We start from the raw sequence: 53631 nt of genomic DNA, 5'->3' as shown, positions 1-53631 counted from the left end.
GTTCTACATCCAGGCGGTGCACCAGGAGAGCGATGTAGTGCCTGAGAACGTCGATGCAATAAGGGCGATGTTCGAGCTCGCCGACAAGCGGGAGAGCATGAGGAAGACGAACCGCTCGCTTGGCATTTTGAAGTGAAGAGTTAAAAGCCCTTTTCCCTCTTTTACCCTGAGGTCTATGGACATTGAAGAGGCCCTTCTAATAGCGGGGATCCTAATCGCGGTCGCGGCCCTCATACTTCCGGGGCAGTCGGTGAGGGGAACTTTCTGCGAGGGGCAATCGGGCAGGCTGGGAGACTACCGCGTAAACGTTGCCGACGGCTTCCTCCGGGTCTCGGCCTCCACAGGGGACGTCTTCGTTGCGTGGAGGGACAGGGTCATCCTAAGAAAGGTGGGCCTGGAGTACACCTACTCAAACTCCACGGGCTGCTACACCGTTGAGATCCGCTACAAGGGGCCCGGCTACCTGCTCGCCTTTGCAGGCGGGCTCTCCCTGGCCGGAGGGGCGTTTTTCTACATGGCTTTCCTGAAGTACAGGTGAGGACAGCGAAAACGGAGAGGCCGTCAGGGGGAGAACTCCCTCCTTGAGAACGCCCAGTAGCCCCAGAGGAGGAGCAGGGCTGAGACGGCAAGATCGAGGGCCGTGCCGTGGGCGCCGTCAATCGGAAGAAGCCCCCTGTACCTGACGCAGAGCACCGGTGAGAACACGTAGGCAAGGGACGTCATCAGCGCGTCCGGGGACCCGGAGCCGCTCCTTCCGAGGAGGACGCTGAAGGACATTGGAACCGCTGACGCTATGATGAATAGAGTCAGCGTCCCCGCGAGTGAGTCGAGATAGGCGGCGAGAACCGCTATGAAGGCCGTGTAGAGGGGAACCTTCAGAAGGATCGGCACGAGGAACTCGGGATGCCCCTTCCACCAGGCCAGCAGGGCCACGCTTCCCATGCCCGGGAGGAGGCCGATTGCAACGATGACCGTGCGGGCTAAGAAAACCGTCTTGGGGCCGTTGAAGATGCCCAGCTCGAAGATCGTCGTCCTTGAGTCCCTGAAAACGTGGGAGCCTATGAGCACCCCGTAGACGGGGAAGAATATGTACTCCATGAGCGCTATGAACTGGCTCGGCCCCTCGGTCTTTATCGCGTTGAGGGAGGAGTCGGCCGCTAAGAGCATGAGCAGGAGGAGCACCGTGGTGGCCGCCGGGGGAAACAGGCCACGGAGGTACCACTTAACGGCTTTCCGCATAAGCATAGCGCAACCCCGCCCTTTTGAAGCCCGCTATCAAACCCCTCCTGAAGAGCTCGCTCAGGGTCTCCTCTTTCGCCCTCGCTATGACTATGGCCCCGAAGCTGTGAACGACTTCAATGCCAGGGGGAACCCCGGAGGTTCCGTCAACGAGGGTGACCTCGTAGACGCCGTTGGCAAAGAGCTCCCTTCTGCCGCCCTGCCACACGAGCCTTCCCTCCTTCATTATGATGAAGTGGTCCGCGACCGCTTCCCCCTCCTCCGGGTCGTGGGTGGCCATTATCAGCCCCTTCCTTTTGGAGAGGAGGTCGTCAACCAGACCCGCCCTGTAGGAGTCGAGGTGCGCCGTTGGCTCGTCGAGGATGACCAGTTCGGCATCGCAGGACAGCGCCATCAGGAGGTTGCAGAGCTGGGCCTGACCGCTGGAGAGACCGTCCAGCCTGTGGTCAAGGAAACCGCTTATCCCCAGGGCCTCGACGAGATCATCAACCTTCGGGCAGTTTGGATTGGCCCGGAGGGTCTCCACGAGGTCTCTGACCTTAACGGGTACGCTGAACTGGGGCTTCTCAAAGGAGTACCTTATTGCAACCCACTTATCGCCGCGCCTGTAAGGCTCAACTCCGTTTACCTCTGCCTTTCCTTCGGTCGGCTTCCTGAGCCCGGAGAGGACTGAGAGGAGGGTCGTCTTTCCGCTCCCGTTGTGGCCGACTACGGCCAGCCTCTGGGCTTTAACTTTGAAGGTCACGCCCCTTACACCCCACACGCTGCCGTAGTTCACCCCTAAGTTCGCCGCTTCAACCCTCATCCCCTCGCCCTCCCGGCTAAGATCAGGAGGATTACACCTGTGAGGATGAGCACGAAGTCAACGGGAGCTGTGTATTGTATGGCGCTGTACTTGATCGCCTGCTTCCAATCCTGGGAAAGGGGCTGGACGTTGGAGTTAACGAGGAGAATCGGGGGAAAGTCCCCGTTGTACATCTTGACCAAAAGCCATGTGTTCAGACAGTGGTCGAAGACCCTCCCGAGCTGGAGCGGCTCAAAGGTTTGGGGTATATGGGAATTGTAGGCAATTATATAGTACCCGTCGCTGGCTTTGAGATATCTAACCACCGGAAAGTACTCGCTGGAGTTGAGCTTTACCGCGAGGGTTTTGTTAAACCTCTCCAGGCCTTCCGGTGCGTAGAGTCTTGGGAAACCTAAGAACTTGGGGAGGAAGTACCAGTTTATGTAGCCGTGGTCTTCAAGGGGAGGAAGCTTTACAATCGGCCTCGACCTGTTCAGCAGGTAAACGGCATCTTTTGGGAAGAAGAGCCTAACCAAGGAGTCGTTCCTGGGGAGTATCATGTTGACCTCGCAGATTTCCTTTACCTGATCCCTCGTCATGTTGGTGAAGAAGGGGAACCTCCAGTCCCTTGGCGGGCTCTTGCTCTGGCTGTAGCCGTACCCGGGGCCGCCCCGGTAGAGTATGGCGGTGAAGTTGTAGCTCCCGTTCTCCAGGACTTCGAAGTGGTAGACGTACGTCCTGGAAACGAGGGCCCCCACGTAGGTGAAGGATGAGCCTGGTTTGCGGATGCTGTGATTTGAGCCGAGGTAAATGCCCAGGTAGTAGCTCGCTATCGGGTACATGACGAGGGCGAATGCCAAGAGGAGGAAGACGAAGCCGGCCAACGTGTAGGTCTTCCTTTTGCTTCTCATCCCCATCACCTTGTTGTCAATCGAGTTGGGCCTTAAAAATATAAAGAGAGCTTTCAAGCTGAGACCAGATAGTCCTTTATTGCACCAATTGCAATGTCATAGGCCTTATTTGCCAGTTCACTACCTCCCGAACTGTCAACGGTGTACCTGACCATAAGATAGGGCGTGCCTCCGATATAATCAACATTAAGCTCTTTGTCTCCCTGGTTAAGGCTGTCTTGGTACTCGATGTAAAGCCACATCTGCATAGTCCCATCTCTTGAGGACCCCAGTGCTTCAACGTGCCACCATCCTGAAGCGTAATGCTTTAGCGCTGAGGTACTGGCTGTTACTGACTTCCAGTACGCGTTACTGGCTGTTCCCGAATGGCTTCCAAAGTGGATGTAGTTGTACGGTGCCCCGAGGGGCGCGAACTCGACAAAGCCGTAGGGGTTACTTTCCACATTGTAAAAAATTGTGGTGTACACGTGTGCCTCAGCCCACCAGACTTTTTTCTGTATCTTTAATGTCACGCTACCGGGTATCCCTGCCGACACTGCCGGGCTTACAAGCCCCAAAACAACAAACCCAAGGAACAACGCAGCCAGGTAGTTTCTCCTCTTCATCTGCCCCCCCCGTAGAGTGATGGGCATTGTCTTATGCACAGCAGAGCTTATAAGCTTTACGCATCTTTGGTTGTAAGCATTACAAACATTAAGATGGATTTGGTTTATACGGGTTGTAATTCATTACAACTCCCCCTTTCAGACACCTGGTTCAGAGGCAGTCCGGGGTTAGAGGCCGAGCCTCTTCCTCACATCTTCCGCCCCAAGCCCCCTCACGAGCAGATCCTTCTCCCTGCCCGTCTCCCCTCGGACTATAGTGACCTCAGCACCGAGGAGCTTCGAGAAGAACTTCACCACTTCCTTGTTGGCCTTCCCCTCAACGGGCGGAGCTTTGATTTTGACCTTCAGTCTTCCGCGCCACTCATCGATGCCTTCAATCGCGTTCTTCTTCGCCTTTGGCTGGACGTAGATCAGGAGGAGAGCTCCCTCTTTCGTCTCCTTCAGGAACTTCACGGTAATCCCTCCAGTCGTATTCCCAGACGATTTTAGGGGGAAAGTCACCGCGTTTAAGCTTTTCGAGTATCCTCCTGGCAACGGAGTAGGCGAACTCAAAGGCCTCCCTACCTATCAGCCCGTGGTTCAGGGCCATCTCCAGCTCGTCCTCGTCGAGGAGAAACGCCCCTTCATCCGGGAAGACGAAGATGTCTAAGAAGAGGTCGAGCATCTCTAAGGTGTTTCCCTCGCGCTTTGTGTAGGCCAAAACGTCAATGTAGAGCCCCTTGAAGTTTCCCTCTTCATCGTAGACCTTGAGGATGTCGTAGTTCTCCCCGATGAATGCGAAGTAGAGCATGTTGTAGCCGTTCTTGATGACCTCAACGCCATTTACCCTCAAAGGCGCGAGCATGCCGGAGAAGGTTGACTTGGCGACGATGATATTGCCCAAATCAGCTATTACCTCGTCGTCCCTCTTAAGAACGCGGTTTGGGATCCTCTTGTAGATGAGGTGGATTTTGGACAACATAGAGAACGTTTACACTAAGCCTTTTATACATTCACAAATTACCAGAAATGATGACAAAGAAGCTTGAGGAAATCGAAGCCATTCTCCGGAAGCACAAGGAAGAGCTCAGGGAACGCTTCGGGGTTAGTTCAATAGCCATCTTTGGCTCCTATGCAAGGGGTGAGGAGACCGAGCTGAGCGACGTTGACATACTCGTTGAATTTGAAAGGCCTATCGGGTGGGAGATAGTCGATCTCAGGGACTACTTGGAGGAACTTCTCGGCCTGCCTGTGGACGTAATTACAAAAAACGCCGCCATGAGCAGAAAAGGGCTGTGGGAACATATTAGGGAGGATTTGGTCTATGTCTAAACGGGACCCCTGCCTTTTCATGAATGATATCTTAGAGGCCATAAGTCGGATAGAAGAGTATACCAGCGGCTACACCTTTGAAACCTTCGTTAACGACAGGAAAACGGTTGATGCTGTACTGAGGAACCTTGAGATTATTGGAGAGGCTGCGAGAAATATTCCAGACGAGGTGAGGGAGAGATATCCCTCTGTTCCTTGGAGGAGAATCGTTGGCCTCAGAAACGTTGTCATTCATCACTACTTCGGTGTTGACCTTTCGGTGGTCTGGGTCATCGTGAGTTCTCAGCTTGGAGAATTGAAGGAGGAAATTGAGAAAATCATCGAGAGGGAGTGCTAACTCCCGAAAATCAGCTCCCTCAGCCTGCCGGACAGCTCTTCAATGCTAACCCTCACCTGCTCCCTCGTGTCGCGGTCGCGGATCGTAACGGCCCCGTCTTCCGGCGTCTGGTTGTCGATGGTGACGCAGTATGGAGTTCCAATCTCGTCGTATCTCAGGTAACGCCTCCCTATCGTGTCCTTCTCGTCGTATACCACTATAAAGCCCTCCTTCTGGAGGGTTCTGAAGACATCGTAGGCTATGCCCTTGAGAGGCTCCTTGGCAACTAGAGGAAGCACAGCAACCTCTATCGGCGCCATGTCCTTCTTGAGTTTGAGGTAAGTCCTGTCCTCCTCGATGACGAGGCTGTTTTCGAGGAGCAGGTAGAAGGGCCTGTCTATGCCGAAACTCGGCTCCAAAACGTGGGGTACTATCTTCTCTCCCGTTATCTTCTCCTCAACTTCCTTGATTATGAAGTCGTCCTTCTCAAGCTCGTAGCCCTCGATGGTGACTTTTCCTTCCTTCTCAAGGAGCTCCGCTAACTCGCGCTTCTTCTCCTCGTTCCAGCCCTTTATCATTTCGTTTATCCTCTTGGCATCTTTCCTGAGCTTTGGACCGACGCGCTTCATGTTGAGGGAAACTTCCAGTCTCTTCACGGTTTTTGGTTCCTCGTAGTGGATGAGAACTGTTAAGTCAGCTCCGCTCTCGCGCATGTGTCTGCTCAGGTCGTAGTCACCGCGGTTGGCTATCCCAACGCACTCCACCCAGCCGAAGCGCTCACTGTGGATTTCGGCGTCCCAGGTGTCGCGCGAGTAGTGGGCCCTCTCCTCCGGCAGCTGCTGCCTGAAGCGTATCTTGTCCTCAGGAATACCTATGTCGAGGAGGGTTCTCTTGACCATAACGAGATAGTAGGCAAAGAAGGCGTTCATCAGGTAGCCCTTCTCGACGGCCTCTCCAGCAGTTAGCTCTATCTCCCCGAGGTTCTTGAGCTGGTGCTCTATCGGGTAGAGCCTAAGCTTTTCGTCTTTAACCTCCTTGAAGTGCGGATGAGCTGTCTCCTTCGGGTTGAAGAATATCTCCGCTTCCGCCTGCGTGAACTCCCTCAAGCGGAGCATTCCCTGCCTCGGAGAAATCTCGTTGCGGTAGGCCTTTCCAATCTGGAAGACGCCGAAAGGCAGTTTGTTCCTCGCGAAGGCGTTTAGGCGTTTGAAGTTAACGAACATGCCCTGGGCAGTTTCAGGCCTTAGATAGCCCTTCTGGTCGCCGTAGGGGCCGATTCTCGTCTCGAACATGAGGTTGAAGTACCAGACGTCCGAAAGCTCTCCGCCGCACTCGGGACACTTTATGCCGTTCTCCCTTATGAGCCTTGTAAGTTCCTCGGCGGAGAGCCCCTCGGCGTCTATTCCTAAGGCCTCTTCAACGAGGTGGTCCGCTCTAAACCTCGCACCGCACTTCCTGCACTCGACGAGAGGATCAACGAACTTCTCGACGTGACCGCTGGCTATGAACACCTTCTCCGGCGTTATGTCAGGCGTTTCGACCTCAAAGAAGCCCTCCCTCTGGAAGGCCTCCCTTATCTTCCTCTCGATTTTGCGCTTTATCGTCGCGCCGAGCGGGCCGTAGTCATAGAATCCGCGTGAACCGCCGTAGATTTCAAAGCTCCCCCAGGCAAAGCCCCTCCTCCTCATCAAATCCTGAAGAATCTCGTACTTATCAGCTTCTCCCATCGCTCACCACCTGAAACTGGAGCGAGGGACTTCATAAAAACCTTTTGGGGAACGGCCCGTCACCGTGTCAGAGGAACTCCCCGTAGCGAGGGGGAGGGAAGGGAGCACCTGCTCATCACCCCCTCTCGAGTATCAAGATGCCAATAGGGGGCACTTCAATAGTCCCGGTGACAGTACCTCCGCTCTCTGGCCAGATGACTCTCCACTCTCCGGGCGGGAGCTGGAGCTTGGCTGGCTTCCTCCAGGCGTTCGCTACAACGAGAACCTCATCGTCGTGCCCCCTGAAGAATGCCAGAGCCCCGTCCTTCGCTGTGTAGAACCTTATAGCACTGCTCCTCAGGGCGGGAACGGTCTTCCTGAGCTTCGCCAGGGCTCTGTAGTGGCTCAGCACGTCCCCGTTCACTTCGTCCCACTGTATCGGGTAGCGCTGCTCGTCGTAGTGGTTTTTATCTCCAAGCAGCCCCCTCTCGTCGCCCTGGAAGGTCACGGGGGTTCCAGGAAGGGCGTAGAGGAGTGTTGAGAGGAGCTTGAGCCTCTTTATGGACTCATTGCTCGGTTTATCCCCGAGGGAACCGCCCCCGAGGTCGGTGAGAACCCTCGATGTATCGTGGGAGTCAACGAGGTTGAAGCCCATCGCGACGACGTTCTCCCCGTAGCTCGCGTAATACCTCCCGAGCATCTTAAGCGTCGCGTTCCCGCTCAGGTAGCCCCTCGCGTAGTTCAGGAGGATATCCCTGCCAAGGGCGTAGTTCATGAGCGAGTCGAAGCGGTTTCCCTTAACCCACTCCGGCGAGAGAGTCCAAATCTCCCCAACGAGGTAGGCATCCGGCTTCTCGGCCTTGACCCGTTCCCTCAGCTCTCTGAAGAAAGTCCCGGAGTCGAGGACGTCGTTGGGAACGTCAACCCTTATCCCGTCGAAGCCGAACTCAATCCAGTGTAGCGCTGCACCGATGAGGTACTCCCTAACCTCCGGGTTGGCGGTGTTGAGCTTCGGCAAACTGCCAATACCCCACCAGCCGGCGTAGGCATTTCCATCGCCGAGCTTGAAGGGCCATTTTTTGATGAGGTACCAGTTCCAGTAGGGACTCCCCTTGCCCCTCGCTGCAACGTCCAGGAAGGCCCAGTGGCCTACTCCTGTGTGGTCGGGCACGAAGTCAAAGATCACCCTGATCCCGCGCCTGCGCGCCTCGTCGAGGAACTCCCTGAGCTCCCTTTCGGTGCCGAGGTGGGGATTCACGCGGTAGTAGTCGTAGGTGTCGTAGCCGTGGGCACTGCCCGAGATGAAGATCGGGTTGAGGTAGATTATCGTGACGCCCAAGCTCTGCAGGTAGTCGAGCTTCTCCGTTATGCCGGTTATGTCTCCTCCGTAGTACTGGTGGCAGCAGTTGAGGGGCGTTATCGGGCCGCTCCAGTTCGAGAGGATGGGCCTCCCACCGGTCATCTCGTTGAACCAGAGCTCGTCGGTCTGAAGGGCGAGGGGGTCGTTGCTCTCGTTGCCGTCGTTGAACCTCTCTGGGAATATCTGGTAGGTTATCCCGTTGCTTACCCACTGGATCTGGGGGAACCTGTCGATGCCGTCAAAGGTGAAGAACGGGCTTTTGCTGGAGTTCAGGACGGCGAGCCGCTTTCCGTCGGTGGAGTTTAGCAGGAGATAGTACCTCATCGGTTCAACCGCCGGGACTTCGGCGCGCCAGACCGCACCCGAGCCCCACCAGACCTGGGGTTTCATCGTGTAGTTTCCCCTGTCCGTCACGAGAACGGCCGATGAGAGGGTTCCCGGCTTGACCTCAACCCTCACCACAGTCCCGTTGTCGGCGACGCTCAGGTACGTCGGATCCCGCGGGTCGAACTCAAAGTAAAAGGCTGCCTCCCCCCTGATGATCCTCACGGCGTTTTTCCCCCCGTAGCCGTCTGGAACGTAGTCATCGGCATCGGGGTCAACTGGCTTTCCCCCGTTGTCCTTAGACATGTCCCTGACCCACTGGCCGTTGATGAAGTACTTGTACTGATACCTCCCAGGCCGGAGGCAGACGGCGACCTCCCAGGTGCCGTTTTCGTACCTCATGGGCAGTTTGCCCCACTTGTTGAAGCTGCCCCGCACGCTTACGGAGCTGACGCTCCCGTTGGCCGGTCTGTAGGTGAATTCCACGGGGACCCTCCCTGGGGGGCAGGATTTGGCCGAAACGTAGAGGGGTGTATAGTTCCCGGCGGGCAGGCTGAGGGGAGGAGATGAGACCGCAGTGGACGTGCTGGAGTTGAGGACAGGCGATGAGTTGCTTATTGACCCGGTACCCGACGGAGGGGCTGGAGATGTGCCCGGAGAAGCGCTCAGGCAGCCTGAAGATACCGCCGCCAGGAGAACGAGCAGAACTGCAAGGACTCCGACTTCCCTTCCCATTGGACCACCTTCATCACTCTCGGTGATACAGGTTATTAGTTTTCCGGTTGAAATTAAAGCTTGGCTTTGGGGGTGCATCCGGAAGACGTTCCGCGCGGAAAGCTCCCCCACCGCGGGGGGAAAGAGTTATAAACCGTTTCCCCAGTTAAGGCTATGAGCTTTGATTGTTTGGAGGTGTGAAAAATGGCGGAAAGACCACTCGACGTTATTCACAAGTCCCTTGATAAGGACGTCCTCGTGCTCCTCAAGAGGGGTGGCGAGTTCAGGGGCAAGCTTATCGGTTACGACATCCACCTGAACGTCGTCCTCGCCGAGGCGGATCTCATACAGGACGGCGAGGCCGTTAAGAAGTACGGTAAAATCGTCATCAGGGGAGACAACGTCCTTGCAATCTCCCCGGTCGAGATAGAATGAGCGGGGGGGATTGAATGGGTGCAGGAACGGAGCCGAAGGGGAAGAGGAACAGAACGCCCACCCACATCAGATGCAGGCGCTGCGGGAGGAGGGCCTTCAACGTCAAGAAGGGCTACTGCGCCGCCTGCGGCTTCGGCAGGAGCAGGAGAATGAGGAAGTACAGCTGGAGCCACAAATGGAAGAAGAAGAGGAACCTCAAGTACTGACCTTTCCTTTTCTTCCTGCCGATGAAGAAACGTCAGCACGCTGATCCGTGATGAGAAGGGACTTCACCGAGGCGGTTTGCCATTATCTGCCCTTCTACTTGCCCAAAATCTCTTTGAGCCTCTTTGCATCTGCGCACATGTTCGAGTTGTTGAAGAAGACGAAGCTCTCGGAGCGGTTCCAGCCGAGGATCCTTCTCCTTGTCCTCTCCAGCTCCTCATCGCTGTAGGCGTGGTTGTAGACTATCCTTCCGCCCTCGTAGCGCCCGTGGAGGCGGTAGTAGTTGACGTCTCCCCTGTGCAGCGGGGCCCTGATGAGAGGGTCGGTAACGTCTATGACATTGAACTCCCTGACGAAGCGCTTAACTCCCGACTCGCTCCAGCCCCTAAGCTCCACCGCTATCTCAAAGTTCCTCCTCTCGGCCATTTTAAAAAAGCGCTCCGCGTTCTGGAAGCTCTCCTCGCTCTCCTTGAAGCTCCTCGGCAGCTGGATGAGTATGAAGCGGGCCCCGAGGGTTGAGGCTTCGTTAAGCGTCAAGCGCCAGAAGTGAAGTACCTCGCTGTTGGGCCTCAGAAAACCCGTGCCCTTCGGCGGCCTCACGTTGCTCCTCCTCCATGTGGGGCTGTTGGATGGGTGGGTCACACCCTGGAAGGCCTTGATGGAAAAGACGAAGTTCTCAGGTGCCTCTTCCCTCCACCTCTGGAGGGTTCGCTCCCCAACAACCCTGTAAAAGGTCCATTGGATCTCTATCGCATCGAAGTCCCGGTAGTACTTCGCATGCCCCTCGCAGAAGCCGCAGGTTCCGACCCTTATCATCGCCATCACTCCAGCGGCTCCCTCCCGTAGCGCAGGAAGCTCAGGAACCTCTCGTTCTCGCCCACCAGTGCGCTCAGCACGGCACTCACGTAGGAGTCGAACTCCCTCTTCTTTATGACGACGGAGTGGTGGGCGTATTCGAGAGGGATCACGTACTCGTCCTCGGCTACGGAGAGGATTTTTGAAAGCGTCTCGTCGAAGTCCTGCCACGCCGGAACTTCAAGGAGGTAGATAAGGCCCCCTTTGACAAAGCGAACGTAGGCTGGCTTTATCCTCGTCCCCTTTATCTCGCCCCCATCTAAGACGAGGCCTTCCCTCAGGTTCTGGAACTTCCCGTGATCCATCAGCTCGACCACGAGTTTTGGAAGACCTCCCTTGGGCTTCTCAATGTAGCTGAACCTGAGGTAGCCGCTTTCATCGGTCAGGGAAGCCACAACGGGCGTGTCTATTATTGTCGGACTGCCCCCGAGGATCCTCGGTTCGAGCTCCTTGACCTTCTTAACCACGTCCGTCTTGTAGAATGTTTTAGCTACGGCCGCTATCTGGCCCCCGAGCAGCTTGTCGAGGGCGTGGAGATACTCAAGGTACTCGAAAAGGACTATCAGGTCTTCCCTGTCCTTGACCCACCACCAGCTTCCCTTTATGCTCCTCGCGCCGTTCTCCATGAGAACGCTGAATATCTCTTTTCCCGCCCACCCCCTTGAGGGGAGTGAAAACCCGTTCAGGACTTCTTTTTCTTCCAGCTCCCGCTTCCATGAGGCCCACTGCCCGTCGAGGAAGTCGAGAAAGTCGAGGGCAGCGTCCACGAGTACTCTCCCGTGCTTTGAGTAGAGCTCCCTCGTGGTGGAGGACGCGTAGGTGGGCGGGGTTATGAGGGCGCTGCTTATCGTTCCGTCCATGAGGACGAGGTCGGCGCCGAGCTCACCGCTTATGGCCCCCATCCTCTTCTCAAGTATGTCCATGTGGATTCTAACGCGCTCGTCGACGTTCTTGTATGGAAAGACCATGCCGATGTCGTTCCAGTAGTAAAGCCTCTCCCCCACGGCCGAGGCTGATACGGCGTAGATAACGGCCCCGCTCAGGCGCTTCATCATTCTGCTGCCATCAACGGCGTAAACGTTGCCGGGCGAAGGCGATGGCAGGCCCTCCCACCTGAAGTGCCTCCTCACGCCGTCCCTCAGCTTCTCAACCTCCTCGATGCCCTTCTCTAAGAACCTCCTTATCCCCTCAACGTGGGCGTCGCTAATACGCTCCAATCTCCTCAACCTCCACCCTGCTCTTCCCGCCGACGTTCTCCACCCTTATCACGTAGTCGGCCGCGTCCTTCAGCTCCTCGTCGTGGGAAACTATGATAACCTGCGGTATCTTCCTGAGCTGACTTGAGATTATCTCAACGAGCTTCTTCCTCCTTTCTTCGTCGAGGAAGGGCGTTGGCTCGTCTAAAATGAGGAGCTCAAGGTTTCCCACCTTGTAGAGCGAGAGGGCTAAGCGGAACGCCAAACCGAGTGCTATCCTCTCCCCGCCGCTGAGGAACTCTAATCCCACCTCGTTGCCCGCGTAGAGCACCTTCAGCTCTATCCTCTCCTTCCCGTACCTCCTCTCCCGCTTTAGCTTTACCCCCTGGTACTTGCCCTCGCTCATCTCCGAGAATGTTTCCCCGGCGAGCTTCTGCACCTCCTCTAATCCTCGGAGCTCCTCCTCCGCCTTGAACCTCGCAACCTTCTCCTTGAAGGCGGTCATGTCCGCTATGGCCTTCTCAACAACCTCCACCTCTTTCTCCGCCTCCTCTATCTCCTTCTTCTTGGTCTTCAACTCGTCAAGGAGCTTCATCACCTCGTCCCTAACTTCTTCAGCCCCCTTCAGCTCTGCCCTCGCCTTCTCAAGCTCTCTCGCACTATCCATGTACCTCCTTTCCGCTTCACTGTAGGCCTCCTCTGAGAACTCCTTCGAGAGCTTTTCTATCTCCTTCTTCAGCTCCCTTAGTTCGCCTTCCAGTTCTTTGAGGCTCTTAAGGCTCTCACTGCGCTTCCCCTCAAGGGCGGCGAGCTTCTTCTTAGCCCTCTCAAGCTGTGCCGGGACGCCCTTCAGGGAAAGGTACTCGCGGTAGGCAGGTTCGAGTTCTTTAAGCCTATCCTCAACCTCTTCAAAGGAGCCGAAGCCTTCACCCTTCATCTTTCCCGCGATTCTTTCTTTCTTCGCCCCTATCTCGGCGAGCCGCTTCTCTATTCTTGCAAGCTCTTCTCTGGCATTCTCTAAATCTTCAAACTCCTCCTGAAGGTGCCTCAGCTCCTTCTTTATTTCGATGAGCCTTGTTTTAGCCTTCTCGAACTCCTCAGAAGCTTTCTCAAGCTCCCCCAAATCGTACTTTGAAAGCTTCTCCTTGACTTCTCCTAAGAGATCGGCGGTCTTCTTCAGCCTTATCAGCTTCGGCTCCCTCTTTACGACCTCCCTGAGCTTGAGTTCCTTTTTCTTGAGCTTTTCAAGTCTTTCCATGGCTTTCTGCAGCTTCCCGTCGATGGAGGCTATCTCGGCATCGTACTCGGCCTTTATCTCCCCCTCCTCGTGCTCCGAGATTGGCCTCTTGCACAGCGGACATACTTTAGCGCCTTCGAGCTTCGAGAGGTTTTCAATGAGGCTATCCTTCTGTCCCCTGAGGCTTGCCATCTCCTCCCTTATCCTTGCCACTTCCTCGCGGAGGTTTTCGAGCTCTTCCTTTGCCTTCTCAATGGAATTCAGCTCCTCTTCAAGCTTTTTTAGGGTGATCCCGGCTTTCTCAAGCTCTTTCCTGTACCTCTCCGCCTCCGCCTTCAGTCCGAGAACGCGCTGGTAGAGGCTGTTCTTCCGCTTGAGCTCCTCGTAGGTCTCCCTGAGGGCACTCTCCTCCTTCTCCAGCTCAGCTATCTTTGAAGAGACCTCGTCGATTTTGGCGACCCTTTCCTCCAGTGTTTTCTTCTTTTCCCTCAGCCTGGCCTCCGAGACTTCGAGCTTTGCGAGCTCGTCCTTGAGCGAGAGGAGCGATTTAAGCTTCAGGTATTCTTCCGTGAGAGGTTCGAGCTCCTTCAGGCGAGCCAGCCTTTCCTCAAGCTCCTCTATCTCCTTCCCCACCTCGGAGATCTGGCCCTCGTACTCCTTTGTCCTCTCCTCCTCGGCCTTTATCCTCTGCTCCAGGACGGCCTTCCTCTTCTCCAGGTTGTCAAGCTCTTCCTTCAGGGTCTTGAGTCTGGAGTACTCCTCCTCAGCTTCCCCAAACTCCCCTTCGAGCTTCCTCACCCTTTCCCTCAGTCCGCTTATCCTCCTCAGCGTCTCGGAGAAGCGCTTCTCTGCATCGCGGAGGTTAGCTTCGACCTCCTCCTTCCTCTCGATGAGCTTCCTGAGGTATTCCCTCTTCCTCTTGAGCTCCCGTATCACCTCGGCGGCGTTCTTCTCGGCGTTCTCGTAGTCTTCAATTCCGAGAACCTTCCTCAGAACCTTCTCCATTACCTCGCGGTTCGTGATTATGCCCTCTATCTCACCCTGCCTTATGTAGAGGGCGTTTGTGAAGACCTGTATCGGGTAGACGTTCCTCTCCACCCACTTGGCTATGTCCGAGCTTTTCTCCGCTATCAGCGAGCCGTTCTCCAAAAGCTCGCTCTTTCTGCTGTCCCTCACGATCTGGTACGTCTTCCCGCCGTGCTCGAACTCCAAAGCAAGCGCTATGCCGCCCTTTGCGTTGACGCGCGTGTTGGCCTGGAGGTAGCCCCTGGGGAAGCTCGGGTGTCCCATGTAGAGGGCCGCGAAGATAGCCTCAAGGATCGAGCTCTTCCCCGCGCCGTTCTGGCCTATCAGGAGGTTTATGCCGTCGCTGAACTCGACCTCGCTCCTCTCGTGTGCCCTGAAGTTTTTGATCTTGATCCGTCTTATCCTCACGGCTTACCCCTCCTCAGCCATGCATCGAGGCTTGTCGGATTCTTGGGTTTGGGGACGGGCTTCTTTTCGTGCTTTTTCTCTTCTTTACCGGGCTTCTCGGTTTTCTCTGGCTCCCTTACCTTCGGCGCTTTTTCCGGGACTTTGGCCTTCTTGGGTGTCTTTTCCCCGGTTTCCCCCTTCGGGATTGTTGCCGCTTGGGGCATCCCCTTCCTGTACCTCTCCACCAGCCAGGAGACGAACTCGGAGAGGCCTTCAGAGAACTCCTTGGGATCAACGCGGAGGTGAAGCAAAAGCTCTCTCTCCCACTCCGTGAACAGCTCCTCCTCGCTCAGCCTCTCCTTCGAGAGAACCGCTTCCCCAACGACCCTGCTCCTGAAGGTGTAGTACCTTATTCCAGAGTCCTTGAGAAGGTCGTTGAACTCGGCCAAGCTTACACCGCCCTTTACGACCCCTTCGAGCGTTATGACCGCTATCGCATTTCTCGGGATTAGCGAAGAAACCTCCTCAACCTTCCTCCTGAGCTCGGCTTTGCTGCTCCCCTCTACCCTGACGGAGTAGAATGGCCTCGCGTGCACCCCCACGAACTCCGGGGTGAAGTCCTCAACGATGTAGAACCCCTTAGCTTCGTGGTTCTCCAGCACCTTCGGCTTTCTGTCCCTTGCAGAGTAGAGGATTAGGTGGCTCGCCTCCCTCACGTCCGTCCTCTCAAGGGAGCCGGGATACACTAAAGGACCGCTCAGGCCCGTCTGAGATGGCTCCGCTGTCCTCCTTACGTGGATGTGCCCGAGGGCGTAGTAGGAGAACCCATCGGGAAGTTCGCCCAGCCTCAGGTCGAAGGCATCTTGATAGGGTGTGTCCTTGGCGAGGTAGTCAATTGCCTGGTGGAGCATGAGGATTCCCCGCTTCCCTTTAAAGAGGGCCTTGAGAACGTTGACATCACCCCTTATGAGCTGCCAGCGGGTGTGGTGCCTAAGGCCATGGATCTCAAGGTCGCCGACCTTTCCCCACACGAGATAGCGGTTCTCTGAAAGCTTTTTGCTCTCCTGAAACTCGCCTCTCCTCGGCTCCCTCTTAAGGCCGATGGTGTAAACCAGCCCGAGGTGCTCGAGGAGGTCGAAGACGGACGTCTCCCGTATGGTTTTGTCGTGGTTGCCCTCTATCGTGAAAACCGGGATGCCCTTCCTCCTCGGCAGTTCGAGGACCTCAACGGCATCGCGTATCGTCCTCGGTGAAGGCCTGCTAACGTGGAACAGGTCTCCCGCGATGAGTATGAAGTCAACGTCGGCCTTCACGGCCTTCTCTACGGCCTCGCGAAAGACCCTGAGGTAGTCGTCGTAGCGGAAGGGCTGGTTGAACTGCTCCCTGCCCAGATGGACATCAGCGATGTGCGCGAACTTCATAGCGACACCTCACAGAGGGAGGGCGTTGATGGCCTCCTCTTCCGTTATTTCATCGTCCTCTTCCTTTCCCTCAAGCCACTCGGAGACGATGTCTATGTCGCCGCCGCCGTAGTGCCCGTTCATGTCCCTCTCGAAGCTGTACACCTTCACCATCGCCGGGATCGTTATCGCGTAGCCGACCACAACGGCTTCTCCGACCCCGAGGGAGGCTATGTCGTTGAGCAGATCCTCGCTTATCTGTTCGCTCGCCTGCTGCACGTAGCGCTGGTCGTTCGGCTCGACGAGCCTGAGGATTATCTTCGTGTTCGTCTGGCTTAAGATGTCGTCGTCAAGCTTCTTCGGCCTCTGGGAGACTATGCCAAGGCCAACCCCGAACTTCCTGCCCTCGCGCGCTATCTTTCCGAGCCACTTAGAGGCCGGGTTGCTCTCCCCCCTCGGGGCGAATATGTGGGCCTCCTCGACTATAACGAGGAGGGGTCTTGTGAGGGCAGGGTAGGCCTCGGAGACCTCCCTAACGAGCGCCCTGTCGTTGGTTCTCACGCCCTTAACGTAGTCAACGCGCTTTTTGAGGATGCCCCTTAGCGTGAAGCTCGCGAGGGATATCATCTGTTCCTCCTCCATTCCGCTGAGGTCTATCACGTTCACCATCCCGGGCCTTATCTCGCTCAGCACGTCCCTCGCGCTTATGAACTCGCCGAAGTTGGCGCGGAGCTCTCCAAGGTAGTCCTTGAGCCTTATCAGGGAGTCGAGATCCCTCGCCTGTATGCTCCGCCTAACCCTGTTGCCCCTCTCGTCGTAGTAGTATATCACCCTATCTTCGCTGCCCTCCGCGTTCTCGTAGGCCCGGATCCACTCCTCCATCTTATCCTCCATGGCCTCTATGAAGTCCAAGCCTCCAACGATCCGGCCCGACTCACGGGCCTCGGCCTTAACGGTTCTGTAGGCGAGGGAGAGAAAGCGCCTCTGAAGGCTCGCGTTCTCCGCTATTCCCAAGAGGGCTGCAAACTCCCCCAGCCTTATCCTCGCCGGGTCTATCGTCGCTCTTATCGGGTTCACACGCGCGCCGGGCCAGCTCAGGCTCCTGTACTCGCCGTGTGGGTCGAGGATGACTATCGTCCCCCTCACCTTGCTCACTATCTCCTTGGCGAGAACGGCTATCGTGTTGGACTTACCGGCGCCCGTAACTGCGAGAACGGCGAAGTGCCTTGAGACCAGCCTGTTGACGTCAAGGCCCACCTCAACCCTCTCCCTCGCTATGAGCCTCCCGATCCTCACCTGTCCGCTTGAGAATATCCTCTCCAGATCCTCATCGCTCGCGAGGTAAACCCTCTCGCCGGGTTTTATGGGAACCCTGTTGGGGACCGGCTTCCTCAGGAACTCCCCCTTCTCCGTCCTCAGGATCCCGAGGATCTTGGCGGTCGCGAGTATGGCCTCGCTCTTCTCAAGAACCCCAGTGGCGAAAACGCTCACGGTCTTCTCAACGTAGTCGTAGCTGCCCCTGCTGGCGTCCATCAGCCAGTTCATGTTTCTGACGGCCCTGAGAAGCGCGAGAACTTCATCCCCATCCCTGTTTTTTACGACCAGGAACTCGCCGAAGCGGGGGAGCTCGCCCCGGGGATTCACTATGAAGGTGAAGTGATCCGTGGTCGATTCGCCGAACACTATTCCAACCGGCTTCTCCATATTACCACCTTAAGTTGATTCAGGTGGGAGAACAAAAACCTTTCGTCCGCCTCGCGGGAGTGGATTTGATGATTTTCGGCAAAGCCAATTGATAAGTAGAGGTTTGCCCCACTTGCCCGTGAGGTGATTCCATGAACCTTAAAGTGGTAGGCTCCGCGGTTTTGGCCTTACTCCTGATCTTTTCCCTTCTCGGTTACGCCGGGGCCTTCGGGAGGAGTTCCAAGGCTGGAAAAATCGAGTACACCGTCTACGCCAAGGACAGCATAATGTCCGGGATATACAAAGTCTATGGAAACCCCGACTTGGGGTTCTGGGTGGCGAAGGTGGTGATCCACAACTCCGGAGGGGCCCCGGTAACGAACGTCCACGTAAAATACTCCATCGACAACTACGCACCCGAGGTCGAGAAGACTTATCCGATCATAGTCCCCAACGGCACCGTAGTGGATCTTTACTACCCCATAATCTCAAGCGATGTCACCAAGCTCAGCTCCGCCACGCCTTCGAACCTGAGGATCAAGATAACCTACGAGTCCAACGGGAAGATCCACGAGGAGAGCACGACTAAGACCATAAAGATCTTAGGTATCAACGACTTCGTGTTCTCATCGCTGAGCCCGGAGGAGAGCACGGGCAGTTTCTACGACACATTCAGCAACACGCCCTTCATAGCCGCGTGGGTGACCCCGAGCGACCCCGTTGTCAGGGAGTTCGCGGACATGGGCAACAAGCTGGCCGGGGGAGCCGGGGCAAGCCTGAGCGACGACGAGGCGGTGAAGAGCCTGAGCGGGATATGGGAGCTCGCCGTCAGAAACGGCTTCTCCTACAAAACTGAGGCATCGGACTACTGGACAGGGAAGTTTGCGGAGCACGTGATGTACCCCCGCGACGTCATCAGGGACAAGAGCGGTACGTGCATAGACCTGGCCATCTGGTTTGCTTCGCTGGCGATGTCCCAGGGGCTGAAGGCCTACCTGGTTCTCATACCGGGCCATGCTTTCCCCCTGATCCAGCTCCCCAGCGGTTCAATAATCCCCGTTGAGGCAACGACAATAAACGACGGCGTTTCGTTCCAGGAGGCAGTTCAGGCTGGAGTAAACACCTGGCAGAAAGCCGTGAGCGGTCCGCACATCATCGTTGACATCGCTGAGATGCACAGTAAGGGGATAATTCCGCCCGAGCTCCCCGAACTTCCAGCCGATGTGCTGAGCAAGTGGGGTATAACCCTTCAGGGAGCTGGAGGGAACGCGGGTGGAAATAACGGTGGTAATGGAGGTGGAGGGAACCCCAACAACGGGGGAGGCAACAACGGTGGAAACGGTGGGGCGCAGACCCAGTGGAGCGCGTACAACGGGGAATACTTCTCCTTCGAGTACCCCGCCGGCTGGGATGCCCCCCAGGAGTACGGGGGAGAGGTTTACCTCGTGAGCCCCGACGGGGAGTTTGAGTTCATGGTTCTCTACCAGGAAGGGGCGAGCGTGGAGGACATGGTCTCGGCCTTTGAGAACAGCCTGGTCAAGGGTGGGGTTCAGGTAAACGCCCGGCAGGAAGCCCAGGGCAGCATAGCGGGCATGAACGTTTACGCAGTCCTGTACTCCCTCTCGACTGACTACGGCGACTACACTGCCGTTGCCAGGTATTTCACGAGCGGCGGAGTTGGCTACGCGGTCATCTACGACTTCCCGAAGAACAACGAGGACTACAACCAGCTCGGGGAGCACATAGTGGGTAGCTTTAAGCTGAGGTGATGGAAATGAAGTGGTATCTCGTTACCTTTGCTATCCTGCTGCTCCTCCCGTTGATAATGGCACAGGGCATAAATATCGAGGAGTACAAGGTGGACGGAAACATGAAGGTTACCGTTGATGAGGTCGGGAACGCCCAGGTCGTTGAGGTCTGGAAGTTCACCCCCAACCTGTACCTTCAGATGAAGCAGGCGTACCCAACTACCTACATGCTGAAGAGGGAGTTCGAGAACAAGAGGAGCGACGTTGAGTACAGGAACATGAAGATAGAGTGGGACGACTCGAACAACCGGCTGAAGGCAAGCTACACGATGCTCGGTGCGGCCGTGAACAAGGGCTCCCACTGGGAACTCGACCTCGGCGGCGATGATGTAACCCTCTCAAGCAGGAATGGAAACACCCTCGTCCTCACCTCCGCCCGGCCCATCTTCGACGGCCAGGGCAGGGTGATAGAGACGGCCACGGTCGTTCTCCCGAAGGGGGCTAAGAACATAAAGATCGACGGGAGCGTCATAAAGTACGAGCTGCCCTATAAGGAAAGCGGGGCCAACAAAATCTTCCTCGCACTGGCTGCGCTCACAGGGATAGGACTTGTGCTGCTGAACGTCCCCCTCAAGAGGGGGTAGTCATGATCAGGGAGCTCAAGCGGGATCTCGTGGACTACATAGAGAAGACCACTGGCGTGGACAAGGAGACCATAGTGAAGGTTCTCTGCGCCGAGGATAGCTTTCTACTGCAGCAGATAGACGAAGTCCTGGGAAACAGCGGGGGAAGCGGCTTTTGAGCCTTCCCCCTTTTATTGGGTTCGACATGGGAAAGACCAGGGGAAAAGCCAACGGGAGCCGAAGGGCATTTAAGTTCACCATCAAAAACACTAACATGCGGAAGCCCGGGAGGATCCTCCTCGTCACAGGAAAGCTCGCCGAGCCCCTGGTGAGGAAGTACGGAAAGGGCTGTGATGTCTTCGCGGCCCCGGTCAGTGTCGCGGCCTTTCTAACGCCCGAGCTTATCGCCCGCTACCTGAAAAGGGCCGGGATTCGAAGTGGGGACTACGGCCTCATCCTAATCCCGGGCCTCGTTCGCGGTTCCGCTCAGGTCATTGAGAACGAGCTCGGAATTCCTGCCTTCAAAGGGCCGAGGAACGCTATGGACTTGCCTCAGACCATTAAAGCCCTCAGGGATGGGTTCAAGCTGAGCAGGGAAGTTCCTGCAGACGAGCTCTTCTCGGTCAACGCGCTCAAGAAGGTCGAAGACATCCGAAACAAAACCCGGGACAGACGCTACATCGAGAGGGCTCTCAGAAAACCCTGGAACGTCCCCATCGGGAACCTCCCAGCGGGTAGGGACTTCCCGGCGAGGATTTTAGGTGAGGTGGTTGACGCCCCAAAGCTCGGCCTTGAAAAGACCGTTGAAAAGGCCCTCTACTACCTCAACGAAGGCGCTGACATAGTTGACGTCGGAATGATTTCTGGAGAGAGCAATCTCGACTTCATAGAGGAAATCCCGGAGATCCGCGAGCGACTCAAAGAGAGTGGCTTCGATGTCCCAATAAGCTTTGACTCGCTCAAGGCGGCGGAGATTGAGAGGGCTTTAGACTACGCGGATCTATTCCTCAGCGTTGATGCCGGAAACATTGAGGAGCTTGTGACTGAGAAGCCCGTTGTTTTAATACCAACCAACCAGAGGGAAGGCTTCTTCCCCACGAAGTCGGGAGAGCGCGTCGAGTTCCTCGAAAGGCTGAAGGAGAAAGCCTCTGATTTGGGCTACAAGACAGTCATCCCCGACCCCGTCCTTGAGCAGGTGCCCCACTTAGCGCGCTCCATCACAGCCTTCCAGCTCTACCGCGAGAGGAACCCCGATGATGTCCTGCTCGCGGGCGTTGGCAACGTGGTGGAGCTTTATGATGCAGACAGCGTTGGGATGAACGCATTGCTCGCTGGAATCGCTAAGGAGCTCTCGATAAACCTGCTTCTAACCACCGAAGTCAGCACTAAGGCAAGGGGCTCCGTCAGGGAGCTGAAGCGAGCGGTGGACATGAACCTCTTCGATTCACCAAAAGACCTCGGCTTTAACCTCCTGATGCTAAAGGAGAAGCGGGCAAGGGAGTGGAGGTTTGAGCCGGCTGAGAAAATCGTAGAGGCCGAGGAGAAGCCGGTTGAATTAGAACCGATTTACTTCCGCGTCTGGATCGAGAGCGGGAGGATCTGGGTGAACGCCTACCGCGGGACGAAGGCGGTGCTCACGATAACCGGAAAAAGCCCGAACGCGATAATAGACGCCATCTTAGAGCACTTCGATATAAGCCCGAGGCACGCCTTCTACCTTGGGAGGGAGATGGAGAGGGCTAAAACCGCTTTGAAGATCAGGAGAAGCTACGTCCAGGAGTTGGAGCTTTTCAGCGATTTCTACCTGGGCGAAGGGCTGGGAAAAGAGGGAGGAGACGAAGGAGTGGAAGCGGGCCTCGGGAGGGGCGATAGGGGTTCAGGCGGCCGGGAGTGAAACCTGGGAGGAGGGGCAAGGTTTATATGGAGAAAGGCCCTTTATGAAACGATGAAACTCGTTGACCTGTCCATTCCACTTAGTGAGGGGACGCCGCCCTACCCTGGCGACCCTGAGATAAAGGTGAAGCCCTGGGCTTTCATAGACAGGGACGGCTACTACATGAACGTCTTGAAACTCGGGGAGCACTCTGGTACGCACGTCGATGCACCGGCGCACCTCATTCCAGGCGGTAAGACCGTGGACGAGATGCCCCTTGACAGCTTCATCGGGCCTGGCCTCGTCGTAGACGTCAGGGGAGGAGAGGGAGAGGTATCCCTCGATGAGGTTCCGGAGGAAGCTTACTCCGGCAGGATCGTGCTTTTCCTAACTGGAGGCAGGGAGCTCTCCCCCGAGGTCGCCCTCTTCCTTGCGGCCCAGGGGGCGAAGGCCGTGGGGACTGACTCAGCGAGCATCGGGAACGAGGACGTGCACACGATACTCCTGAGCGAGGAGATACCGATTTTCGAGAACCTGACCAACATCGAGGAGGTACTGGGAGAAGAGTTCACCTTCGTGGCCTTTCCCCTGAAGATTGAGGGCGGCTCTGGAAGCCCGGTCAGGGCAGTGGCCATCATTGAGTAGAGTCTTCGCCTTCTTCGGTCCGTTCGAGGAGCGTCTTCAGGGCTTCGGTTAGTTTCTCATTCTTCTCCCGTAGCCTACCGTTCTCGGCTTCGAGCTCCTCGACCCTCTCCTGGAGGCGTTTCAGCTCGTTGAGAACAGGGGTTACCTTGGATTTGGGGACGCAGTTCGATTTCATCCTCTCCACTATGTTCAGGGCTTCCTCTAAGCTGCCCGCCCCGGTGAGCTGCATGAGCCTCTTCTCCATTGCTGACAGAGAGTTGAGCCTCTTCTCGTACTCCTGAACCCTGCGGTGCAGATCCTCTATACTGCGGTTCATTTCCCTGTACTCCTCAAGTCTCTTGCGGAGCTTCTCGGCTTCCTCCCTTACCCTGTCGAGCTCTGAATTGATGCGCTTCAGCTTCATCCTTAGATCGTAGTTCTCCACCGCGAGCCGTTCGTCCCTCTCCTGCATCTCCCTGAGGGACTTTGCGAGCTCTGCCCCTATCCCGAGTACCGAGCCCCTCAGCTCTTCCTCCAGGGCACGGACCCTTTTGTCAACGAGCTCCTCTATCAGACGCGAGTAGCGCTCCTCTACCTTGGAAGAAAGCTGGACGTTGCCGGCTTCAAGGCGCTCCTCAAGCTCGCTTATCTTTGGCAGCATGTTCCCTATTCCCTCAACGAGAAGGAGCTTCCTCTGGACGTCCTCCATTGAAGACTCAAGGTTCTTGATGCGCTTTTCAAGGGCCGAATCGCGCTCCCTCATCTCGGTCCTCGTGTCGTCGAGCCTCTCCTCAAGTGCATGAAGCTTCTCGTTGAGGAGGTTCTTCTCGGTATGGAACTCCCTGGTGAGGGCGGCCACAGACTGAAGGGCCAAGAGGGAGTAGTCCTTTATGTTCTCCGACTCTGGGATGGCCGCCTTTATGGCCTCCCACTCCCTCAGGCTCTTGAGCTCGGAGACTATGTCGAGGTGCCTCTCCTTCAGGTAGTCCCAGCTGAGGCCACCCTTTCCCTTGTCGAACATTTTCATCAGTCAGGTTTCAGCGCCAAATTTTATATAGCTTTTGTGTAGGTCATTACGATTTTTTATAGTTAAAAGCTGAGGGCCACCGCAAAGCTTATAAACTCCCCTCGAGAGGGCAGTACCGGTACGGCGGCCAGGGCGGCGGGGTTACACCCGGTCTCGTTTCGACCCCGGAAGTTAAGCCCGCCAGCGTTCCCGGTAGTACTGCCCTCCGAGAGGGGGCGGGAACCCGGGAACGCCGCCGGCCACTCAAGCGCCCGGGTGGTGTAGCCCGGCCTATCATACGGGACTGTCACTCCCGTGACCCGGGTTCAAATCCCGGCCCGGGCGCCATACAGCCCTTTCTGACGAAAGCACTGGCGGAATGTTAAGTACTGCCCTTGATGTGTTCCCAAGACTTGTACGTGCTTTTGTTTGATGTGTTTTTGGAGGCGTTCACTCTTTTAAAAAGGCCCTATTTAAATGGGGTTTAACTTGAATAGCGCCCTTTGGGCGCAAAAGACGTAACCCACTAAGTGTCTAGTCATTCTGTCTGAGAAAGCCCTCTAAGACTTCCCCTCATTAGGCACGTACGAACTTTTCAAGGCTATTCTCTTGAACTATTTGGCCAACCTTTGGGCAAGCAAAGGTTGTATCTCGTCCGAAGGGCACTTTCTTAAGTAGACAACCACAAAGAATCAGATTAGGAGAAACCCAGTTAAAATGGAACTCTTAAAAAAAAAAGGTACACACTGCTTCCGCCAGCGCTGAAGCTTTTAGAAAAAGCTTCACCAAAAGCTTGTAGCTTTTCTTCAAAAAGATCCTGATGCAAGAACCTTTACTCCCAAGTGCTTATTTTCGAGAGAGAGCAAGTTGAAATAAACCTCAAAATAGGGTTTACTCTCTTCTTGACGTCTGGAAGCGTCGATTTTAAAGCTAAACCTTATACCTACATAAGCAGATCAAAAAGCTCTCATGCCCAAAATGGCCAGTGGATAGAAAAATCACTTAGGATTTCGAGTTTTAAAAGGAGCCACGGACTTTGATGAAACTTTGCGCAGGCAAAGTTTCTGTGGCGGGCCCGGCGGGATTCGAACCCGCGACCTCCGGCTTAGAAGGCCGGCGCCCTGTCCTGCTAGGCTACGGGCCCGTGCAATGGATAGAACAGAATCACGCTTTTAAGCTTTGTCCTGCAAAGTTTCTCTGGTGGGCATCTGAAAAGCTTCAGTTGTCTACTGTTGGGATTCCAAGGCTCAGGAAATTCGTTTCTGTGGCTGTCCCGCATTTGAATCCTCTCAAGAATGCTGATAAAGGGCCTCTCCATGGAAAGGGAAAAAAGAACCCTACCCGCGAGCGCTTTGCACCAGCAAAGTTCTCACGGGTAAAGCCTGCTCGGCGTCCTCGGGAAGAGCGTGGCCCAGCGGACGTGGTCGAGCTTGAGAACCCATGCCACGAGCCTCTCCAAGCCGAGGCCGAAGCCGCTGTGCGGAACGCTGCCGTACTTCCTGAGGTCGAGGTACCACTCGTAGTTCTTCGGGTCCATTCCCTCCTCGATTATGCGCCGCACAAGCTTGTCGTAGTCGTCCTCACGCTGGCTCCCCCCGATAACCTCGCCGTATCCCTCGGGCGCGAGCATGTCCGCGGCCAATACCTTCCGTGGGTCACTGGGGTCTTCCTTCATGTAGAAGGCCTTTATGCCCTTTGGGTAGCCGTAGACGAAGAACGGGCTCTCGAACTCCTCCGTTAGAACCCTCTCCTCGTCCGCCCCCATGTCCTCGCCCCACTCTATCCGGACGCCCTTGCTCTGGAGTATGTCTATAGCCTCGTCGTAGCTTATCCTCGGGAAGGGTGGGACCGTGTTCTTGAGGGTCTTGAGGTCGTCCTTGCGGTAGAGTTCAATCTCCTTCTTCCGGAGTTCAAGCGCCCGCCCTACCATGTAGCTCACCAGCTCCTCCTCGACCTTCATGATGTCCCAGAGGTCCATCCACGCGGCCTCAAGTTCAAGGTGCCAGAACTCTGTCAGATGCCTTCTCGTTCTGCTCTTCTCGGCCCTGAAGCTTGGCGTGAGCGACCACACCTTTTCAAGGCTGAAGATGGCCGCCTCAAGGTAGAGCTGGGCCGACTGACTCAGATAAGCGGTCTTGTCGAAGTACTTGAGCTTGAAGAGGGTTGCCCCCCCTTCGACCGCTCCCGTGACGAGTATCGGCGGAAAAACCTCGTACCAGCCGTCTTGGAGCAGCCACTCCCTGGCCGCCTGCATTAGTGCTGCCTTAACCTTCATAACGGCCGCGACCTTGGGTGAGTGGAGGTGCAGGTGCCTGACGTCGAGGAGGAAATCGCGGCTCGCATCCTTTGTTATGGGGAAGAACTCGACGTTCTGGATCACTTCGATCTTCTCGGCCCGGACTTCGGCCCCAGTTGGGGCGCGTGAATCGGCTTTGACCGTCCCCTCTATCACAACGCTTGACTCTATTCCGAGAGTTCTGGCAACCCGGTACGCATCCTCGCTTAGATCCTTGGAGAACACCACCTGAACTATGCCGCTTGAGTCCCTGAGGACTATGAAGACCTTTTTACCGACCTCCCTCTTCCTGTAAACCCATCCGGCAAGCTTAACGTGTTCACCCTCCATTTCGGGTGTTACATCGGCGCAGTAAACTTTATCTATCATACAACCACCTCCTTGGGCTTTGATGACGGCTTTATAACGGTAGCGATTACTCTAAGGGACAGCAGAAGAGCGATTGAACCACGGCTCCAACGCGGTGAGCCCCTTGGTTATCTTCATCAGTGGGGGCATGTGGGCCTCTCTGCATTTTAAGATTTAAATCCTTTGCCCCTCGGGATAACGATACGTCATTTAGCTTAAATAGGGTGATGAATTTCTTCCAAATACCGCCCGCATTACTCCCGGCTGCTCGAACGCCAATGAGCAAGGGAAAAGTTTTAAAACAGGCCCGGAAATTTGCTATGGCTTTCAAGGTAACGGAGGGATGAGAATGGGTAACATCAAGCAGACTTTCATCAAGAGGGTTGCTCGCGAGCTGTTTGACCGCTATCCCGACCAGTTCATGGCCGACTTCGAGTACAACAAGAAGAAGGTCGAGGAGCTCACCAACGTGACCAGCAAAACCATCAGGAACAGGATAGCTGGCTACATAACCAAGCTCGTGAGGATGAAGGAAGAGGGTAAGATACTCTGAATTCAGTTCTTCTTTTCAGACTTTCTAAAAGCCCTCTATCTTCTCCCGCAGGTCCTTCGGAAGCCTCGCCTTTATCTCTTTGAACAGAGCCTCAAAGGTTCTCTCGTCTTCGGTGTAGGTTCTGCGCATCAGGTTCTCTATGTATGTCTCGACGAGGAGCCTGACCTCCTCAAGTTCGCTCTTCAGTCTCATCGTCTCATCGAGCTTTTCCTCAAGCTCATCGAGGAAATCGACGAGATCCCTGAGCTTTTCATCGAGGGGCTCCGTGGACTTTATGATCGACCTGGCCTCCTCGTATAGAACGCCCTTCCCCCTTCCCTTTGGTTCGTAGAGCTCGGTGCCGAAGAGGTACGGCGTGAGCATGACCTCCAGCCTGAAGCCGCGGCTTATGGCGTAGTACTTCCTCGGCCTCCCCCGCGGGATCCTCTCGGTTCGCTCCTCAACGAGTCCGACGCTCTTGAGTATCCTGAGGTGTTCAAGTACTGCCTTCTGGCCAACGCCCAGTTCTTGGCTCAGCTCGCTGACGTAGTACGGTCTTCTTGTGAGCAGGATCAGTATCTTCCGCCGCGTCCTGTTCCCAAGCACATCTAGGAGCCTCCCCATGTCTGATTCCATGGTACCACCCCCTAATCTAACTTAATGTAAGGAAAAATCCCTATAAACCTTTTGGTCGGAGGCAGGTTTATAAGCCATGTTTGCCCAGGCTTAGCGGTGAGGTATGATATACATCAAGGTCTACCGGGTTCAAGGGGAGGTTCTTTTAGCGGCATGCGACGAGGAACTGCTCGGGAAGACCTTCAGGGAGGGCGAGTTCAAGCTGGAGGTCAAGGAGAGGTTCTACGGGGGCGAGCTCGTGGAGGAGGGCAGGCTCAGGGAACTGTTGGAGGAGGCCACGATAGCAAACCTGACCGGCGAGCGCTGCGTCTCCAAGGCCATAGACCTCGGCTACGTGGACCCGGATAGGGTTCTCCGCATCCAGGGGGTTCCGCACGCCCAGATGGCCAAGCTGTTCCTCTAACTTTTTAAACCTCCAGCCTTCTTCTCAACTGGTGAGACCATGGGCGAGCGCTTCTGCTACCGCTGCGGGATAAGCGAGGAGGAAGGTGGACCGCTCATCGAGGGCCTCTGCCAGGTTTGCTACCGTAAGGAAAACCCTGTGCTCCTCATTTCGGATGAAATCAACACGGAGCTCTGTGGAAACTGCGGGAGCTACAAGAAGAGGGGAGTGTGGGTTGACCCAAAGAGCTACAACCTGGAAGAGCTCATATTCGAGGTCGCCGACAGCGCACTCCTTGAGGCCCTCGAGGATTCGCTGAGCGAGAAGGTTAAGGAGTTCGAGGTCGTTTCGATGGAAGAGCTTGAGGACGTGGAAAACCTTCCCGTTGGCAAAGCGGTCATCGCCTTCACCCCGGTAAGCTGGCACATAGAGCATTTCCCCGCGATAGTTACCTACGAGGTTCGCGTTAAGGCCAGAACCCACGAGCTCCAGCGCGAGCTCCACGACGAGAGGAAGTACGTTACGGTCTACGTTAGGCAGACGGTCTGTCCCCGCTGTCAGAAGTTCCTCGGTGGCTACTTCGAGGCCATTCTGCAGGTTCGCGCCGAGGGAAGGCCCCTGAGCGATGAGGAGAGGAAGGCCATAGGAAAGCTCGTTGAGGAGAAGGTTGATGAAATAATGCGCAGGGACAGGATGGGCTTCATACAGGACACCATCGAGAAGGAGGAGGGGCTCGACTTCTACATGGGTTCAACGTCGAGCGCGAGGAAGCTCGCACAGGCGATAAGAGAGCGCTTCGGTGGCACGATAAGTGAGGCCTATGAGCTCGTTGGCATGGACAGGCAGACGAGCAAGGAAACCTACAGGACGAGCGTCAGCGTGAGAATCCCGAAGTTTAGGCGGGGAGACATAGTTTCCGATAGGGCCGGCAACGTCTACGAGGTAACCGCTGTGGATGGAAAGGGCATCTCTCTGAGGAACCTCTCAACCGGCAGGGGGGAGCACAGGGACTGGAAGACCGCGAGGAGGGATGGCCTCGACACGGTGGAGCACGAGGAGAGCGAGGCGATGGTGACGAGCATCGGCAGGGAGGAGGTTCAGATGATGGATATGGGGAACTACCAGACCTACGAGGTCGAGAAGCCCCCGGTGGAGCTGAGCGAGGGCGAGGTTTACAGGATGGTCGAGGTGAGGGGGAGGAGGTACTTCCTCAGGCGCAAGTCTTATTAGCTCTCCCATCTTTTTCACTCTTGGTGATACTTAGTGGCCTGGGATGCTCTCTATTCATCCGCTTTTAGGGGCGTGAAGGGCAGGATTGGAAGGGCCGGAAGGGTTCTCTTAGCTTACAACACGAACGTAGATGCTGTGAAGTACCTGGAGAGAAAAGACCTTGAAAAGCGCGTTGAGAGGGCCGGAAAGGATGAAGTCCTCCACTACGCCGATGAGCTTCCCAAAAGGATAGAGAACGTCCCGCAGTTGCTCGGCTCGATCCTCTGGAGCATAAAGAGGGGAAAAGCGGCCGAACTTTTCGTCGAGAGCTGTTCAACGCGCTTCTACATGAGGCAATGGGGCTGGGACGAGCTCAGGATGGGCGGTCAGGTCGGCATAATGGCTAACCTCCTCGGCGGTGTCTACGGCGTTCCTGTAATTTCTCACGTCCCCCAGCTTTCCGGCCTTCAGGCGAGCCTTTTTAAGAACGGGCCGATATACGTTCCGAAAGTTGAGGACGGAAGACTAAAGCTCGTCCATCCGAAAGAGTTCGCGGGAGACGAGGAGAACTGCCTACACTACATCTACGAGTTTCCGAGGGGCTTTAGGGTCTTTGACCTTGAGGCACCGAGGGAGAACCGCTTCATAGGCTCGGCCGACGACTACAATCCCAATCTCTACATAAGGCCCGAGTTCAGGGAGCGCTTTGGGGAGATTGTAGAAAGCGTTGAGGTGGCGATAATCAGTGGCCTCCAGGCGCTTACGAAGGAAAACTACCGCGAGCCCCTGGATGTTGTCGAGGAACACCTTGAGGTTCTCAAGAAGCTCGGAATCCCGGTTCATCTTGAGTTCGCCTTCACCCCAGACGAGACGGTGAGAAAAGCCATCCTCTGTTTACTCGGCAATTTCTGGAGTGTTGGCCTAAACGAGGTCGAGCTGGCCTCGGTAATGGAGGTAATAGGCGAGAAAGGCCTTGCCGAGAAGCTCCTCGCGAGAGACCCCGTTGACCCGATAGCCGTCACCGAGGCCATGCTCAAGCTCGCCGAGAAGACGGGCGTCAAGAGGATACACTTCCACACCTACGGCTACTACCTCGCCCTAACGGACTACAAAGGTGAATTCGTCCGCGATGCCCTCCTCTTCTCGGCCTTAGCAGCTGCCGCCAAGGCGAAGCTCGGCGATGTCCGCTCGATAGACGATATCGCCAAAGCAATGGACGTTCCTGTCAATGAGAAGGCCAAAGCCGTTGAGGAGGCCCTCTCAAAGGAGTACGGCATGAAAGATGGCATAGCCGAAGTCGATTCCTATCAGCTGGCTTTCATTCCAACGAAGATAGTGGCCAAGCCCAAGTCAACCGTTGGGATAGGCGACACCATCTCAAGCTCGGCTTTCGTTGGTGAGTTCGCCCTCCGCTGAGGCAAAACCTTTTAGGGAGTTTTCTTTTATTTACCTCCGGTAGGTAAACTTTTCGGGGGGGTGGTAGCTTGCTACTTGAGGCCCCTGTTTACAAGGAGCTGTTCGGCGCGGTGGAGATATACGAGGTCCTCAAGGTCATCAAGCTCGACAGCCAGACCAGGGAGGTCGGCTCGCTCACGGTGAAGAACGTTCCCAGGGAGGACATCTACAAAACTCTTGAGGACATTGCGGTGGTAGTTCCGATGAAGAACGAGAAGCTCCAGCTCGTTGACGGCGTCCTCAAGGCTATTCCTCATCAGTGTCCCATCATAATAGTCTCCAACAGCAAACGAGAAGGCCCCAACGTCTTCAAGCAGGAGGTTGACTTGGTAAAGCACTTCTACAGCCTCACGAAGTCGAGGATAGTCATGGTGCACCAGCGCGACCCGGGGATAGGAGAAGCATTCAGGGAGGTCGGTTACACGGACATACTGGATGGTGAGAGCGTGAGGAGCGGGAAAGGCGAGGGAATGATAATCGGAGTGCTTCTGGCTAAGGCCCTTGGGGCCAAATACGTCGGCTTTGTTGACGCGGACAACTACATACCCGGGTCGGTAAACGAGTACGTGAAGGACTACGCGGCTGGCTTCCTTATGAGCGAGAGCGACTACTCGATGGTCAGGCTGAGCTGGCGCCACAAGCCCAAGGTGAGCACGAGAGGTTTGTACTTCAGGAAGTGGGGTAGGGTTAGCGAGATAACGAACCGCTACATGAACGCCCTCTTCGGCGTTGCCACGGGCTTCGAGACGAGCATAATAGTCACCGGCAACGCCGGCGAGCACGCGATGAGCATGAAGTTGGCGGATGTCATGCCCTTCTCCACCGGCTACTCCATAGAGCCCTACGAGTTAGTTTACCTCTTCGAGACCTTCGGGCAGTGGAAGGAGAGGGAGAAGTTCAAAGAGGTCTACGACCAGGGCGTCGAGGTTTTCCAGATAGAGACGCTGAACCCCCATCTCCACGAGGACAAGGGGCAGGAGCACGTCAGGGACATGATACTCAGCTCGCTTGGGACGATATACCACTCCGAGCTCGCCACCGAGTCCCTGAGGAATGCCATACTTGAAGATCTCAGGATACACTCTCTAATCGGGGAGAAAGAGGAACCACCAAAGCCAAAGGTTATGCCCTCAATTGGAGAGGTAGATGTTGAGAGGTGGATGAAAGCAGTTGAGAGCGAGTCGGACACGCTCTTGAAGTTCGAGGTGTGAAAATGAGGGTTATCTTCCTCGACCTCGATAAGACCTTACTTGGGGAGGATTACTCGCCCGAGCCTGCTAAAGAGCTCATCGGCTCCTTGAAGAAAGCGGGCTTCGAGGTGGTCATTAACTCCTCCAAGACGAGGGCCGAGCAGGAGTACTACAGGAGGGCGTGGAAGCTCAGGGAACCTTTCATAGTCGAGAACGGCAGCGCGGTCTTAATACCTGACGGCTACTTCCCCTTTGAGGTGGGGGGAGTTAGAAAAAGTAGCTACACGGTAATCGAGCTCGGCGAGAGGTACGGGAGGATAAAAACCGTCCTGGATGCACTCGCCGACAGATACGGCCTCAAATACTACGGGAACTCGACTCCGGAGGAGGTCATGGCCTTCACGGGTCTCCCGGAGGAGCTCGTTCCTTTAGCGTTTCGGAGGGAGTACAGCGAGACAATCTTCAGGTGGTCGAGGGAGGGCTTTACGGAGGAGCTTGAAGCTAAGGGGCTTAGGGTCGTCAGGGGGAGCAGGTTCGTGAACGTGACCGGGAACACCGATAAGGGAAGGGCTGCCTTAGTCCTCCTCAACCTCTACTCGCGCCTTGGAGAGGTTGAGAGCTATGCCGTTGGCGATGGGGAAAACGACTTCCCGCTCTTCGAGGTTGTCGATAGGGCCTTCATCGTTGGGGACCTTAGCCATGCCAAGGCTAAAAATATAAGCTCTCCGGATGAGTTACTGGGGGTGATAGGATGAAGACGCTGATCTTAGCCGGGGGAAAGGGAACCCGACTGTGGCCCCTGAGCAGAGAACTCATGCCCAAGCAGTTCGTCCGCTTCCTCGACTATAAGAGCCTTTTCCAGAAGACCGTCGAGAGAGCGCTTGGGTTCTCAAGGCCGGCGGAGATATTCGTGGTCACCAACTGGGAGTACCGCTTCAGGGTTCTCGACGACCTGAGGGAGCTCGGCGTCGAGCTTCCGGCCGAGAACATCCTCCTTGAACCGGTTGGCAAGAACACCCTCCCGGCCATCTACTGGGGGGTTAAGACGATAGACGAGGCCTTTGGTGACTCGGTTGTTGCAGTTCTGCCGAGTGACCACCTTATTGAGGTGAACGAGGCCTACGAGACCGCTTTCGCCAGTGCGGAGAAGCTCGCTAAGGATTACTTAGTGACCTTCGGCATAAAGCCGACGAGGCCCCACACCGGCTACGGCTACATAAGGCCGGGCGAGGCCATCAAGGAAGGTGAGAAGGTTCTCGGCTACACCGTTGCCGAGTTCAAGGAGAAGCCGGACCTTGAGACGGCCAAGAAATACGTTGAGAGCGGCTACTACTGGAACAGCGGGATGTTCGCCTTCTCGACGTCGCTCTTCCTTGAGGAGGCGGAGAAGCACGCGCCGGAGCTTGTGAAGGCCTTCGAGGAGGAGAGCATAGAGAAGGTCTACGAGCTGGCCCCGGAGATAAGCGTGGATTATGGAGTTATGGAGAAGACCGACAAGGCTGCCGTTGTTCCACTCAACACCTACTGGAACGACCTCGGCAGTTTCGACGCGATATACGAGGTTCTTGAGAAGGACGAAGACGGGAACGCCATGAGGATAACGAGCAAAAACGCCTACCACATCGGGGTAAACTCTAAGAACAACCTCATAATATCCGAACGCCTAACCGCGACGGTGGGCGTTGAAGACCTCATCATAATCGATACCGACGATGCCCTCCTCGTGGCGAAGAAGGGGGAGAGCCAGAAGGTCAAGGAAATATACAAGGTTCTGAAGGAGAAGAACGACGAGAGGGCAATAGTCCACAGAACCGCCTATCGGCCCTGGGGAAGCTACACTCTCCTTGAGGAGGGCGAGCGCTACAAGATAAAGCGCCTGACGGTTTTGCCCGGCAAAAAGCTCTCCCTTCAGATGCACTACCACCGCTCGGAGCACTGGGTCGTGGTGAGGGGAACCGCTAAGGTTCGCGTTGGCGACAGGGAGATTCTCCTCAGGCCGGGGGAGAGCACATTCATACCGGCCGGCACAGTCCACAGGCTTGAAAACCCCGGAAAGGTCGTCCTCGAAGTTATAGAAACCCAGATAGGTGAATACCTCGGCGAGGACGACATAGTCCGCTTTGCGGATGACTTTGGAAGGAAGTGAGCATCATGGCGAAGGAAAAGTGTGCGGACTCGTGGGAGAGGTTCAGCTCTTCGATCTCCTCCCTCTCCCTCAGCCTCCTCCCGACGCTGCTCTTCGTCCTCATAATGGCCTACGTGCTCGTCGTTGGCCTGCAGAACGCGGACTTCACTTTTAAAGTCAAGGGGCAGGAGGTTACCTTCAGATACCCGGGGGTCAGCGTGCCCATTGACTACACACCCCTGAAGAACGCGGTCATCTACCTCTTCGCGGCGGTTTTGGCCGGCCTTCCGGTACCGCTCCTCTCGGGAAAGCTGAAGCCCCTGAAGGTCTTAGTTGCCCTCCTCCAGGCTGGAGCATTTATCTACGGCCTCTACATCTTTGTCTTGGAGATACTGAACTTTGCGAGTGCAATGACGTGAGGTGGTTGAGATGGGAAAGCTCTTCGGGACCTTTGGAGTTCGCGGTATAGCGAACGAGAGGATAACCCCTGAGTTCGCCCTCAAGATGGGCATGGCCTTCGGGACGATGCTCAAGAGGGAGGGCAGGAAAAAGCCGCTCGTTGTTGTCGGCAGGGATACGCGCGTCAGCGGTGAGATGCTCAAGGACGCTTTAATCAGCGGTTTGCTGAGCGTGGGCTGTGACGTCATAGACGTTGGAATAGCCCCGACGCCGGCAATACAGTGGGCTACCAACCACTTCAAGGCAGATGGCGGGGCGGTTATAACGGCCAGCCACAATCCGCCGGAGTACAACGGAATAAAGCTCCTTGAGCCGAACGGTATGGGCCTGAAGAAGGAACGCGAGGCGGTAGTTGAGGAGATATTCTTCAACGGGGACTTTGACAGAGCTAAATGGGACGAGATAGGCGAAATCAGGAAGGAGAATATAATAAAGCCCTACATCGAGGCGATAAAGGCCCGCGTTGACGTCGAGGCGATAGGGAAGAGCAGGCCCTTTGTCGTCGTTGACCCCTCAAACGGCGCCGGCTCTCTGACACTTCCCTACCTCCTCAGGGAGCTCGGCTGTAAGGTCGTCTCTGTAAACGCCCATCCGGACGGCCATTTCCCGGCCAGAAACCCCGAGCCGACGGAGAAGAACCTGTGGGAGCTCATGAGGATCGTCAAGGCCCTTGGTGCCGACTTCGGCGTTGCGCAGGACGGTGACGCTGACAGGGCGGTCTTCATAGACGAGAACGGACGCTTCATCCAGGGCGACAAGACCTTCGCGCTCGTTGCCGATGCCGTTCTGAGAGAGAAGGGCGGTGGGCTTCTCGTTACAACTGTTGCGACCTCAAACCTCCTTGATGATATAGCGGAGAGGAACAACGCGAAGGTGATGAGAACCAAAGTCGGCGACCTCATTGTCGCGAGGGCTCTCCTTGAACACAGCGGAACGATAGGCGGCGAGGAGAACGGCGGCGTAATATTCCCGGACTTCGTCTTGGGAAGGGACGGGGCGATGACGACGGCAAAGATAGTTGAGATATTCGCGAAGTCAGGCAAAAAGTTCAGCGAGCTGATCGATGAGCTCCCGAGGTACTACCAGTTCAAGACGAAGAGAAAGGTCGAAGGCGACAGGAGGGCGGTAGTGGCCAAGGTCGCCGAGCTTGCAGAGGCAAGGGGCTATAAGATGGACACCACCGACGGAACAAAAATCCTCTTCAGCGACGGCTGGGTTCTGGTCAGGGCCAGCGGAACCGAGCCCATAATCAGGGTCTTCAGCGAGGCGAAGAGCGAGGAGAAGGCAGAGGAGTATCTCCAGTTCGGGTTAAAGTTGCTTGAGGAGGCCCTCAGGGCTTGAAGGGGCCCTTTACTTTTCTGCCCCACCGAGTTCTTTTCGCCGTGGGTCGGGGATTTTAAATGGAGAGTGAAATCCCAAAACTGTTGTTGGAATATAGTGCGTACATTCGAACAAAAACTTTAAATTTATGATATGAGAGTTTATACTGCCCTCAACATCATTGGGGGGGACAATGCAACACCGAAAGTTGTTGTTGGGGGCTATTGGGAATGCTGGTGGCAACTGGACTGTTGAGTGGCATTGTAAAAGCGGCAAGCGTTGCATCAGCTCCTCAGCCAGCTGATGTCCACTACAAGCAGATCTCCAAGTGCGTATGGTACGGGGAGGATATAGAGACCAATGGTATATCGCTGCTCGGAGGGATCGGTGCAAGTGCCACAGCATACTTCTACGTCTGCTCTCCTTCCTACTGGTACGACGACACGCACTACGGATGGTCATATGGACTTGGGGATCTGTGGTGTTACTGCCCTGATAATACCCTGTACTCTGTCGAAACCATTGCATACGGAGACGTTATGGGCGCCTATTTCGGGGTTATTGCTTCAGTAGGCATTCCGCCCAATTCGATTTAATTTCAGGAGGTGCTCCGATGAAGTCCCTTTTCTTTTTGAGTGCAATCGCCCTGCTGACCCTGCTGCTCCCTCTGGCCTCCGGAGCTGTCGGGACTGCTACCGTACCCTACTGGTTTAAAAGCGGCACCACATTGGAATACTACGCCAATGCAACCCCGGCTAAAACGTATGCATGGGGAGGAAGTGTGGAGTATGTACACGGTAAATGCGCATACTCCATTGGCTTCCAGCAGATCTTTGTGAAGTTCAGGGTCCAGCGGGTGACGGAGAACACGGCCTACGTCAACGTAACGCTCCTTTTCCTGGGAAATCCCGTACTTCGCAGGCCGTTTTCCTACGTCAACGTGGTCCGCCCGGCATCATGTAAGCCCCTGCCCGGTCCGCTGATCAACTCCACCCCGTTTTCGCCGAGGGGGAAGAGGCTTGAGGACGACCTCTACAAAAACCTCACCGTTTCAGGGGAGTATAAATTGGTGCTCACGAACGGTTCGGTTTACTCGCTCAACGGTACTTACTACGGCCATACTCTCCTCTTCGGGCTCTACATTTCAAACAAGGAGGAGCTCCCCGTAGTCATAAACGGAAAACCATACCTGCCCGAAACAATGAGGAGGGTGAACATAACCCACGTAACCTACTACCGCGACTTTACTCCCCCAAACCTATTCATAAAGTACCCCCCTGTGAGCGTAATGACGCTCGGGGGAAACGCAACCGGTAGAACCGTCCTCAATTTCAATCCCGGCAACGATGTGACCTCCGGTATGTTTGGGTTTATACCGGATTTGGAAGCCATCGGAGTTAAGATGCTCATCGCCGTGGATAGCCTCACGAATAAGTACTTTAATGAGATCTCAAAGGAGGGCGCCCATTTCTCAATAAGCAAATACCCCGCAGTTGGGGTCATGCTGTATTCCCTAAAGGTTCCAAAAACGGCCGGAACCTCTTCTGAAGCCCCCGCTCCCGTCTACGAGCCCAGGCCGTCATCCAGGTACTGGCTGGTTGGGGTCGGGGGATTAACTGCCGTCGTAATAGCGGGCCTGCTGCTGTGGAGGAGGGGTAAGGCATGAAAGGGAATTTAATTTCCTGGGAGGTCGGCGATCCCCTGAAGGTTTTAGTTGCCGTGATTACGGTTCCCGTCCTCTCATACCTCTTGGCCGCGGGCTACCTTCACTCCATGGCGGGCCTCGCGCTTATTCACGGAAACGAACCCCCCACCTTCTCCCCGTCCACTGCAACGTCGAGCATGAGTGCCCACTGGCTCTTTGTGTATCCGAGTCTTGTCCCGGGTTTTTGGATCCTCCTGTCCCTGTTCACGTCTGTGATCTCGGTGCTGACCTTCAGGTACGACAGGGACAGGGGCTATGCCCTCTCGCTCTATTCCCTCCCCTACTCGAAGCTTGGGATATACCTCTCAAAGGTTGCCTCCACCCTCGTATTTGCCGTTCTTGCATCTATATTCCCCCTCATCGCCGTTGCGGTTTTCCTGAACGCCGACCTCTCCCCCGTGCTCTGGTCCCTTTTGGGGAGTACTACCTTCCTCTACGAGCTCGTCCTCACCTTCTACTTCGTGTTCTTTGTGCTGTCGGTTTCGGTTCTCTTCGGTGTGCTCTTTAAGAACATGTTCCTCTCGTTTTTAGCGGCATTTTTCGTTACGGTGGTTCCCTACTTCTCATCCCTAATGTTACCCCCCTTCTCCTTCGTTGAGGGCTTCACTGCTGTCCTCAACGGGGGCACTCCCTTCTCGCCTGCGAACGCTGCCGCCGGGCTCGCCCTTCCAATCACCCTCCTGCTGCTTTCCCTCGTCGTATTCCTCAGGGGGGATGTTGTATGAGGCACCGCTTTTTAATCGGTCTCCTGGTTATTATGATCCTGATGCTGATGTCGTTTTTGGCGGCCTACAGGGCCAACGAGCATGTGCGGGGCTACATCGGGCCGGGAAAGATCCAGCTGGAAAGCGGAAGGCTCAGCTACATCCCCTTCCATTCCCCGGGATGGGCTCTCCTCAACATCTCCTGCAACGGTAGGGGAAGCCTTCTGCTGAAGGATCAGCTTTCGGGCAGAAATCTTTTGGATATCCCCGTTGAACCCCACGTTAGCAGGGTTGTTGTGATCCCCCATGAAGGCACCTACTCACTTTACACAAACGGCAGTATGTTCTGTTCGGGTTACATCTCGGAGCTCTACCCAACCTCAAGAACCCAGGGCGTCCTCTGGGTTTCAGTTGGAGTGCTGTCAGTTCTCCTCGCCTTTCTCCTCTGGAGGTGGTGGAGTTGATAGAGGCAGAGAACCTTATCAAGCGCTTTGGGAGCATAAAGGCCCTCGACGGGGTTACGGTTGAGATTCCAGAGGGCACGAACCTTATCCTCGGCCCGAACGGCGGCGGGAAGAGCACGTTTTTCAAGCTCGCCACCGGCGTCTACAGGCCGACCTCCGGGAGGATAAGGCTCATGGGAAAGGACCCCTGGAGGGACGCCGCTGTGAAGATGAGAATTGGGGTGGCCTACGACCCGGTCTCCTTCCCTCCCCTCATCTCCGGGAGGGAGTGGCTTGAGTTCATAGCGAGGTCGAAGGGCTATGGTATGGAAGAGGTCGAGAGGGTTGCAAAGCTCTTCGGGCTGGACTTCCTCGATGAGATCACCAAGAACTACTCCTCCGGGATGCTGAAGAAGCTCGCGGTGGCCCAGGCTTTCGTCGGAGATCCAGAGCTGGTCATGATAGACGAGCCGCTGGCGAACCTGGACTTTGAGAGCATGGGGAGGTTTGTAAAACTCCTCAAAGAGGAGCGCGGGAAGAGGAGTTTCGTGATAATCAGCCACATCTGGGAGCCCCTCCTCCCGGTGGTCGATAGGGTCTACGTCATCGCGAGTGGAAAGCTCGTCCTTAGCGGGGAGGTGGATGAGGTCAGGGGGGAGGTTGAGAGGCTCTTCAGGCTCAAGCTGGAGTCTTAGCACCTCCTCTTCAGTATCTCAGCCGCCTCCTCGACGCTCATCGGCACCTCTTCGATTCCCAGCCGGTGGAAGAGCCTGACTATCTCCGGGACGTCGAGGTTCGCTCTCTCTACCAGCTCTGGCCTTGAGAAAAGCTCCCCCGGGGTCCCCTCGAAGAGCACCTCCCCATTGATGACGTAGACCCTGTCCGCGAGGCGAATCAGCCTTAGGTCGTGGCTGACCACCACCACGGTCTTCCCCTCTCTCTTCCAGCGCTTTATCATTTCCAGGACGAAGTTCCTGTTTCTCAGGTCCAGATCCCGCGTCGGCTCGTCGAGAAGGAGAACCTCCGGCTCCATCGAGAGCACAGCCGCTATCGAGGCCTTCTTCTTCTCTCCTCCGCTGAGGCTGTAGGGATGCCTGTCGGCGAGGTTCTCTATCCCGAGGAGCTTTAAGGCTTCTCTGGCCTTTTCAAGGCCCTTTTCTTTTCCCCAGAGGTGAACCGGCCCGAAGGCCACGTCCTCCAAGACCGTCGCGCTGAAGAGCATGACGTCCGGGCTCTGGAAGAGGAAGCCGACCTTCCGCCGGAACCCGCGGTCGGTCATCGTCTCCTCGGTTACGGGCTCCCCTTCGAAGAACACCTCCCCCTCGGTCGGCATTACGAGGGCGTCCATTATCTTGAGGAGAGTCGTCTTTCCGGCACCGTTGGGCCCGACTATCGCGAGCGTTTCACCCCTCTCAACCCTCATGTCCACCCCTTTCAGGGCCCAGCTCCCGGTCGGGTACCTGTAGGAAACCCCCCTGAGTTCGTAGACGTTCATGGCAACCCCCTCTCTAACAGGAAGGCGAGGAGCACGAGCAGGACGGTCGCCGCGGAGGCCGCGTAGTCGGCTCCGCTGAAATGGAGATCGGACTGGTTTACGACTTCGTTGTCGTACCCCCTTGAGAGCATGGCGTAGTAGACCTCCTCGCCTAAGGCGTTGGCCTTTATGAACGTAGCCCCTATATGCTTTCCCGCCTCCTTCCAGCTCTCGACCATCCCGAGGTCGCCGGCGAGCCTCGCCCTCCTCGCGTGCATGGCGTCGAGGAGGAGCTTCGCGAGCAGGAAGAGGTAGCGGTAGGCGAGGGTTGTTATCGTTATCACCATGCCGGGAACCCGGAGGCTGGAGAGGGCTGATACAACGTCGTTCCACCTCGTCGTCATCGTGAACAGGATGGCGTACGAGACCGCCGTCGCGACGCGGAGGGTGAAGAGGGTCGCCCAGTAAACGCCTTCCCTCGTTGCGCCCCATCCCAGTATGGGAACCGTGAAGAGCTCCTTGCCAGGTATCATGAAGATCGATGGGAGGGCTATCACGCCGGTGAAGAGGGGGATGAAGAGCCAGACCCTCTTGACGAACGCGAGCGGGTTTACCCCCGATGCGACGGCCAAAGCCAAGGGGATTGTGTAGAACACGAGGAGCGCCCCCATTGATTTAAGCATCACGACTGCTGTGACAAGGGTGAAGAGGGAGACCAGCTTAACCCGTGGGTCTAAACCCTGGAGGAGGCCTTCGGCCCTCGCGTACCTCTCGGAAAAGACGGCTTCCGTCGTGAACTCAAGGACCTCCCGGGCGGTTGATTCAAGGAAGCCCATGGGGATCACCAAAAAAAGCCTCAGGAGGCCGGGCCTCTCCCGGCCGCAAGGCGGACGAGTATGTAGTAGACGGCCAGTACAACCGCAACCCCCACCACGGCAGAGATTATGTAGCCTATTGAGGCGTGGAGCTTGTCCTCCCAGCCGGGGACGTTGTAGTCCGGGAGAACCGCGTGGTTCCAGGAGTTGGCGAGCTTCTCCATTCCGGGCAGTTTCTGCCCTACCATGTGCTCCACGGTGGAGACGTCCCACTCGCCCCAGGCGTCGCTGTAGTTCCACACGAGGAGTATCCCTATCGGCGAGAGGATTATCAGGGCGGCGACTACTACCAGTAGGGTCTTGGTGAGCCTGTCCATCCACTCACCCCCTGCTCTTCATGATCGTCCTCATCTCGAAGAGGTCTGGCCTGCTCTTCTTCACGTACCAGACGACGGCGGCCGTGACCACTGCTGCGGCCGGGCCCGCCGTTACGAGGTGTGCTATAGCCATCGCCGGAACCGAAACGCTCAGCTTGTAGGGGCAGTAGCCGGGCTGTATGTACGGCTGTATCCCGAGCTCTATCCCAGCTACCGTTGCCGCGGTGACTATCCCAACGTAGGCGCCGATGCCCGATGAGAGAACCTCGCTCAGGCCGAGCTTCCGGTTGAGGAACCTGTATGTGTAGTAGCCGACGAAGGGCAGGACGACCCCCATGTTGAAGACGTTTGCGGCGTATGCAGTTATACCCCCGTCGCCGAAGAAGAGCGCCTGGATCAGGAGGACTATCGTGAGGGCAACTGTCGCTGCCCAGGGGTCTATGAGTACGGCTATTATCGTGCCCCCAACTATGTGGGCCGTTGTCCCGCCGGGAACCGGCATGTTGTACATCATAACGAGGAAAGCGAAGGCCGTCAGGACGCCGAGCAGCGGAACCTGCTGGGGTCTGAGCTTCTTGAGCCACTTAAACGCCCTGTACCATATCGGTATCATAACTGCGTAAAAAAAGCCGAAGGTGTAGGGACCGAGGTAGCCGTCGGGGATGTGCAAGGCGAGCACCTCCTGGTGTTATCAATTAAAGAAATGGTGGCACGATTTTTAACTCTTTTGCTATATTGGTGTTATCAACCATGGGTTGGGGGTTGGAAAGAAAAATCAGAGGTAGCCCCTGTCTTCCTCCTCTGGGCTAGGCGGCATCTGCTGCTCCAGCATCGCTCTCTGCATCTCCTGAACCTTCCGGAGTATCTCCTCCGTCTCCTTGGCCCTCTCATCGAGGGCGCTCATGTCCACCTCTATCCCGAGTATCCTCGTAACAGCTGAGAGCACGGCCTTCGCCGCCTTGGGGTCCACTATGTACCCTAAGCTCTCGCCGAGGAGGCTTATGCCGAACATAGAGCGGAGCTTGCCCATGCCGAGGAGGAGCCCGGCCGCCCCGACGATGGCCCCGCCCTCGTCTTCCCTCCAGAGGACCTCCATCTGGCAGTCCTTCAGCTTCCCCTTGTAGTAATCAATCAGCCCCTCGTGGGTTACGGCCGCTAAAACCCTTGGTTCGCCGTTGAGCTCCGGCACCTGGTAGCCGCCCATGGTCACTATCTCCCTGACGCCGAGTGCCTGGGCGAAGTCGAGGATCTTTCCGACTACCTCGTAGTGACCCGGGCTGTCCGTCGGGGCAACCTGCTGGTCGCCGGTGATGATTATGATGTCCCTGCCGCTTTCGTCCGGGTTTCTCCAGTAGTAGAGCTCGTTCTTCATCAGCTCGACGACCGAGTTCTTCTTGATGAGGACCTGATGCATGAAGTGCGGTGAGTAGAGCTCCGCGAACTTTACGGCTTTGAGCTCCTGTATCAGGTGCTCCGCCGCGAGCTTTCCAACGAGGCCTATTCCCGGGAGTCCCTCGATGAATATCGGATCCCTGAGCATTGGCCTCTCAAGAACGTAGATCGTGCTCTCCATCATCTTCGCTCACCCTTATGAACTATGCCCAGCTGCTCCCTCTTGAGCCTTCGCCTGTACTCCCCGTAGGGATCCTCAGGCGAAAAGCGCGGGGGATGGGCTACCTTGGTCTTGGCCCCACAGACGGGGCAGACCTCCTTCAGGGTGTACCTCCCGCAGACCGGACACTTCCTTATCCTGAAGTGCATCAGCCACCCCTCTTCTTGATCTTCCTGATGCGCTTCTCCTTCCTTATGAGGGTGGCCTCCCCGCCGGCTTCCTTGATAACCCGGAGGATCTCGTCGGCAATGCTTTCGAGAACCTCCTCGGCCTTGTAGTAGTCCGGCGCGCTGATGTCTATCCTGTAGCGCGGGGCGCCCTGGTAAGTGAACCTGACCTCTACCTCGGCTTCCTTATTGGCCCTGTCCCGCGCGCGGATCAGGGCGTTTCTTATCACCTCAACGCCGTTCGAACTTGGGACCGTTATCTCGAACTCCGCGTCTATCGTTACCGTTGGGACCTCGACGTAGGCCTCGATTATGGGCTTCAGCGCCTCGATCCACTCGTCGCTTATGAGGCCCTTCAGGACATCGATTCCGTTCTGGGCGGCGTCTTCAAATGCCGCGTAGACCTCCCCGTACTCCTCCTCAAGGGGAACCCAGACCTCCCTCCAGGCCGTCTCGAATCTCTTCCCGAGCTTCTCCGCCGCCATGTTGAGGAGGTTCTCAGCCTTCTGGGCGCGCTTGTACTCCTGGAGTTTGGCCTTCCTCTGCTGCTGGTTGACGCGCTTCAGGCTCAAATCGATGTGCCCCTTACTCGGGTCGACGCGGATGACCTTGGCGACTATCTTCTGGCCCTCCTTGATGTAGTCCCTGATGTTCTTGACCCACGTCGGTGCGACCTCGCTTATGTGCATGAAGCCTTCCTTCCCTGGGTACTCGTCAAGTTTGAGGAAAGCACCGTAGGGATGAATGTTCTTAACGGTCGCTATGACGAACTCCCCCTCCTCAGGGTACTCCTTGGCCTTCTTGGGCATTAAAACCACCTCTCAACTTTGTCCTGAAGAGTCTACAGAAGAGACTTTATTAAGCTTTGGCAATGGAAATCGGGGGAAAGAAAAACTCATGCGGGGCTGTTGCTCTGCCTTATAACCCTCAGAAGCTTTGCCTCCTCCGCGAGAACCTGGAACTTCTCCCTGCGAATTTTATCGAGCTTTCTGGAGACGGCCTTCTTCTGCCTCGACATCCTGACGAGCTTCGCCTCCTCAAGGATCAGGTACTCCTTCTGCTTCTTGACAACGTCAAGCTTTCTTTTTAACAGGTTTATTCTGCCCTTCATGCGAGTTCACCTGAGTGGTTTTGGTGCGCATCTCCTTAAAAGGATTTCGCTTAACGCCAATATTGATATCGTTGATAGTCGTAAGCTCATCCCCCCGAGACAACGGGGATTACCTCAACCCTGTCCCCATCGTTCACCGTCTCGTCCTCAACGGCGACCCTGCCGTTCACCTTCGCTATAGCGCTTTCGGTGTTGAAGCCTGCCTCACGAAGGACGTCCTTGACGAGCATTCCCCTCCTCCATTCAAGCTCCATCTCAACCCCCCTTCCAACGACCTTCACCTCTATCACCTTCACCACCTCAGGCGTTTCCACAGCACGGTATAAAAATCCAATTGGCCCTGCCGGCCGAGGCAGTCCCGGGGCGTTAATGAATGGGGGCAAAGGTTTATAAAACGTCCCCGAAAAAAGCCAACAGTCTCATGAATCGATAACTCAGGGGTGATGATCATGGGAAGGACTGCAAAGGTTGGTTCCGCTGGAAGGTTTGGAACCAGGTACGGTCTCAAGATCAGGAGAAGGGTCGCGGCCGTTGAGGCCAGGATGAAGCAGAAGCACGTCTGCCCCGTCTGCGGGAGAAGGGCGGTCAAGAGAATAAGCACCGGGATATGGCAGTGCCAGAAGTGCGGTGCAACCTTCGCAGGTGGGGCCTACCTGCCGGCCACGCCGGCCGGAAGGGTTGCCAAGCGCGTAACGGCCTCCAAGGCCTGACCCCAAATTTTGAGGTGAAAGGTATGGTGAAGGCGGTTTACCGCTGTGCCAAATGCGGAAGGGAGGTCGAACTCGATCTCGAAACCACGAGAGAAGTCCGCTGCCCTTACTGCGGCAGCAAGATACTCTACAAACCCAGGCCAAAGGTCTCAAGAAGGGTTAAGGCGATCTAAACCTCGATCTCCAGCTCTGGCTTCTCAACGACCACTTCTCCGCCCGGGAGCAGGGAGATGCTCAGGGCGTGGATCTCGACCCCTGCTTTTCTCGCCTCCATCAAAAGCCTCACTATCTCCGGATCGCCTCTCTCGTAGGCCCTGAACTTCTCAACACCGGGCATCGCCCCAATGAAGAATATCATCGCCCTTCTTCCGGCCTTTCTCAGACTTATCAACTCCCTTATGTGCTTCTGCCCCCTCGTTGATGGACAGTCCGGGTACATCGCGTACTCTCCGCGTTTTCCACCCCTCAAAACGGCGCTCTTCATCTCGGCGTAAACCTCTCCACCCGGGCAGTCGAACAGATAATCGAGCCGGGATTTTCCGACGGTTACCTCCTTCCGCTTTATCCTGCAGCCGCTCAGCCAGGGAACCAATCCGAGCTCAACGGCCCTCTCGAAGGCTTTAGCTTGAGTCCTCGTGTCTATCACGGCCCCCTTTCCCCCTAAGTCCTCAAACGCGACCAGAACGAAGTCCGTCTTCCCCCCGGTTTTTGGAAGGCAGAAAGCCCTCCTTCCTGGGATCATGAACTCCTCCAAGCGACCAGTGTTCGTGATAAGGGCTCTTTTGATTTCCCCATTTACATCAACTAAGGCCACGAAGCGGTTGAACCTCTCGATGAAGGTGCACGGGAGGGTCTTCAGCTTCAGCAGGATCGGCTTTCCCATGGCTGGCATTAGACCGAAAGGCGTTTTTAACTTTGGGGCAATCTTAAGCGGTGGTTCGATGATACCCGAGGAGTTCATCCGCTACGCCTTCGAGGAGAGGGTTGCCGGGATAAGGAAGCTCGCCGAGGGGAAGTTCGGGCCTGAGGCGCTGATAGGCTTTACTCGGCACAACGCGGCGATAATAACCTGTGGTGAAGCAGGAGTAAACGGCTCGATAAAAGGAATCGGCTTCATCCACCGCGAGGAGCTCCTCGCGGAGACGATAGGGAAGCTGAGGGAAGAGCTGAGAAGGCCATACAATCCAAGAGAAGCTCTTGAGTTCCTTCTGAACGAGATATACGTCCGCGAGAGGATAGACTTCACGAAGTTCGTCTCCCTTGAGCTCGCGAAGAAGCACACATGGCGGAACGTCACCTCGGGGAGCAGAGAGGCGACGATACTCTTCTTTACCCCACCGAGCACTTCCTACGAGGTTCGCTGTGAGGTTGAAGTTCACGAGGGCGACGCGATATGGGAGTACACCAACGCCGTCCACGACACGTTTCACCGCCCGGAGAAGCCGAGGGACTGGAGTAAAACACCAGCATACCTCTTCAAAATCCGCGAGATCTACGACAACGGCGAGAGGGCGATGGGGGTCAGAATCTACCCTTAGCAGAGTTTTTATCCAGTTATTGGATAATCCAGTTGGTGGATAATGATGAAGTTCTACAACAGGCGGGACGAGATTGAAGCCCTCAGGAGGGCGTTCACCCTCTCCAGATCCGGGCTAGTTTTGGTGACGATTACCGGGAAATCGGCAGGCTAATGGCCAAGGCCCACAACGTTCCGTGGGAGGGGAGAGAAGATACCTCCTCGTGGCCAGGAGCTTCAGGCAGGACTGCCCGGACTGTCTAACCGCTGGGGAGCTGGTCTCGCTTTTGGAAAAACTTAAATATCCCTCACCCCACATTCAGACGGAAATCTGAGTGGAGGCGATGGGAATGGTCGATTTTGAGCTCCTGAAGAGGATTATAGAGGCGCCGGGCGTTTCCGGCTACGAGTTCCTCGGCGTCAGGGACGTTGTGATAGAGGCTTTCAAGCCCTACGTCGATGAAATAAAGGTCGACAAGCTCGGAAACGTCATCGCCCACAGGAAGGGTAAGGGCCCGAGGGTAATGCTCGCGGGCCACATGGATCAGATAGGCCTCATGGTGACGCACATCGAGAAGAACGGCTTTCTCCGCGTTGCCCCCGTTGGAGGCGTTGACCCGAGAACTTTGATAGCCCAGCGCTTCAAGGTGTGGATCGGGCCTAACAAGTTCATCTACGGCGTTGGTGGAAGCGTTCCTCCGCACATCCAGAAGCCCGAAGACAGGAAGAAGGCGCCGACCTGGGACCAGGTATTCATCGATGTCGGGGCCGAGAGCGAGGAGGAAGCCGAGGAGATGGGAGTGAAGATAGGAACCGTCATCACATGGGACGGCAGGCTTGAGAGGCTCGGCAAGCACCGCCTGGTCAGCATCGCCCACGACGACAGGATAGCGGTTTACACACTCGTTGAGGCCGCGAGGAAGCTCGCCGAGACCCAAGCAGATATCTACTTCGTTGCCACCGTTCAGGAAGAAGTCGGCCTTCGCGGTGCCAAGGTTTCCGCCTTCGGAATCGATCCCGACTACGGCTTCGCCCTCGACGTCACCATAGCCGCAGATGTCCCAGGAACGCCGGAGCACAAGCAGATAACCCAGCTCGGAAAGGGAACCGCGATAAAGATCATGGACCGCTCCGTCATCTGCCACCCGAGTATAGTTAGGTGGATGGAGGAGCTGGCGAAGAAGTACGGGATACCCTACCAGTGGGACATCCTCACGGGCGGGGGGACGGATGCAGGGGCGATACACCTCAACAAGAGCGGCGTCCCGAGCGGTGGAATAAGCATTCCAGCGAGGTACATCCACTCCAACACCGAGGTAGTTGACGAGAGGGACGTAGACGCGAGCGTTGAGCTCACGGTTAAGGTCTTAGAGCACATTCCCGAGCTCAAGCTCTGATCCTCAGAAGCCCGGCGGGCCCTCAGAGCTCGTCGATGTCCACCTTTTCTTCCCTCTCTGGGATGAAGTCCTCGGGTTCGTCGAACTCGTCGAGCTCTCCAACGTGTTCCTTTATGACCCCCGTCCTCCGGGCTACAGGGGGAGCTGGCTCCTCCCTTTCAACCACTATGGAGCGCCGAAAACCGTAGAAGAGGAAGAGCGCAGCGCTCAGGATGCCGACGAGCAGGGAGGGGGCCTTAGAGGGGAGGCGCAGCCCCCTGTGCCAGTTGTAGAGCAGGTAGTTCTGATAGGCGAAGAGGTACATGAACCATCCGAGGATCAGGGCCTCTAAGACGTACTCCGCGAACTTCTCGACGTTTAGTTCTGTCCTTTCATTCAGACGCATGCTCTCCCCGAGACCAGATGGCAGGCAAGGTTAAAAATCTTTGGCCGGAAGGGTTAAAGGAAAAGTGAGGGATGTCGTGAGATGACGGGTGACTACTTCCCCTACGAACCAAGGGAGCACCAGCTTGAGTTCATCGAGCTCGTTAGGAAATCTGCCGAGAGGGGAGAGAACGCCATAATCGAAGCGCCAACCGGCTTCGGGAAGACGATAGGCGTCCTGGCCGGAGCTCTCCCCGTTGCCAAAGAGCTCGGCCTCAAGGTTCTCTACCTCGCGAGGACGCACAGGCAGATGGACCGCGTTATAGAGGAGCTGAAGGCGATAAACGCCAAGAACCCCGTTTCCGGTGTCGAGCTGAGGAGCCGGAAGGAGCTCTGCCTCCACAGCTATCTGAGGGAGTACACGAGCGACGCCTACACAGCTATGGTCGTCTGCAAGAACCTGAAGAAGCTCGGGAAGTGCCCCTTTTACGAGAACGAGAAAAAGAAGAAGGCCGAGTTTGATGAGTTAGTCCGCTTCTTCCTTCAGGAGCCGAGCCATCCGGCCGAGATACTGAGCTACGCGGAAACCCTCGAACTCTGCCCCTACGACCTGACGAGGAAGATAGCCGAGAAGGCCGACGTTATAGTGGCGAGCTACCTGTACGCCCTCAACCCAAGCATAAGGGAGAGCCTGATGAGCTCGCTGGGCATCGACTACTCCGACCTGATAGTGGTCTTCGACGAGGCCCACAACCTTCCTGATCAGGCTATCTCAGCTCTCAGCGACAGGCTGAGCATAAACGCCGTGAACAGGGCCATCAAGGAAGCTGAAGAGTACAACGAGCACGAAATAGCGAACTTCCTCAGCATATTCGGCAGGGGGCTTGAGATACTCTACCGGGAGAAGCTCGCCGAGAGGGAAACCGATGAAGTTCCCATAATGCCAGAAGAGGCCTTCTCCCACGTCATCGAGGTTCTCAGCTTAACGCCGAGATGGCTCGTCAAGACCCTGAACGAGATGGTCGCCGTCGGCGATGCCATAAGGGAGGACAGAATAGAGAAGGGGAAGCCACCGCGCTCCTACGTCGGCAGAACTGGCGAGTTCCTTCTCCTCTGGTTTTCCCTCATCGGCAGGGACGACTACCTCTTCCTTCTCACGAGGGAGCGCGGTCTAAGCCTTGAGCTCGTCGCCCTCGACCCATCAAAGGCCCTCACCTTCCTGAGGGAGACGCACTCAGCTGTCTTCACCTCCGGCACACTCACACCGCTTGAGGCCTTCCGCGACGTTATGGGCATTGAGAAGGCCCGCCTCAAGAAGTTTCCGAGGATGGTAAAGAGGGAAAACGCACAGGTTTTGGTTGCCAAAGACGTCTCGACGAGAGGAGATGAGCGCTCCCTGGCACTCTACCGGAAGATGGCGGACTACATAGTCGAGGCGGTAAAGATGATTCCAAAAAACGTCGGGGTTTTTGCAGCTTCTTACGAGGTTCTGCAGGGGCTTCTCTCGACAAACCTGAAGGTTCGCATTGAGGAGACTGGAAAGGCCGTCTTCGTCGAGAAGCAGGGCGCGTCCTCCAGAGAAAACGATCTTTTGGTTGCCCAGTTCAAGGCTCATGCAAAGGCCAACGGTGCTGTCCTCCTCGGGGTCATGGGTGGGAGGAACAGCGAGGGACAGGACTACAGCGGGGACGAGATGAACGGGGTGATCCTCGTCGGGATACCCTACGCGAGGCCAACCCCAAGGGTTCAGGCCCAGATAAGGTACTTCGAAAAGAAGTTCCCGGGGAAGGGCCGTTACTACGGCTATTACCTGCCGGCTCACAGGAAGCTGGTTCAAGCAGCCGGAAGGGTTCACCGCTCGGCCGAGGAGAGGGGGAGCATAGTTATCCTCGACTACCGCGTCCTCTGGAGGAGCGTGAGGAAGGACCTGCCCGACTGGATGGTCGAGACGATGAGGGCCGTTGATTTGACCAAGATGAGGCTCCATCTAAGGCGTTTCTGGTCTAAGGGACTGTGAACTCCTTTTCCACCTTCACCCGGGTTCCGTCGATGTAGGCAAAGCGCACGATGCGGTAGCGCCCGGGCTGGAGCTCAACCGGAAGCTTCTGGACGTGGGTTTCGCCCGGGATCAGAACGATCCTCCTCTCTAAGAAGACGATCCCTAACTCAACCTTCTTCCAGAAACCCCTGTACTCGTAGAGCTCCACTGCGTTGCTTATCTCGACCTTGCTCAGGTTGGGGTTGGTAACGCGGACGATGAGATACCCCCTCGCTGGGACTACCTCGATGTCGAGCTCAACCTCAGGAGCCGAGCCGTAGGGGACGACCCCCACTTTCTCCTTCCCCGGGACTTTTACGATCCTCATCGGTTCATGTTCAGCGCCCGGGACGATAAACCTTTCTAATCCCTCACTCCTCCTCCGGGTACTCACTGCAGGGGCAGAGCATGACGATAACGCGCCTGTGCCTCGGGCCGTCGAGCTCAACGAAGAGCACCCTCTGCCACGTGCCGAGCTGCAGCTCTCCCTGATCAACGGGGATGACGACCTCCGGGTTCAGGAGAAGGCCTGCACGCAGGTGGGAGTGGGCGTTGCTGTCTATCCTGTCATGAAGGTAGCCGGCCCCTTTGGGGATCAGCTCCTTCATCTTGGCCTTGAAGTCCTGGAGGAGTCCCTCCTCGGGTTCGTTTATTAAAAGCCCCGTCGTTGTGTGCTTGGTGTAAACCACGGCGAGCCCGTGCTTCATCTTTCCCTTCCAGACGGCCTCCTGGATCTTCTCCGTTACGTCCACTATCTGGAATCTCTCCCTTGTCGGGATCTCAACCTCGAAGAGCATGGAACCACCGGAGGGGTTAAGAGGAAAAGGAGTTAAGCTTTGCCCTCAGGACAGGATCTTCACGAGCTCCTCGAGTATTTCCATTGAGGTCTTAACCCCGTCCTGGACGAGGTACTTAAGGATAACGGCCAGTTCATAGGCCTCTATGAGCTTTTCCCGGGGGATGGAGCTCTTCCTTCCGCTGAAGAGTTCGCCCCTGAGGGCGGAGTATATCTCCCCCACAGCGTCCCTGAAGAGCACCTCCTCACCCATAAGCTTGCCCTCGAGTATCGTCTGCGAGAGCTCCCTCACGTAGTCAACGGTGTTACTTCTGTCCCTGCTGCGCATTAGAGCCCTTAGCCGCTCCATTCACCATCACCCTCCTGTCTATCTCCCTGTCGAGGGCGCTCAGGAGTATCTCGGCCACGAGTATTGAGGAGAAGCGCGGATCCCTCACCCCGAGGGCCACGTCTATGGCGCGAGATACGTCCCCTATCTTGAGGAGCCTGTGCGCGACGTCTGCCAGCACTATGGACCTGAGCCTCTCATCTTTTATCGCGGAGGCTATGCGCAGCGCGTCGTCTATGTCGTCCTTGAGAACGGAGTACCTCCCTATCTTCACCCTCAGCTCGTCGCTCTTCGAGCGCTCCCAGAGTGCCCTCACGGTTTCCCAATCACCTTCGTCGGGCTTTTCAAGGAAGCGGTTCATTATAGCCTTCCCAACCAGCGTGGCCTCGTCTTCACGCAGAACCCTGATGAAGTTAGGCAGTGAGTGGGGGGAGACCTCAAGCAGTCTGAGGGCGGCATTCACGAGGATCTCCTTCTCCCCGAACTTCCTTAGGAGATCAACGGCCTCAAGGGGCTCCTCTGCGAGGGCGAAGGATATGGCGAGCTCAACCTTGAACTCATCCCCGAACTTCTCCACGAGCTCCTTCGCGAGGGTCTTTAGGTTGAGGACGTACCTCTCAAGGACCCCCCTCTCCTTCATGAAGAAGAGGGCCTCCTTGAACGCGTGCTTTGCCCACTCCTTGAGCTTTATCCTGCCTATTGTCCCTATCCCGTTTTCGTAGCTGTCCATGAGGAAGTAGGACTTCATTATCTCTATCAGGGCCTTCGAGCGGGCCGGCTCAGTGGTTATGAGTTCGAGGGCCATCTTACTCTTCCTTATCCTGTACGCGACGCGGACCTTCTCTGTCCCTATGAGAGAGGTGTTGCGCCGTATGATCTGGAGGAGAACCGTATCCCTGAGCTTTGGATCCTCTATCTTAGAGGCGTAGATGATCGCGTCCCCAATTCCGCCGAGTCCGAGCATGTACCTGGCCGCTACCGCCATGAGCTCATCGCGCACCGGCGGGGGGAGCTCTGCGGAGTCCTCAACAACGCGCTGGTAGAGCTTCTTCGAGGTCTTCAGTCCGGCCTTGCGCATTGAGTACCCTATTGACAGGAGGGCCCTAAGCATTTTCACGGGATCATCAATCATCTTCGCCGTTTCAACGGCCTTAAGGAATACCAACTTGAAGTTTGGATCACGGGCTTTAGAAAGGCGCTCACCGATTTTAGCGTACGTGACGGCCCGGAGGTAGGGATCCCGGATGACCTCTGCCGTGCTTATTATCTCGGGTATTAGCATTAGAGCACCCCCGGTTTATTTTTTGAATAGAAGGTTCTTAACGTTATCGGCCCAAATGCTTTTAAAAGGCTGAGTAAAGGCCTTTCTATGTACAGCGTAATCTTTGGCAAGAATCCAGGGCTCAGCAGGGCGGAATTTTACAGCTTTACCCGCAGATTTAATCTTAAGGTTAGAATAACCGGCGAATATCGGGACTGGCTGCTCTTCGATTCGCCGCGGAGCATTGAGGGCTGCTTCCGCTGGCTCGGCGGTTCCCTCAAGCTGGTTAAGGTAATCGGCGAGGGTGAGGAGGCTATAAAAGACCTCGAATACTCAAAACTTTTCACGGTCAGCCTCTACGGGAGGGACGACTGGAGGCTCTGGAGGAAGCTCGGGAGTGAGATAAAGAAGGAGTTTAATGCCGAAGGCCCGGCGAAGTTCTTCAAGCCGGCCAAGGTGTACGCGATGCCGGCGGAACTCATTCTGAAGGGCTTTCCCGAGGTTAAAGACTTCGTCTTCCTCTTCCGCGAGGATGGAAGCTTCCTCGTTGGAGAGACAGTTAAGGTTACAGACCCCTTCGAGCTGAAGAAGCTCGACGTTGAAAGGCCCGTTCAGAGGCCCATCCTTTCAATACCCCCCAGACTGGCGAGGATAATGGTGAACCTCACGGAGGTCAGAAAGGGCAACTTCCTCGACCCCTTCTGCGGGATAGGGACTGTTCTCCAAGAGTTCATCCTTCAGGGTTTGAACGCCTACGGCAGTGACAGGGATGAGAAACGCGTAAAGGAGGCCAAGAGAAACATCGCCTGGCTCAGGAAGGAGTTCCGCCTTAAGAACTCGGCCCATTTGGAGGTCTGCGATGCTAAAAAACTGAAACGCTGTTTTGGACAGAGATTTGATGCCATAGTTACCGAGCCGTACCTCGGAAAGCCTCTCCGGAGGAACCCGGGCAGGGGGGAGGCGATAAAGCTCGCCAACGAGCTCGATCGCTTTTACTACCATGTCTTCGAGAGCTTTACCGACGTCCTCAAGAGGAACGCAAAGGTCGTCTTCGTCTTCCCTGCCTACAGGCTGAGTGACGGGGGGATTTACAGAAAAGAAAGGAAGTGGCTCGGAAAGCTCGGCTTCGAGGTTCTGGGGAGATACCTCGACTACGAGGAGAGGCACCGCTTAATCAGGGACATCCACTTGCTGAGGTACAGGGGTTAGCAAATGCCGAACGTCCGTTTTAGAGTTTCTTTGACCTCATTGAAACGCGTGCAGAAGAGCTACCATTCACAATCTCCTCTCTCCAT

61 protein-coding genes, 2 tRNA genes, 1 rRNA gene and 1 pseudogene (1 of these 65 only partly in view) are annotated in these 53631 nt (G+C 56.1%); 33 read left to right on the top strand and 32 right to left on the bottom strand.

Translation table 11 applies throughout. The annotated features are described in order from the left end of the window. A protein-coding gene (locus MVB78_RS03275; protein ID WP_297487784.1) for a phosphorylating glyceraldehyde-3-phosphate dehydrogenase crosses the window boundary here: on the top strand, positions 1-136 show its final stretch. It extends 869 nt beyond the left edge of the window; 136 of the gene's 1005 nt are visible here — the last part of the coding sequence; its start codon lies beyond the left edge, outside the window; its stop codon occupies positions 134-136. A gap of 39 nt (positions 137-175) precedes the next feature. Beyond that, positions 176-538: a hypothetical protein gene (locus MVB78_RS03270; RefSeq protein ID WP_297487782.1), complete on the top strand. Its 363-nt coding sequence runs from the start codon at positions 176-178 to the stop codon at positions 536-538. A gap of 23 nt (positions 539-561) precedes the next feature. On the opposite strand, the gene MVB78_RS03265 is transcribed toward MVB78_RS03270, so the two are convergent. From MVB78_RS03265 to MVB78_RS03240, 6 genes and pseudogenes are all read right to left on the bottom strand, one after another. Further along, a complete protein-coding gene (locus MVB78_RS03265; RefSeq protein ID WP_297487780.1) occupies positions 562-1245 on the bottom strand; it encodes a hypothetical protein in 684 nt (227 codons plus the stop codon). Continuing rightward, positions 1223-2044, bottom strand: coding sequence for an ATP-binding cassette domain-containing protein (locus tag MVB78_RS03260; protein ID WP_297487778.1), 822 nt, complete (start codon positions 2042-2044; stop codon positions 1223-1225). The genes MVB78_RS03265 and MVB78_RS03260 overlap by 23 nt, the downstream gene beginning before the upstream one ends. Next, positions 2041-2940 carry a hypothetical protein gene (locus tag MVB78_RS03255; protein WP_297487776.1) on the bottom strand — a complete coding sequence of 300 codons (900 nt, stop codon included), beginning with the start codon at positions 2938-2940 and terminating at the stop codon, positions 2041-2043. The genes MVB78_RS03260 and MVB78_RS03255 overlap by 4 nt, the downstream gene beginning before the upstream one ends. Positions 2941-2987: 47 nt before the next feature. Beyond that, positions 2988-3539 (bottom strand): hypothetical protein, encoded by a 552-nt coding sequence (locus tag MVB78_RS03250; RefSeq protein WP_297487774.1) that lies wholly within the window; start codon positions 3537-3539, stop codon positions 2988-2990. 168 nt (positions 3540-3707) lie between these two features. Beyond that, on the bottom strand, positions 3708-3992 hold the full coding sequence (locus MVB78_RS03245) for a DUF167 domain-containing protein (protein WP_297487772.1): 285 nt from the start codon (positions 3990-3992) through the stop codon (positions 3708-3710). A gap of 16 nt (positions 3993-4008) precedes the next feature. Then, positions 4009-4500, bottom strand: a pseudogene (locus MVB78_RS03240) (DUF402 domain-containing protein); the annotation flags it as partial. 50 nt (positions 4501-4550) lie between these two features. Here MVB78_RS03240 and MVB78_RS03235 point away from each other — a divergent pair. Beyond that, positions 4551-4850 carry a nucleotidyltransferase family protein gene (locus MVB78_RS03235; RefSeq protein WP_297487770.1) on the top strand — a complete coding sequence of 100 codons (300 nt, stop codon included), beginning with the start codon at positions 4551-4553 and terminating at the stop codon, positions 4848-4850. After that, on the top strand, positions 4843-5187 hold the full coding sequence (locus tag MVB78_RS03230) for a DUF86 domain-containing protein (RefSeq protein WP_297487768.1): 345 nt from the start codon (positions 4843-4845) through the stop codon (positions 5185-5187). The genes MVB78_RS03235 and MVB78_RS03230 overlap by 8 nt, the downstream gene beginning before the upstream one ends. On the opposite strand, the gene glyS is transcribed toward MVB78_RS03230, so the two are convergent. Then, entirely contained in the window at positions 5184-6893 is a 1710-nt protein-coding gene (gene glyS, locus MVB78_RS03225) for a glycine--tRNA ligase (RefSeq protein WP_297487766.1), read from the bottom strand. The two genes, MVB78_RS03230 and glyS, sit on opposite strands and share 4 nt — an antisense overlap. Positions 6894-7008: 115 nt before the next feature. Then, positions 7009-9291: an alpha-amylase family glycosyl hydrolase gene (locus MVB78_RS03220; protein ID WP_297487764.1), complete on the bottom strand. Its 2283-nt coding sequence runs from the start codon at positions 9289-9291 to the stop codon at positions 7009-7011. Between the two features lie 183 nt (positions 9292-9474). Here MVB78_RS03220 and MVB78_RS03215 point away from each other — a divergent pair, with 183 nt between their 5' ends. Both MVB78_RS03215 and MVB78_RS03210 read left to right on the top strand, forming a co-directional pair. Next, the gene (locus MVB78_RS03215; RefSeq protein WP_297487762.1) at positions 9475-9705 is read left to right on the top strand and encodes an LSm family protein; all 231 of its coding nucleotides are present in this window, start codon (positions 9475-9477) and stop codon (positions 9703-9705) included. A gap of 14 nt (positions 9706-9719) precedes the next feature. Next, positions 9720-9911, top strand: a complete 192-nt coding sequence (locus tag MVB78_RS03210) for a 50S ribosomal protein L37e (protein WP_297487760.1) — start codon at positions 9720-9722, stop codon at positions 9909-9911. Between the two features lie 94 nt (positions 9912-10005). On the opposite strand, the gene MVB78_RS03205 is transcribed toward MVB78_RS03210, so the two are convergent. The 5 genes from MVB78_RS03205 to MVB78_RS03185 are packed head-to-tail and all read right to left on the bottom strand — an operon-like array spanning position 10006 to position 17714. Then, positions 10006-10725, bottom strand: a complete 720-nt coding sequence (locus tag MVB78_RS03205; RefSeq protein WP_297487842.1) for a DUF72 domain-containing protein — start codon at positions 10723-10725, stop codon at positions 10006-10008. Positions 10726-10730: 5 nt separating this feature from the next. Next, complete coding sequence (locus MVB78_RS03200) at positions 10731-11981, bottom strand: DNA double-strand break repair nuclease NurA (protein ID WP_297487759.1); 1251 nt, start codon at positions 11979-11981, stop codon at positions 10731-10733. Next, positions 11968-14631: a DNA double-strand break repair ATPase Rad50 gene (gene rad50, locus MVB78_RS03195; RefSeq protein ID WP_297487757.1), complete on the bottom strand. Its 2664-nt coding sequence runs from the start codon at positions 14629-14631 to the stop codon at positions 11968-11970. The genes MVB78_RS03200 and rad50 overlap by 14 nt, the downstream gene beginning before the upstream one ends. Continuing rightward, a complete protein-coding gene (locus MVB78_RS03190; protein ID WP_297487755.1) occupies positions 14628-16031 on the bottom strand; it encodes an exonuclease SbcCD subunit D in 1404 nt (467 codons plus the stop codon). Before MVB78_RS03190 ends, rad50 begins: the two co-directional genes overlap by 4 nt. Positions 16032-16040: 9 nt before the next feature. Continuing rightward, positions 16041-17714 (bottom strand): ATP-binding protein, encoded by a 1674-nt coding sequence (locus MVB78_RS03185; RefSeq protein ID WP_297487753.1) that lies wholly within the window; start codon positions 17712-17714, stop codon positions 16041-16043. Between the two features lie 131 nt (positions 17715-17845). On the opposite strand from MVB78_RS03185, the gene MVB78_RS03180 reads away from it, so the two are divergent. The 5 genes from MVB78_RS03180 to MVB78_RS03160 all read left to right on the top strand — a co-directional run bounded on the left by MVB78_RS03180 (position 17846) and on the right by MVB78_RS03160 (position 22582). After that, entirely contained in the window at positions 17846-19462 is a 1617-nt protein-coding gene (locus tag MVB78_RS03180; RefSeq protein WP_297487751.1) for a cysteine protease, read from the top strand. Further along, entirely contained in the window at positions 19462-20085 is a 624-nt protein-coding gene (locus tag MVB78_RS03175; protein WP_297487749.1) for a hypothetical protein, read from the top strand. Before MVB78_RS03180 ends, MVB78_RS03175 begins: the two co-directional genes overlap by 1 nt. 2 nt (positions 20086-20087) lie before the next feature. Next, complete coding sequence (locus tag MVB78_RS03170; protein WP_297487747.1) at positions 20088-20243, top strand: hypothetical protein; 156 nt, start codon at positions 20088-20090, stop codon at positions 20241-20243. Positions 20244-20338: 95 nt separating this feature from the next. Continuing rightward, complete coding sequence (locus tag MVB78_RS03165; RefSeq protein WP_297487746.1) at positions 20339-21958, top strand: dihydropteroate synthase-like protein; 1620 nt, start codon at positions 20339-20341, stop codon at positions 21956-21958. 51 nt (positions 21959-22009) lie between these two features. Continuing rightward, a complete protein-coding gene (locus MVB78_RS03160; protein WP_297487744.1) occupies positions 22010-22582 on the top strand; it encodes a cyclase family protein in 573 nt (190 codons plus the stop codon). On the opposite strand, the gene MVB78_RS03155 is transcribed toward MVB78_RS03160, so the two are convergent. Further along, entirely contained in the window at positions 22572-23588 is a 1017-nt protein-coding gene (locus tag MVB78_RS03155) for a hypothetical protein (RefSeq protein ID WP_297487742.1), read from the bottom strand. The genes MVB78_RS03160 and MVB78_RS03155 overlap by 11 nt on opposite strands. 119 nt (positions 23589-23707) lie before the next feature. Here MVB78_RS03155 and rrf point away from each other — a divergent pair. Both rrf and MVB78_RS03145 read left to right on the top strand, forming a co-directional pair. Further along, positions 23708-23829, top strand: a 5S ribosomal RNA gene (rrf, locus tag MVB78_RS03150). 8 nt (positions 23830-23837) lie between these two features. Beyond that, positions 23838-23915, top strand: a tRNA-Asp gene (locus MVB78_RS03145). A gap of 719 nt (positions 23916-24634) precedes the next feature. Here MVB78_RS03145 and MVB78_RS03140 read toward each other — a convergent pair. Both MVB78_RS03140 and asnS read right to left on the bottom strand, forming a co-directional pair. Beyond that, positions 24635-24711: transfer RNA gene (locus tag MVB78_RS03140), tRNA-Arg, on the bottom strand. Between the two features lie 225 nt (positions 24712-24936). Continuing rightward, positions 24937-26232 carry an asparagine--tRNA ligase gene (gene asnS / locus MVB78_RS03135; protein WP_297487740.1) on the bottom strand — a complete coding sequence of 432 codons (1296 nt, stop codon included), beginning with the start codon at positions 26230-26232 and terminating at the stop codon, positions 24937-24939. A 328-nt stretch (positions 26233-26560) separates the two neighbouring features. On the opposite strand from asnS, the gene MVB78_RS03130 reads away from it, so the two are divergent. Then, a complete protein-coding gene (locus MVB78_RS03130) occupies positions 26561-26764 on the top strand; it encodes a 30S ribosomal protein S17e (RefSeq protein ID WP_297487840.1) in 204 nt (67 codons plus the stop codon). A 24-nt stretch (positions 26765-26788) separates the two neighbouring features. On the opposite strand, the gene MVB78_RS03125 is transcribed toward MVB78_RS03130, so the two are convergent. Further along, a complete protein-coding gene (locus MVB78_RS03125; RefSeq protein ID WP_297487738.1) occupies positions 26789-27379 on the bottom strand; it encodes an ArsR family transcriptional regulator in 591 nt (196 codons plus the stop codon). 103 nt (positions 27380-27482) lie between these two features. Between MVB78_RS03125 and MVB78_RS03120 the strand changes: the two genes are divergently transcribed. From MVB78_RS03120 to MVB78_RS03060, 13 genes are all read left to right on the top strand, one after another. Further along, entirely contained in the window at positions 27483-27782 is a 300-nt protein-coding gene (locus tag MVB78_RS03120) for a DUF424 domain-containing protein (protein WP_297487736.1), read from the top strand. A gap of 39 nt (positions 27783-27821) precedes the next feature. Then, positions 27822-28991 (top strand): 60S ribosomal export protein NMD3, encoded by a 1170-nt coding sequence (locus MVB78_RS03115; protein WP_297487734.1) that lies wholly within the window; start codon positions 27822-27824, stop codon positions 28989-28991. Between the two features lie 33 nt (positions 28992-29024). Then, entirely contained in the window at positions 29025-30386 is a 1362-nt protein-coding gene (locus MVB78_RS03110; RefSeq protein WP_297487732.1) for an ADP-specific glucokinase, read from the top strand. A 68-nt stretch (positions 30387-30454) separates the two neighbouring features. Beyond that, complete coding sequence (mpgS, locus tag MVB78_RS03105) at positions 30455-31636, top strand: mannosyl-3-phosphoglycerate synthase (RefSeq protein ID WP_297487730.1); 1182 nt, start codon at positions 30455-30457, stop codon at positions 31634-31636. 2 nt (positions 31637-31638) lie between these two features. Continuing rightward, complete coding sequence (gene mpgP / locus MVB78_RS03100) at positions 31639-32370, top strand: mannosyl-3-phosphoglycerate phosphatase (protein ID WP_297487728.1); 732 nt, start codon at positions 31639-31641, stop codon at positions 32368-32370. After that, entirely contained in the window at positions 32367-33761 is a 1395-nt protein-coding gene (locus tag MVB78_RS03095) for a mannose-1-phosphate guanylyltransferase/mannose-6-phosphate isomerase (protein WP_297487726.1), read from the top strand. The genes mpgP and MVB78_RS03095 overlap by 4 nt, the downstream gene beginning before the upstream one ends. Positions 33762-33766: 5 nt before the next feature. After that, positions 33767-34159 carry a hypothetical protein gene (locus MVB78_RS03090; protein ID WP_297487723.1) on the top strand — a complete coding sequence of 131 codons (393 nt, stop codon included), beginning with the start codon at positions 33767-33769 and terminating at the stop codon, positions 34157-34159. A 10-nt stretch (positions 34160-34169) separates the two neighbouring features. After that, positions 34170-35540, top strand: a complete 1371-nt coding sequence (gene glmM, locus MVB78_RS03085; protein ID WP_297487721.1) for a phosphoglucosamine mutase — start codon at positions 34170-34172, stop codon at positions 35538-35540. Between the two features lie 203 nt (positions 35541-35743). Next, on the top strand, positions 35744-36115 hold the full coding sequence (locus MVB78_RS03080) for a hypothetical protein (protein ID WP_297487720.1): 372 nt from the start codon (positions 35744-35746) through the stop codon (positions 36113-36115). A 17-nt stretch (positions 36116-36132) separates the two neighbouring features. Then, complete coding sequence (locus MVB78_RS03075) at positions 36133-37185, top strand: hypothetical protein (protein ID WP_297487718.1); 1053 nt, start codon at positions 36133-36135, stop codon at positions 37183-37185. Then, entirely contained in the window at positions 37182-37949 is a 768-nt protein-coding gene (locus MVB78_RS03070) for an ABC transporter permease (RefSeq protein ID WP_297487716.1), read from the top strand. Before MVB78_RS03075 ends, MVB78_RS03070 begins: the two co-directional genes overlap by 4 nt. After that, positions 37946-38392, top strand: coding sequence for a hypothetical protein (locus tag MVB78_RS03065; protein ID WP_297487714.1), 447 nt, complete (start codon positions 37946-37948; stop codon positions 38390-38392). The genes MVB78_RS03070 and MVB78_RS03065 overlap by 4 nt, the downstream gene beginning before the upstream one ends. Beyond that, entirely contained in the window at positions 38389-39066 is a 678-nt protein-coding gene (locus MVB78_RS03060; RefSeq protein WP_297487838.1) for an ABC transporter ATP-binding protein, read from the top strand. The genes MVB78_RS03065 and MVB78_RS03060 overlap by 4 nt, the downstream gene beginning before the upstream one ends. Here the strand turns inward: MVB78_RS03060 and MVB78_RS03055 are convergent. The 9 genes from MVB78_RS03055 to MVB78_RS03015 all read right to left on the bottom strand — a co-directional run bounded on the left by MVB78_RS03055 (position 39063) and on the right by MVB78_RS03015 (position 44217). Further along, positions 39063-39866 carry an energy-coupling factor ABC transporter ATP-binding protein gene (locus MVB78_RS03055; protein WP_297487711.1) on the bottom strand — a complete coding sequence of 268 codons (804 nt, stop codon included), beginning with the start codon at positions 39864-39866 and terminating at the stop codon, positions 39063-39065. The genes MVB78_RS03060 and MVB78_RS03055 overlap by 4 nt on opposite strands. Then, positions 39863-40681 (bottom strand): cobalt ECF transporter T component CbiQ, encoded by an 819-nt coding sequence (cbiQ, locus tag MVB78_RS03050; RefSeq protein ID WP_297487836.1) that lies wholly within the window; start codon positions 40679-40681, stop codon positions 39863-39865. Before cbiQ ends, MVB78_RS03055 begins: the two co-directional genes overlap by 4 nt. A 20-nt stretch (positions 40682-40701) precedes the next feature. Further along, positions 40702-41037 carry a PDGLE domain-containing protein gene (locus MVB78_RS03045; RefSeq protein WP_297487709.1) on the bottom strand — a complete coding sequence of 112 codons (336 nt, stop codon included), beginning with the start codon at positions 41035-41037 and terminating at the stop codon, positions 40702-40704. A gap of 4 nt (positions 41038-41041) precedes the next feature. Continuing rightward, on the bottom strand, positions 41042-41716 hold the full coding sequence (gene cbiM, locus MVB78_RS03040; protein ID WP_297487707.1) for a cobalt transporter CbiM: 675 nt from the start codon (positions 41714-41716) through the stop codon (positions 41042-41044). A gap of 96 nt (positions 41717-41812) precedes the next feature. Continuing rightward, positions 41813-42613, bottom strand: a complete 801-nt coding sequence (locus MVB78_RS03035; RefSeq protein ID WP_297487705.1) for a proteasome assembly chaperone family protein — start codon at positions 42611-42613, stop codon at positions 41813-41815. Continuing rightward, entirely contained in the window at positions 42610-42798 is a 189-nt protein-coding gene (locus tag MVB78_RS03030; protein ID WP_297487703.1) for an RNA-protein complex protein Nop10, read from the bottom strand. The genes MVB78_RS03035 and MVB78_RS03030 overlap by 4 nt, the downstream gene beginning before the upstream one ends. Next, positions 42798-43625: a translation initiation factor IF-2 subunit alpha gene (locus MVB78_RS03025; RefSeq protein WP_297487701.1), complete on the bottom strand. Its 828-nt coding sequence runs from the start codon at positions 43623-43625 to the stop codon at positions 42798-42800. The genes MVB78_RS03030 and MVB78_RS03025 overlap by 1 nt, the downstream gene beginning before the upstream one ends. Before the next feature lie 86 nt (positions 43626-43711). Then, positions 43712-43927: a hypothetical protein gene (locus MVB78_RS03020; RefSeq protein WP_297487700.1), complete on the bottom strand. Its 216-nt coding sequence runs from the start codon at positions 43925-43927 to the stop codon at positions 43712-43714. An 86-nt stretch (positions 43928-44013) separates the two neighbouring features. Beyond that, complete coding sequence (locus MVB78_RS03015) at positions 44014-44217, bottom strand: MoaD/ThiS family protein (protein WP_297487834.1); 204 nt, start codon at positions 44215-44217, stop codon at positions 44014-44016. 159 nt (positions 44218-44376) lie between these two features. On the opposite strand from MVB78_RS03015, the gene MVB78_RS03010 reads away from it, so the two are divergent. Further along, a complete protein-coding gene (locus MVB78_RS03010) occupies positions 44377-44637 on the top strand; it encodes a 50S ribosomal protein L37ae (protein ID WP_297487832.1) in 261 nt (86 codons plus the stop codon). Between the two features lie 23 nt (positions 44638-44660). Next, a complete protein-coding gene (locus MVB78_RS03005; RefSeq protein ID WP_297487698.1) occupies positions 44661-44810 on the top strand; it encodes a DNA-directed RNA polymerase subunit P in 150 nt (49 codons plus the stop codon). On the opposite strand, the gene sfsA is transcribed toward MVB78_RS03005, so the two are convergent. Continuing rightward, complete coding sequence (gene sfsA / locus MVB78_RS03000) at positions 44807-45520, bottom strand: DNA/RNA nuclease SfsA (RefSeq protein ID WP_297487696.1); 714 nt, start codon at positions 45518-45520, stop codon at positions 44807-44809. The two genes, MVB78_RS03005 and sfsA, sit on opposite strands and share 4 nt — an antisense overlap. Positions 45521-45578: 58 nt before the next feature. On the opposite strand from sfsA, the gene MVB78_RS02995 reads away from it, so the two are divergent. After that, positions 45579-46175: a hypothetical protein gene (locus MVB78_RS02995; RefSeq protein ID WP_297487694.1), complete on the top strand. Its 597-nt coding sequence runs from the start codon at positions 45579-45581 to the stop codon at positions 46173-46175. A 328-nt stretch (positions 46176-46503) separates the two neighbouring features. Beyond that, on the top strand, positions 46504-47550 hold the full coding sequence (locus MVB78_RS02990) for a M42 family metallopeptidase (RefSeq protein ID WP_297487830.1): 1047 nt from the start codon (positions 46504-46506) through the stop codon (positions 47548-47550). A gap of 22 nt (positions 47551-47572) precedes the next feature. Here the strand turns inward: MVB78_RS02990 and MVB78_RS02985 are convergent, their stop codons facing one another. Beyond that, the gene (locus tag MVB78_RS02985) at positions 47573-47935 is read right to left on the bottom strand and encodes a hypothetical protein (RefSeq protein WP_297487692.1); all 363 of its coding nucleotides are present in this window, start codon (positions 47933-47935) and stop codon (positions 47573-47575) included. 81 nt (positions 47936-48016) lie between these two features. On the opposite strand from MVB78_RS02985, the gene MVB78_RS02980 reads away from it, so the two are divergent. Further along, a complete protein-coding gene (locus MVB78_RS02980) occupies positions 48017-49930 on the top strand; it encodes a helicase C-terminal domain-containing protein (RefSeq protein ID WP_297487690.1) in 1914 nt (637 codons plus the stop codon). On the opposite strand, the gene MVB78_RS02975 is transcribed toward MVB78_RS02980, so the two are convergent. The 4 genes from MVB78_RS02975 to MVB78_RS02960 are packed head-to-tail and all read right to left on the bottom strand — an operon-like array spanning position 49917 to position 52357. Next, positions 49917-50279 carry an immunoglobulin-like domain-containing protein gene (locus tag MVB78_RS02975; protein WP_297487689.1) on the bottom strand — a complete coding sequence of 121 codons (363 nt, stop codon included), beginning with the start codon at positions 50277-50279 and terminating at the stop codon, positions 49917-49919. The genes MVB78_RS02980 and MVB78_RS02975 overlap by 14 nt on opposite strands. A gap of 43 nt (positions 50280-50322) precedes the next feature. Then, positions 50323-50748, bottom strand: a complete 426-nt coding sequence (locus tag MVB78_RS02970) for a secondary thiamine-phosphate synthase enzyme YjbQ (protein WP_297487687.1) — start codon at positions 50746-50748, stop codon at positions 50323-50325. Positions 50749-50793: 45 nt separating this feature from the next. Further along, positions 50794-51096: a hypothetical protein gene (locus MVB78_RS02965; protein WP_297487685.1), complete on the bottom strand. Its 303-nt coding sequence runs from the start codon at positions 51094-51096 to the stop codon at positions 50794-50796. Beyond that, the gene (locus MVB78_RS02960; protein WP_297487683.1) at positions 51053-52357 is read right to left on the bottom strand and encodes a prenyltransferase; all 1305 of its coding nucleotides are present in this window, start codon (positions 52355-52357) and stop codon (positions 51053-51055) included. Before MVB78_RS02960 ends, MVB78_RS02965 begins: the two co-directional genes overlap by 44 nt. An 87-nt stretch (positions 52358-52444) precedes the next feature. Between MVB78_RS02960 and MVB78_RS02955 the strand changes: the two genes are divergently transcribed. Beyond that, positions 52445-53545, top strand: coding sequence for a TRM11 family methyltransferase (locus MVB78_RS02955; RefSeq protein ID WP_297487681.1), 1101 nt, complete (start codon positions 52445-52447; stop codon positions 53543-53545). Positions 53546-53631: the final 86 nt, after the last annotated feature.

Source organism: Thermococcus sp., from assembly GCF_026991495.1.
Taxonomy (GTDB): Archaea; Methanobacteriota_B; Thermococci; order Thermococcales; family Thermococcaceae; genus Thermococcus.
The sequence above is the reverse complement of the archived record's forward strand: the minus strand, read 5'-3'. Positions and strand labels throughout refer to the sequence as shown.

Bases quoted from the DNA above. Each gene is read 5' to 3' on its own strand.
- MVB78_RS03270 (WP_297487782.1), top strand. From the start codon at position 176: ATGGACATTGAAGAGGCCCTTCTAATAGCGGGGATCCTAATCGCGGTC.
- MVB78_RS03265 (WP_297487780.1), bottom strand. From the start codon at position 1,245: ATGCTTATGCGGAAAGCCGTTAAGTGGTACCTCCGTGGCCTGTTTCCC.
- MVB78_RS03260 (WP_297487778.1), bottom strand. From the start codon at position 2,044: ATGAGGGTTGAAGCGGCGAACTTAGGGGTGAACTACGGCAGCGTGTGG.
- MVB78_RS03255 (WP_297487776.1), bottom strand. From the start codon at position 2,940: ATGGGGATGAGAAGCAAAAGGAAGACCTACACGTTGGCCGGCTTCGTC.
- MVB78_RS03250 (WP_297487774.1), bottom strand. From the start codon at position 3,539: ATGAAGAGGAGAAACTACCTGGCTGCGTTGTTCCTTGGGTTTGTTGTT.
- MVB78_RS03235 (WP_297487770.1), top strand. From the start codon at position 4,551: ATGACAAAGAAGCTTGAGGAAATCGAAGCCATTCTCCGGAAGCACAAG.
- MVB78_RS03230 (WP_297487768.1), top strand. From the start codon at position 4,843: ATGTCTAAACGGGACCCCTGCCTTTTCATGAATGATATCTTAGAGGCC.
- glyS (WP_297487766.1), bottom strand. From the start codon at position 6,893: ATGGGAGAAGCTGATAAGTACGAGATTCTTCAGGATTTGATGAGGAGG.
- MVB78_RS03220 (WP_297487764.1), bottom strand. From the start codon at position 9,291: ATGGGAAGGGAAGTCGGAGTCCTTGCAGTTCTGCTCGTTCTCCTGGCG.
- MVB78_RS03215 (WP_297487762.1), top strand. From the start codon at position 9,475: ATGGCGGAAAGACCACTCGACGTTATTCACAAGTCCCTTGATAAGGAC.
- MVB78_RS03210 (WP_297487760.1), top strand. From the start codon at position 9,720: ATGGGTGCAGGAACGGAGCCGAAGGGGAAGAGGAACAGAACGCCCACC.
- MVB78_RS03205 (WP_297487842.1), bottom strand. From the start codon at position 10,725: ATGATAAGGGTCGGAACCTGCGGCTTCTGCGAGGGGCATGCGAAGTAC.
- MVB78_RS03190 (WP_297487755.1), bottom strand. From the start codon at position 16,031: ATGAAGTTCGCGCACATCGCTGATGTCCATCTGGGCAGGGAGCAGTTC.
- MVB78_RS03185 (WP_297487753.1), bottom strand. From the start codon at position 17,714: ATGGAGAAGCCGGTTGGAATAGTGTTCGGCGAATCGACCACGGATCAC.
- MVB78_RS03180 (WP_297487751.1), top strand. From the start codon at position 17,846: ATGAACCTTAAAGTGGTAGGCTCCGCGGTTTTGGCCTTACTCCTGATC.
- MVB78_RS03175 (WP_297487749.1), top strand. From the start codon at position 19,462: ATGGAAATGAAGTGGTATCTCGTTACCTTTGCTATCCTGCTGCTCCTC.
- MVB78_RS03170 (WP_297487747.1), top strand. From the start codon at position 20,088: ATGATCAGGGAGCTCAAGCGGGATCTCGTGGACTACATAGAGAAGACC.
- MVB78_RS03165 (WP_297487746.1), top strand. From the start codon at position 20,339: ATGCGGAAGCCCGGGAGGATCCTCCTCGTCACAGGAAAGCTCGCCGAG.
- MVB78_RS03160 (WP_297487744.1), top strand. From the start codon at position 22,010: ATGAAACTCGTTGACCTGTCCATTCCACTTAGTGAGGGGACGCCGCCC.
- MVB78_RS03155 (WP_297487742.1), bottom strand. From the start codon at position 23,588: ATGAAAATGTTCGACAAGGGAAAGGGTGGCCTCAGCTGGGACTACCTG.
- asnS (WP_297487740.1), bottom strand. From the start codon at position 26,232: ATGATAGATAAAGTTTACTGCGCCGATGTAACACCCGAAATGGAGGGT.
- MVB78_RS03130 (WP_297487840.1), top strand. From the start codon at position 26,561: ATGGGTAACATCAAGCAGACTTTCATCAAGAGGGTTGCTCGCGAGCTG.
- MVB78_RS03125 (WP_297487738.1), bottom strand. From the start codon at position 27,379: ATGGAATCAGACATGGGGAGGCTCCTAGATGTGCTTGGGAACAGGACG.
- MVB78_RS03120 (WP_297487736.1), top strand. From the start codon at position 27,483: ATGATATACATCAAGGTCTACCGGGTTCAAGGGGAGGTTCTTTTAGCG.
- MVB78_RS03115 (WP_297487734.1), top strand. From the start codon at position 27,822: ATGGGCGAGCGCTTCTGCTACCGCTGCGGGATAAGCGAGGAGGAAGGT.
- mpgP (WP_297487728.1), top strand. From the start codon at position 31,639: ATGAGGGTTATCTTCCTCGACCTCGATAAGACCTTACTTGGGGAGGAT.
- MVB78_RS03095 (WP_297487726.1), top strand. From the start codon at position 32,367: ATGAAGACGCTGATCTTAGCCGGGGGAAAGGGAACCCGACTGTGGCCC.
- MVB78_RS03090 (WP_297487723.1), top strand. From the start codon at position 33,767: ATGGCGAAGGAAAAGTGTGCGGACTCGTGGGAGAGGTTCAGCTCTTCG.
- glmM (WP_297487721.1), top strand. From the start codon at position 34,170: ATGGGAAAGCTCTTCGGGACCTTTGGAGTTCGCGGTATAGCGAACGAG.
- MVB78_RS03075 (WP_297487718.1), top strand. From the start codon at position 36,133: ATGAAGTCCCTTTTCTTTTTGAGTGCAATCGCCCTGCTGACCCTGCTG.
- MVB78_RS03070 (WP_297487716.1), top strand. From the start codon at position 37,182: ATGAAAGGGAATTTAATTTCCTGGGAGGTCGGCGATCCCCTGAAGGTT.
- MVB78_RS03065 (WP_297487714.1), top strand. From the start codon at position 37,946: ATGAGGCACCGCTTTTTAATCGGTCTCCTGGTTATTATGATCCTGATG.
- MVB78_RS03055 (WP_297487711.1), bottom strand. From the start codon at position 39,866: ATGAACGTCTACGAACTCAGGGGGGTTTCCTACAGGTACCCGACCGGG.
- cbiQ (WP_297487836.1), bottom strand. From the start codon at position 40,681: ATGGGCTTCCTTGAATCAACCGCCCGGGAGGTCCTTGAGTTCACGACG.
- MVB78_RS03045 (WP_297487709.1), bottom strand. From the start codon at position 41,037: ATGGACAGGCTCACCAAGACCCTACTGGTAGTAGTCGCCGCCCTGATA.
- MVB78_RS03035 (WP_297487705.1), bottom strand. From the start codon at position 42,613: ATGATGGAGAGCACGATCTACGTTCTTGAGAGGCCAATGCTCAGGGAT.
- MVB78_RS03030 (WP_297487703.1), bottom strand. From the start codon at position 42,798: ATGCACTTCAGGATAAGGAAGTGTCCGGTCTGCGGGAGGTACACCCTG.
- MVB78_RS03025 (WP_297487701.1), bottom strand. From the start codon at position 43,625: ATGCCCAAGAAGGCCAAGGAGTACCCTGAGGAGGGGGAGTTCGTCATA.
- MVB78_RS03020 (WP_297487700.1), bottom strand. From the start codon at position 43,927: ATGAAGGGCAGAATAAACCTGTTAAAAAGAAAGCTTGACGTTGTCAAG.
- MVB78_RS03010 (WP_297487832.1), top strand. From the start codon at position 44,377: ATGGGAAGGACTGCAAAGGTTGGTTCCGCTGGAAGGTTTGGAACCAGG.
- MVB78_RS03005 (WP_297487698.1), top strand. From the start codon at position 44,661: ATGGTGAAGGCGGTTTACCGCTGTGCCAAATGCGGAAGGGAGGTCGAA.
- sfsA (WP_297487696.1), bottom strand. From the start codon at position 45,520: ATGGGAAAGCCGATCCTGCTGAAGCTGAAGACCCTCCCGTGCACCTTC.
- MVB78_RS02995 (WP_297487694.1), top strand. From the start codon at position 45,579: ATGATACCCGAGGAGTTCATCCGCTACGCCTTCGAGGAGAGGGTTGCC.
- MVB78_RS02990 (WP_297487830.1), top strand. From the start codon at position 46,504: ATGGTCGATTTTGAGCTCCTGAAGAGGATTATAGAGGCGCCGGGCGTT.
- MVB78_RS02985 (WP_297487692.1), bottom strand. From the start codon at position 47,935: ATGCGTCTGAATGAAAGGACAGAACTAAACGTCGAGAAGTTCGCGGAG.
- MVB78_RS02980 (WP_297487690.1), top strand. From the start codon at position 48,017: ATGACGGGTGACTACTTCCCCTACGAACCAAGGGAGCACCAGCTTGAG.
- MVB78_RS02975 (WP_297487689.1), bottom strand. From the start codon at position 50,279: ATGAGGATCGTAAAAGTCCCGGGGAAGGAGAAAGTGGGGGTCGTCCCC.
- MVB78_RS02970 (WP_297487687.1), bottom strand. From the start codon at position 50,748: ATGCTCTTCGAGGTTGAGATCCCGACAAGGGAGAGATTCCAGATAGTG.
- MVB78_RS02965 (WP_297487685.1), bottom strand. From the start codon at position 51,096: ATGGAGCGGCTAAGGGCTCTAATGCGCAGCAGGGACAGAAGTAACACC.
- MVB78_RS02960 (WP_297487683.1), bottom strand. From the start codon at position 52,357: ATGCTAATACCCGAGATAATAAGCACGGCAGAGGTCATCCGGGATCCC.
- MVB78_RS02955 (WP_297487681.1), top strand. From the start codon at position 52,445: ATGTACAGCGTAATCTTTGGCAAGAATCCAGGGCTCAGCAGGGCGGAA.